Raw genomic sequence first — 57,671 nt, 5'->3', positions numbered from 1 at the left:
ACGTCTGATGGAAGGCTCAACCTATGTCGGTGAAATGCAAGGCAAGCCGAAAGAATCTGAGTCGATTATTGGTATTTTAAAAACCTTGCGTAAAATCGAGCGCATTTTCGGTAAAGTGCATGTGAACTTCGGTGAGCCGGTGTTTTTAGATGACATGCTGAAAAAACACGGTGCAGATCAAATCAAGATTGAAAAGAATGACGATCCTGTTCCGCAAGAAGTGTCCGATGCAGTCAACAGTTCAGCACATGCAATTTTAGAAAATATTAACCGTGCTGTAGTGATTAATCCTGTTTCACTGCTTTCCTTGATTCTACTCGCCACACCAAAACATACACTAGATGAAGAGATCTGCATTAAACAACTCGATGCATACCGTAATTTGGTCACCGCCTTACCTTATGATGAACGTACCCAAGTCACACCGCTTTCAGGCAAAGAAATTATTGCCTACGGTCTGAAACTGAAACTGATTAAACGCATCAAGCATGTGTTGGGCGATATTATTGCGATTGAAGACAATCAAGCAGTTTTACTGACTTACTTCCGCAATAACATTCTGCATGCCTTTGTATTGCCGTCTTTAATTTCTGCCCTGGTTGAGCATAACGGTTCAATCCGTCGTGGTGATTTGATCAATGTGATTCGCACGCTGTATCCATTCTTGAAAGCTGAATTGTTCTTGAAATGGCAAGATGATGATCTCAAAGACCAGATATGTGCCTATGTTGAAGCCTTAATTAAGGCAAAATTGATTTCTGAAGATGCAGATGGCAACTTGGTGTCTCCAGCGCCAAACTCAGAAGATCATAATCAACTTGTGGTTCTGGCTGCTCCTGTAATGCAAAGTCTTGAACGTTACTACATGACCTTAGCGCTGATCACTCAGCGCGGTTCAGGCAACATTTCAACCCGTCAGGTGGAAGAACTCAGTCATCTGGTCGGTCAGCGTTTGTCAGTACTTTATGAATTCAATTCACCAGAATTCTTCGATAAAGCCCTATTCCAAAGCTTTATTAAGGTACTGACTCAACAGGGCTATATTCGCAACAATGAAGACAATGCCATTGTGTTTGACGAGAACTTCCAGAATGTGGCGCAGTATGCCAATCTTGTTCTAGATGATGTGACTTTGCAGATGCTTCAACACATTACCACTTTCAGCGATGAAGAGTTAAAAGAAGCTTTGGATGCAGTTGCTGCCCAACAGGCGAAACGTCGTTTGAAACGTAAAAAGAAATAATTTTATTTTAGCCCCTTCTCCCTCTGGGAGAAGGTTGGGATGAGGGTGAGATTAAAATTTAATATTTGATTATTTAAAAATACCTCTCCCTAACCCTCTCCTCAAGGAGAGGGAACTTTTATTATCCCATTTGGGCTAATAGCTTTTTATAATCCCCCAAACAATCTTCATGTTCCAACTTAAACCCCACTTCCTTCATCCGCGTTGCATAAATCCTTTTTCCTGACTGTTCGCCATTTTCTAAAACCAGTTCAGGTAAATTTAGCTGTCTTTGAAACCATTGAATAATTTCATGCAAAGGGATCGGCTGATTATTGCTGACAATATACGAATTTTCTGGATGTTCCACGTGAATCAATTGTGCAAGGAATCGGGCTAGATCATTGATGTGAATACGATTGCTATAGTGTACTTTAGAATAGCTTTGAGTCATTTCAGCAAGTTTGATCATTCGGGCAACTGACGTACCATAAATACCTGTTGGACGAATGATAATGCATTGATTGGGGAAAGCCTGCTGATACAACTGCTCCATCTTTAAGAGTAATTGGCCCTGTTCATCAATAGGTTGAATACATGACTCATCATCAATACGCTCACCCTTATTTTCACCATACACACGAGTAGATGACACCACCACAATCTTTTGAACTGGATGCTGTTTTAACGCTGCTACAATGGGAGCAACAGAATCGACATAAGTCTGTTGATACCCTTCTATAGTGCTTTGTGAAGGTGACAGTAAAACATAAACCCAATCGATGGCTGGAACATGAGCTAAATCCAGTTGATGAACATCCTGAATCAGATGCGTCGCAAATTCATCGGTTTTCAGACTCTGGCTAATTGTGGTAATTTGGTGGCCTTGCTCAAATAACTGTTTAGCAACACGCCAAGATGTTTTACCATAACCAATAAATAATATATGCATTAAACACCTGATTACATAATCTAAGTTGAGGGTAAATGGCTGCCGTCCATCAATTGCAAGGGTTAGGAAATGCCTCTGCTGCTTTACTGGAAAAACTGAATATTTTCACCACAGATGATCTGCTGTTCCATCTGCCGCGTGATTATGAAGATCGTAGCACGATCATCCCCATGAACCAATTGATCGTGGGGCGCAGCTATTTGCTAGAAGGCGTAGTCAAAGGGGTGGATTTCCCACCAGGTAAGCGCAAATCGATGGCGGTGCTCTTAGAGGATGATTTCGGCAAAGTCACCTTGCGTTTTTACCATGTCTATAAGGCCCTGACCGATCGTGCCAAATTGGGCAATCAATTGCGTATCTTTGGTGAAGTCCGTGTCGGTGCACGTGGTTTAGAGCTTTATCATCCTGAAATTCAGCTCATCACTCAACACACACCCTTACCTAAAACTGAACTGACCGCCATTTATCCCGCCACCGAAGGTTTAACCCAAGCCAAACTGCGAGATTATGTTAAACAGGCCCTGAAACAGCACAGTGATGACCTGCCTGAGTTATTGCCAGAAAAATTTACCAATGGTTATGCGCTAAAACAGGCACTGGAATATATTCATGAACCGCCACTGAATGCCAACATGTTGCAACTGGCACAAGGCTCGCATCCTGCCCAGCAACGCTTAATCTTTGAAGAACTGGTCGCGCACCAGATTAGTCTGCTTTCACGCCGTGCTTATATTCAGCAAATTGAAGCCCCTTCTTTTTCACCGAGTAAAAACTTTGCCAAACAGTTATTAACCAGCTTACCCTTTAGCCTGACCGGTGCGCAAAAACGTGTCTCCAAAGAAATTGTGCAGGATTTAAAACAAAACAAACCGATGCTGCGTTTAGTCCAGGGTGATGTCGGTGCAGGTAAAACTTTAGTTGCGGGTGTTGCAGCATGTCATGCCTTGGAAGAAGGATGGCAAGTAGCGCTGATGGCACCGACTGAAATTTTGGCTGAACAGCATTATTTAAATTTTAAAAAATGGTTTGAACCATTAGGACTTAATGTTTCTTGGCTTTCAGGGAAACAAAAAGGTAAAGCACGCGCAGCTGCAGAACAAGGCATCAAAGAAGGCACCGCAAATTTAGTGGTCGGTACCCATGCACTATTTCAGGAAAATGTCGGATTTGCCAAATTGGGTTTGGTGATTATTGATGAACAGCATCGCTTCGGGGTCGATCAACGGCTGGCGCTACGTAATAAAGGGGCCAACAACATGACACCCCATCAATTGGTCATGACTGCTACCCCGATTCCTCGCACACTGGCGATGTCTGCTTATGGCGATCTGGATACCTCAGTGATTGATGAACTTCCTCCGGGTCGTACCCCGATTCAAACTGTCACCATTCCTTTAGACCGCCGTGAAGAAGTGTTAGTCCGGATTGCTACAAACTGTGCTGAAGGCAAGCAAGCTTATTGGGTTTGTACCTTGGTGGAACAATCGGAAACTTTAGATGCTCAAGCTGCAGAAGCCACTTATCAGGAAATTAAAGAACGCTTTCCACATATCAATATTGGTCTGGTACATGGCAAAATGAAAGCCGATGAAAAGCAGTTGGTGATGCAGCAATTTAAAGACAATCAGCTGCAACTCCTCATTGCCACCACCGTAATTGAAGTTGGGGTTGATGTGCCGAATGCCTCAATTATGGTGATTGAAAATGCTGAACGCTTAGGGCTTTCACAATTACATCAGTTGCGTGGACGGGTTGGACGTGGTGCAACCGCCAGTTTCTGTGCCCTGCTTTATAAAAATCCTTTGTCTCAAAATGGCCAGGAACGCTTACGTATTTTGCGTGAAAGTAATGATGGGTTTGTGATTGCAGAAAAAGATCTGGAAATTCGCGGTCCGGGTGAGCTACTTGGCACCAAGCAAACCGGTGATATGGGTTTTCGGGTTGCCAAACTGGAACGAGATGATCATCTGCTGGATCAAGCGCATTATGTGGCACAGCAAATTCTCAAAAACTATCCAGAGAATGCCAAAGCTTTACTCAAACGCTGGCTGCCTGAAGCCCCACGCTATGCTTATGTGTAGAGCATCATTTCAAAAGAATACTTTTAATAACAAAGATAAAAATAAAAAATCTATTCAGATATTTACTATGAGGTAGACAGCATGGATGCTGTCCTGACAAGAGTCGCTATACGCTTTATTGATTTCAAAAATGAGTGATTAAATCCAATAAAAACTCTTGAGCCTTCATACACACTGTGTAAAATTAACGCCAAATAACAAGAAGAATCAAACCATGCTGCAATTTATTTATCCATTAGTTCGCCAAACGATCTATAACATTTTCCCCTGCATACTTTGTGGAGTTGACCGATACCACCACCATTCACTCTGTAAAGATTGCTGGCAACAATTGCCGTGGTCTAAAAGTACAGTCCAGCGTCAGGAAATGGATATTCAGGTGGCTTGTCATTATGACTACCCGATTGATCGCATTATCCAGAAATTCAAATATGAGCAGCAACTGCATTTTCAGAATGTGCTTGCAGGGACATTATTGCAACTTCGCCTACCCAAAATCCAGGCCATCATCCCGATGCCGATATCAACACAACGACTACTAGAACGCGGTTACAATCAGTCTCTGATCCTGGCTAAAATTATGGCCAAACAGCTGAATATTCCCATATGGCAACCTATTACCCGTTTACACCAGCATTCACAAAAAGGCTTAAGCCGGTTAGAGCGCATTGATCAGATTGAACAACAGTTTCAGATCAACACCACATCAAAACTTCGTTATCGCCGTGTACTGATTCTGGATGATGTCGTGACCACAGGCAGCTCCATTTACGCATTAAAACAAAAGCTTGAAGAATTAGATTGTCAGAAAATTTATGCTGCCTGCATTGCGAGTGCGGAGACTTAATAATTTCTCTACTTTAAAAAGATAAGAAATATTTCATAAGCGCTAAGTATAAATTTAACCCCTTATTTAAAACCGACCTAAAAAATGGTGCTTTCTGTTAAAAATTGATTGACCCATGGCATCACAATTTCTGTGGTCAATGGTGCAAGCTTAGTGTTTTGATCATCCAAATCGACCCACTTCATTTCTGCAATTTCTGCATCAATTTTCGGTGCATGATCCAAAGTCACCACATACACATAACTCACCAATAAGTGATCTGGCTCATTGGCCGTTGCCGTTTCAAAACGACCCACAAATTGCTTAATAGTCGCCGCACAACCTATTTCTTCCTGAATTTCACGCAACATGGTGTGTTCAGGGGATTCATTCGGTTCAAGCTTTCCACCCACCTGCATAAAACAGCAGGTATTCTGTTTACGAACCACTAAAAGCTGGTCTTCATCATTTAAAATAATGGCTGCTGCAACGGTAATCACTTTCATGTTTAGTTCACCAATGCTTGCTGATCGGCCATGCCCCATTTCGGTTGTGGGGCTTGAAAAGCATCAAATTGCTGTAAAATTTCTTCGACTGAATCTGAAGCAATAATGCTGTCGGAAAAGCGGGGATGAGTAAAACCTTTTACTGTGGTCAACTGGATAAATTTCAGCAAATCATCATAAAAACCTGCCACATTAAAAAATGCACACGGCTTCAAATGAATGCCCAATTGTGCCCAAGTCCACTGCTCAAAAATCTCTTCCAAAGTTCCAGCACCACCGGGTAAAGCAATAAAAGCATCAGATAGTTCCGACATCTTGGTTTTGCGCTCATGCATATTTGCAACTACATGCAATTCTGTTAAATGGGGATGTGCAAGCTCACGGTCGACCAATGCATTTGGAATCACGCCTATGACTTTACCGCCCGCCTGTAAGGCACTATCGGCAACAATCCCCATCAAACCGGAACGACCACCCCCATATACCAGTGTTTTGCCTTGCTCGGCAATTGTTCGACCTGTTTTCTGTGCAGTATCTAAGAAAATGGTATCCGTCCCCACTGCTGAACCACAAAAAATTGCAATTGATTTCGTCATTTTTTCACCATGTTTTGAAGATATCATCCTAATAAATTAAATATTCAGGAGATTTTTCATAAAAAAGCGATTCAATCAGTGTTTTTATTCAATTCCTTGTCTAAAATACACCCATTGATTAACCTATACTGCCGCAGGGAAAAGACAGCATGCTTGAAGCCTTTTACGCCACAGAGCGCGGTAGTTTGGAAGATGCCACCATTAACGGAGGCTTTGATCTCCATCAAGATTTGGTGTGGATTGATTTAATTGCCCCCTCACAAGAAGAACAACAGTGGGTATTAGATGCTTATAAACAGAACCTACCCACGCTAAAGTCATTAGAAGACATTTCCTCATCAGCACGATTTTACCGTGATGATGACGGTATTTTACATATCAGCACCTACTTTTTAACGAAAAATAAAAACTTTCAGGTCGATGGCGAAACAGATGATGATTCGAGTATTTTAGCCACTGTACAAACCGTTGCTTTTATTCTGCACAAACAACACTTATTTACTTTACGTGGTGAAAAGCTGGTTGCATTCCGTGCCTTTCGTGCCCGCGCCCGTCGTAATGATTATGAAATTGACTATAAAGACCCTACCTGGGTATTACTAGGGCTACTTGAAGCCAAACTGGACGAACTTGCGGATATCTTGGAAGATATCCACAAAGACCTGGAAAAATATTCCACTGAGGTATTAAACAACCGACATCGTGAACAGATGCTCGATCTGGACGACATGATTACCCGCTTGGCGCAACTAGAAGACATGCTTGGAAAAGCGCAATTGTGTTTAATCGACTTACGCCGTGTGTTGACTTTCTTGTCTCGTCCACGTGCGTTGGGCAGTCATATTTATGATGCAGATATTCGAGAGCTGAGTGAGGACGTGCGTTCGCTGGTGGAACATGATGCCTTCTTATTCCAAAAGGTTCGATTCTTGCTCGATACCACATCGGGATTTATTAACACCGAACAGAATGACACGATTCGTCGATTCTCGATCTTGCCAAGTATGCTCGCCCCACCGATGCTGGTTGCCAGTATTTATGGCATGAATACCGATGTATTGCCTTTTGCCAGAGGAACAACCAGCTTCATTATGGTCGGTATTATTTTACTCGCGTTCTTTATTGGACCATTGGTTTATTTCCGCTGGAAAAAATGGATTTGAGCAAGCTTTGAAGCACTGCTTCAAAGCGAAGCGCAAGAAACGCTCCCGATTTGATAAATACCTATTTGCAGACAATAAAAAAGCACCTTTCGGTGCTTTTTTTATATTTCAGTGTTCAGGCAATCAAGTGCAGATCATTTTGTAAATGACAGGCCTGAATAATTTTCATCATCTTTTCAGGCACAGCTTTAAACTGTAACCCTTGTGCTTTCGGAGTCTGGCGTAACCAGCGTACCAATACAGCCAAAGCCAAAGTACTACCCTGCTCCAACTGTGCCAAATTTACCACTAAGGGAAACTGATTTCGAGATTGAATCAGTTTCAAACCCTGCTGGTAATAGCTTTCAGCATTTAGATAATCTATTTTTCCAGAAACCTGCACTTCCTGATTAATGATTTCAATCACTGAACACCTACTCAATTATTTTTTATTAACAGCTGCCTCTGCATCTGGCTGGAAGTTTGCAATTGCTTTATCCAAGCTGCCACCATTACGTTTTACGGTTGCAGCAAACTGATTGCGGAACTGTAAACCTAAATCAATGCCTGAAACATTCATGTTGCGGATTTTCCATTGGTTACCTTTATCTACCAACTGGAAAGATACAGGAATTTTTTCACCTTTGTTACTAAAGTCCATGGTCACAACAGGGTTTTTACTGTTGGTCTCTTTGTATGGACGAAGGCTATATGACTGATTGGAAAACTTCGCAAATGCACTACCGTAATTTTCAATTAAAGTTTCACGGAAGTTACGTTCAAATTGAGCACGCTGAGCCGCAGTACTGTATTGATTGGTCGCATAGGTACCCATCACAATACGGGTAAAGGATTGCGAATCAATATACGGGTCAAGATTTTGACGTACAATGGTTTTTACTGCAGCTGGATTATCTTGCAATTTCGCATGATCTGCTTTTAAGCGTGAAATCAGGCCATCCGCAACTTTTTTAACAAAAGCAGGGGGTGCTTCTGCTGGTGCTGCAAATGCAGTAGATGCCATCATTGCTGATAAAACAGTCGCTGTAAGTGTATATTTAACTAAAGTATTCACTAAAATTTCCTCTCCAAATTATTCAACAAATGATGCTTCTGCATCTGCCGATTCACCTGATGTTTTTGCATCTGCCGCTTTTTCTGATGATTTACCCGCACCACCAGTAATAAACTTACTAATCAAATCTTCAAGGTCCATCGTACCTTGAGTATTGGCAATACTTTCACCACGTTTCACGTAGTTCAAACCACCACCCGGTACTACTTTTAAGTATTTTTCACCCAATAAACCATTGGTGGCGACCATAATATAAGCATCCTCATCAATGCTGGTGATGGAGCTCATGTTATCCACAAGTTGTTTTTCCATTTCTTTTTGTTGGGCCGGTGTCGCTTCAGTATATTCTGTGCTATAGCGCAATTCTTCTAAGGCATTGGTTTTAACTGTTTTAAGCTGTTCTTTATTAAATGAAGTCAGCTTGCCATCCAGTTCAAAATGAACAGTGGCTAAACGTGATACAGGGTCAAGGGTAATATCGGTGACCCGACCAATCGTTACGCCACTCATGGTGACTTTAGCACGCGGCTTTAAACCATTTACATTGTCAAATTGTGCAGTCATGTTATAAGCATCACGTAAATTGGTGCCCGACAATCCACTCACTTTCATGGCTAAGAAAAATAACGCCACACCGAAGATAATGACAAAAATACCTACGGTCAGCTCACTTGTACGTGATTTCATTGAACCCCTCCAAACATGACCGCAGTCAACACAAAATCAAAGCCTAATACACATAATGACGAATAAACCACTGTACGGGTTGTCGATGTTGCAATCCCTTCGGAGGTTGGCTCACAGGCATAACCTTGATATACCGCAATCCAGGTACAAATCAGGGCAAAAACAATACTTTTTATAATACCATTTACCACATCATGCCCAAACTGAACGGAACTTTGCATGCCGCTCCAGTAAGAACCTTCATCAACACCTAAAAAATCTACACCCACCATTTTACCGCCCAAAATACCAATAGCAGCAAAAATCACCGTCAGCATAGGCAAACTGACAATACCTGCCCACAACCGTGGTGAAACAATACGTTTTAGCGGATCTACACCAATCATTTCCATACTGGAAAGCTGTTCGGTGGCTTTCATTAAACCAATTTCAGCAGTCAGTGCTGAACCTGCACGTCCGGCAAATAACAAGGCTGCAACTACAGGTGCAAGTTCACGTAGTAAAGTCAGCGATACCATGGTTCCGAGCATGGCTTCAGAACCTACATTCACCAGAATGGAATAACCTTGCAGCCCCAGCACCAAGCCAATAAATAAACCAGACACACCAATGATCAATAAAGACATGACCCCAATACGGTGCATTTGATAAATAAATAACGTTACGCCCAGTCTGGTCGGCATGGAAAATAAAATTTGCAGCAACATCACTGTTGCCACGCCGATACCCCGTACACGTTCAATAACGCGTCTACCTAATAAGGCAATGGCATTCATGAACGCACCTCATCACTTAAATAAGCTTGATGGCTAAATTGATAATCGACCGGACCTTCTATTGACCCAGTGAGAAATTGACGAACAAAGGGTGAGGCATGTTCTCTGAGTTCAGCAGGCGTGCCTTCTCCCTGAATTTTGCCTTCTGCAACGACATAAATATAATCGGCTATCGACAACGTTTCTGCCACATCATGCGAGACAATAATAGTGGTTAAATCCAGCGCTTCACGTAGTGAGCGAATTAAACGGCTCAAAACACCCATCACAATCGGATCTTGGCCTGCGAATGGCTCATCATACATAATCAGTTCTGGATCAAGGGCAATGGCACGCGCCAATGCGACACGACGGTTCATCCCCCCCGATAGCTCGGACGGCATCAGTTGTTCTGCACCGCGCAAACCTACAGACTCTAATTTCAATGCCACAATTTCAGCGATGAGATGTTCAGGTAACTTTGTATGCGCCCGAAGTGGAAATGCCACATTTTCATAGGTGGTCATATCGGTAAAGAGTGCCCCACTTTGAAAAAGCATGCCCATACGTGCACGTGCAGCAAATAAGTCAGAGCGCGACATCGTGGCAATGTCTTTTCCATCCAGTAGAACTTGTCCTTGGTCTGGAACGAGCTGCCCACCGATCAGACGCAGTAAGGTTGTCTTACCTGTACCTGAAGGCCCCATAATGGCAGTGATTTGCCCCCGACGAATCGTCAGGCTGACATTGTCATAAATGATACGTTCCCCTCGTTTAAAGCTCAGATTTTTAATCTCAATTAAAAACTGAGATTGAGAGGGTATTTGATTATTCATAGCTGAGCGTTTTCCTACATTTTTTCAGCATGCATACTATAAAGGATTAAAGCTTAAAATGTCACTTTTAGATAAAAAGCGATGAATCCAGTGAATTTTCTAATGAATTTAATTGTAATTCTATTTTTTATAAAAAGCAGATATAAAACAGGACGCTACGTTACAGAAAAACATTATAAAGATAGTACGCAATATTACATAACAATAAGGCCAAACCAATATAAGGCATAATCACCTCTTGATTAAAATTCCAAATATAATGAGCAGATTCATTGTTCATATTTAACGATTTTAAAACAAAACATGATTGAGTATACATTTTAATCTTATAAGTTCAAAGATTAATCCATAAAAAAACCGGTGTTTCCACCGGTTTTTTCTATCTAAATCTAACGATTAAATTAGTCGTTAAATTTACGACGTGGACGTTCTTCGCCACCAAAAGCTGGACGCTCACCACGTGGTTTATCATCAAAGCTACGACGTGGACGATCTTCACCACCAAACGTACGCTTAGGACGATCATCGCTGAAAGAACGTTGTGGACGATCACCGAAACCGCCTTCACGACGTGGAGCTGGACGATCACCGTAATCACGACGTGGAGCTGAACGATCGCCTTCACGCGCTGGTTTGTAATCTACACGATTGCCACGGTTGTCATCAGCCGAACGTGGTTTGTCAGCAAACGAACGTTGTGGACGATCACCAAAACCGCCTTCGCGACGTGGAGCTGGACGATCACCGAAATCACGTTTTGGACGATCATCAAAAGAACGTTGTGGACGATCACCAAAACCGCCTTCACGACGTGGAGCTGGACGATCACCAAAATCACGCTTAGGACGATCATCAAAAGAACGTTGTGGACGATCACCGAAACCGCCTTCACGACGTGGAGCTGGACGATCACCAAAATCACGCTTAGGACGATCATCGCCATAAGAAGGACGTTCGCCACGTGGTTTATCATCGAAGCTACGTTGTGGACGATCACCACCACGACCGCCGCCGAAACTACGACCGCCATCACGACCACGACCACCGCCGAAACCGCCACGACCGCCATCACGACCACGACCAGCACCATCACGAGCACCGCGTGCAGGAGGTGGAGATGGCTCAAGACCTTCAATTTCAGACACATTTAAACGTGCATCCAAGAAGTCTTCAAGCGCACGAATTTTACCGCGTTCACGGTAAGTCGCTAAAGTAATCGCGTTACCTGTACGACCGGCACGACCTGTACGGCCAATACGGTGTACATAGTCTTCGTTCTTCATTGGAAGACCGAAGTTAATTACGTGAGAAATTGTTGGTACGTCAAGACCACGAGCAGCAACGTCAGTTGCAACTAAGATCTTTGCACGGCCTTCACGGATACTGCGTAAACGACGGTTACGAACAGTCTGTGGCATAGCACCATGAAGTGCTACAACTGATAGACCTGCTTCAGCCAGTTCTTCAGCCAGCATATCTGTATCTTCTTGAGTGCTTGCAAACACAACTGCCTGATCTACTGATTCATCAGATAACCAGTGAGTAAGCAATTTTTTCTTGTGTTCAAAGCCATCAGTCCAATGCAATGTTTGAGTGATGTCTGTGTTGGTAGAGTGACCAGTTTCGATCGCAATACGCATAGGATCATTCATCATGCGTTCAGCAAGCGTAACAATACGCGGTGCAAAAGTCGCAGAGAACATCAATGTTTGTTTACGGTTAGCTGCCAATTCACCAATTGCTTCTAGGTCTTCAGAGAAGCCCAAGTCAAGCATACGGTCAGCTTCATCGACGATTAATGCATCAACCATGTCAAGTTTAAGTTGACGACGGTTTACAAGATCAAGTAAACGACCTGGAGTCGCAACTACAACTTGTGCACCTTTTAATTGTTGAATTTGTTTACCGAAAGGCATACCACCCATGATCGCAGCAACACGAACACCTTTCATATGACGAACCAATGCAATCGCATCTTGACATACTTGTTGTGCTAATTCACGAGTAGGAGAAATCACTAGGATATTCGGTTGAGTTACCGCTTTCATGCGGTCTTTAAATGAGATAAGCGAATCTTGATTTGCTAAAGCATTTAAAGTAGGTAACAAGAATGCAGCAGTTTTACCAGAACCTGTTTGGCTTGATACTAGAAGGTCTTTACCTTCAAGTGCAGCTGGAATTGCTTGTTCTTGTACAGGAGTTGGCGTAGTAAAGCCTAAACCTTCGATTGCTTGGATTAAAGACGCATCGAGGGAAAAATCAGCAAAAGTTTTGCTCATAGAGAGTGTTCACCCTGAAGTGGGTGCTCCATTAAATAAATTACAATATGGACATCGGCAAAAAGCGGCACAGCAAATAGAGCTGAAAATTTAGGATTCAGCAGCGATCCGAATAACGACGATGTGGATATAACGCACGTATATGATTACGGCCGCAAACCTGAAGGGAATCGCTTAAGCGATTGGGGCGCGAAGGATATGTCCTCTCTATGGACAGAACGCGCATACAATGATTAGAAGATAATGTTCAGGTAAAGAACGGAAAATTAAGTGCGTAGCAGCATAATAACAGAATAATTTTAAAAAGTAATCATTTTTTTCGATTGAATTAAGACATGGTACTGTTTTTTTCAGTAACACTCTATTTTTTAATTTAATTTTGTTTATTTTTTAAGCGTATTTTTCATTCATCATTACACTGTTTAAAAAATTACGTTAAAAGCGATTTAAACCCATATTAAAGATAAGTATCAAATTTCTCTTTTTTCTGGCAATAAAAAAGCCCTCGCATGGAGAGCTTTTTCTTTGTCATATCACTCGATTAAATCGGTCTTACTTTGCGGCTTCACCCCAAGCTGGAACGACAGCTTGCATAAGAGGTTTGAGCATTTTCATAGAGCAAGCAATGACTTGACCATTATCCATAGAATCGGAACCACCACGTGCATCCACTACAGTACCACCTGCTTCTTTTACGAGTAACTCGCCTACAGCGATATCCCAAGGTTTCAAACCGAGTTCGAAGTAACCATCAAGACGACCTGCAGCAACATACGCCAAATCTAACGCAGCAGAACCTGAACGACGGAATTGTGCGCCTGCTTCAGTCACGTTTAATAATGAATCAAAATGATTTTTCGCATAAGAAACCACCTCACCGTTACGTTTATTACGGTAAGCATGACCTACACCCAAGAACGTATTGTCTAGGCTGTCTTTAATATTTACGCGAATACGACGTTGATTCATCATGGCACCGCGGCCACGACTTGCAGAGAAAAGCTCATCTTTCACAGGATCATAAATAACACCGTGTTGAGTTACGCCTTTATGCTGAACTGCAATTGAGATACAGAAATGTGGAAAGCCATTAATGAAGTTTAAAGTACCGTCCAAAGGATCGATCACCCAACACCAATCAGCGTCGTGACCATTACCTTCTTGCATACCAAACTCTTCACCAAGGAAGCTGTGGTTTTTGTAGCTTTTACGTAGAGTATCGATAGTCAACTGTTCCAAGTAACGATCTACACGCGTTACTGGACCATCAATTCCTTTTTCTTCGACTTGTAGATCGAGTTTATGACGATTTTGATGCGCTTTTAAAAGCTCTTGACCAACTAATTGAGCCGCACGCGCAGCCATAACCACCATAGGTTCCATTGAACACCCACTACAAATTTGAAGATACTGATAAAGAATAATGCCTAAAAGCCCTCATATTTTAGCAAACATGAGGGCTTTTAGGGGAAAAATGTTTTTAAAAATTTAACTCATCATGATGAAACGGTTTGCACAAGCTTTAGCCATGCTAATTCAATCGATTTTTCAATGCCTTTGGCATCAAGCCCGGCCTGTTGCAACATTTGTGCATGTGAAGCCTGGTGCATGAAAATATCGGGCAAACCTAAATTTAAAGTCGGTTTAACAATTTGTGCGTGAGCCAGATACTCATTTACCGCACTACCCGCGCCTGCCATAACCGCATGTTCTTCGACCGTCACAAATAAGCTGGTAGAGTTTGCAAGATCTGCAATCATCTGTTCATCTAAAGGTTTCACAAAACGCATGTTGACGACGCGAACACCCACATCATGTCCTTGTGCCAATACTTGTGCAGCATCAATTGCCACAGTGACACGGCTACCAAAAGCTAAAATACTAATGTGTTCATCTTGCTGCTCATTGAAACTGGCTACAATTTCTGCTTTACCAATCTCTAGCGCAGTCAGTTGGGCTTGAATTTCAACGCCAATTCCATTGCCACGCGGATAACGTACGGCTGCAGGACCGTTGAATTGATAAGCTGTATGCAACATCTGGCGACATTCATTTTCATCTTTAGGCGCCATAATCACCATATTCGGTACAGTGCGCATAAAGGCATAGTCATAGGCACCGGCATGGGTCGGGCCATCCTCACCCACCAAACCGGCACGGTCGATCCCGAAGGTCACATCCAGATTTTGCAAGGCCACATCGTGAATGAGCTGATCATAACCTCGTTGCAAGAAGGTCGAGTAAATGGCAACAACCGGTTTCAAACCTTCACATGCCATACCGGCAGCCAAAGTGACTGCATGCTGTTCAGCAATCGCGACATCAAAAAAGCGCTCAGGGAACTGTTTGGCGAACTGCACCATGCCTGAACCTTCACACATCGCCGGTGTAATTGCGAGTAAGCGGTCATCTTGTGCTGCTTCGTCACATAGCCATTGTCCAAATACATCCGAATATTTAGGCGCAGTATTTACCGGAGGTGTTGAATTTATTTTACTAATCGCGTGATATTTAATTTGATCTGCTTCAGCAGGAGCAAAGCCCTTACCTTTTTTGGTATAGACATGAATTAAACGTGGACCTTTACGTTTTTTCAGCCCATCAAAAACTTGTACCAGTTGCTTGACATCATGGCCGTCAAAAGGACCAAAGTAGTCAAAACCAATAGCTTTAAATAAGTTATCCGCGGCATCCGTTGCTGCACTGTGCAAACGCGAGTTATATAACCATTCAGGATGTGGCTGAACAAAAGCCTCGCCTGTCTCTGAAATATTAACCGATTGACCACTTTCCCAGATGGCAGCCAAGTGCTTGGCAAAACCGCCGGTACTGCGTGAAATCGACATATCGTTGTCATTCAGCACTACAATTAAATCTGCATTATGTGCCACCGCATCATTCATCGCTTCAAAAGCCATCCCTGCAGTCATGGCGCCATCCCCAATAATGGAAACCACTTCACACGGATCTTTTTGATAACGACGTGCCAGCGCCATACCCAGTCCAGCAGAAATTGCTGTTGAGGAATGGCCTACTCCAAAAGTATCAAATACCGATTCTTCACGGGATGGAAAAGCGGCCAAGCCATCTTTGGCACGGATAGTAGTGAGTTGTTCACGGCGACCGGTTAAAACCTTATGTGGATAAGCCTGATGACCGACATCCCAAATTAAACGGTCATGCGGTGTATTGAAACAATAATGCAAGGCCACGGTCAGTTCGATCACACCCAGATTGGCACCAAAATGCCCCCCACTTTGTCCTGCTGCATACAAAATGTACTGACGTAATTCATCCGCCACTTTTTCTAATTGGCTACGCTCGAGCAATCTTAATTGTTGTGGATGATCAATCGCATCCAGCAACGGTGTTACAGGGCGATGAGTCGGTATTTCTGTATACAACATAAATGGCAAAGCCTTCTAAAGCCTGGCAAATCCTAAGCTAGGTAAATGGGTTATTCGAGACAAGCAAGTACCGAATTGTATCACCTTTAAATCAGCCACATTTCTAGCGATGCAGTTTAGAGAGGCAGGTCTCTACACTGGGTGTTTGTTCATGAGCGAGATTATCCTGAATAATCTTACTATTTATCAACTATTATCGTTCGCTTTATACAAAAAAGAAAATCTTCTGCATAATTTCATCATAGCAATTCTACCAATGTCCAAGCATTACGCTATACTTTAATCAATTAATGAACTATTTGACGGGTTAAGCAGTGCCTATAGAATTTGTCGCAACATCAAGATTACCAACCGCTTTTGGTGAATTTAAAATCACTGTATTCCAAGATCCTCAAACCGGTGAAGAACATGTCGCACTTTCTAAAGGACTCGATACTCCACCTACTGCTCCAGTACTGGTTCGTATCCACTCTGAATGTTTAACTGGGGATGCCTTTGCCTCACTAAAATGTGATTGTGGACCGCAGCTTCAAGCAACTCTCAAGTTGATTAACAATGTCGGTCAAGGTGTGGTTCTATACTTGCGCCAAGAAGGCCGCGGGATTGGCCTGACTAATAAAATTCGCGCCTATGCCCTGCAAGATCAGGGACATGATACCGTGGACGCCAATCTGATGTTGAATTTACCTGCCGATGCACGACGTTATGACATGTGCACCATCATGCTTGAGCATTTAAAGATCAAGCAAGTTAAACTGGTCACTAATAACCCTTCAAAAATTGCTGCATTAGAAGAACTGGGTATTGATGTGGTTGATCGTGTTCCCCTCACTGTCGGCTTAAATCCTTTCAATGCAGAATATCTCAAAACCAAACATGAACGTATGGCACACATGTATAAAAAAGGTGACTTCTAATTCACTTTACAAAGCCTTATAAATCATAGTATTCAGGGATTTTTTACAAGATGTTAAAAAATCCCTTACTTTTTTTATGACTTTATGTTTTGATGTATTCAGTCCTTAAAATCATGCGATAGAGGTCATCTATGCAGAACCCAACTTCAGCTGATATTCAACGCGTTCGCGAATTTCTCCTCGACCTGCAAGCCCGTATTTGTGCAGCTTTAGAACAAAGAGAACTAGAGAGTGGCGGCACTGCTCATTTTGAGATTGATGATTGGGAACGCCCTGAAGGGGGTGGCGGCCGTTCACGTGTTTTGCAAAATGGCAGCGTGATTGAAAAAGGTGGTGTGATGTTTTCTCACATCAATATTTCCAAATTGCCTGCATCTGCAACTGAACGTCATCCACAGATTGCCGGTGCAAAAGCACAAGCTCTGGGTGTATCTTTGGTGATTCATCCGAAGAACCCTAATGTTCCGACTTCACATGCCAATGTGCGTTTGTTTGTGGCAGAGCCTGAAGGGCAAGATCCAGTATGGTGGTTTGGTGGCGGTTTTGACTTAACTCCCTTCTATCCCGATGATCAAGATGTATTGGACTGGCACCAAAAAGCCCATGATCTTTGCGCACCATTTGGTGATACAGTTTATACGGAACACAAAAAATGGTGTGATGACTACTTCTATTTAAAACATCGCGATGAACAACGTGGTGTCGGTGGATTATTCTTTGATGATTTAAATCAGTGGGATTTCGAAACCTGCTTTAAATATATCCAGGCGGTCGGCAATGGTTATTTAGAAGCGATCTTACCGATTTTCCAGCACCATCAAAATCAACCCTATACCAAAGCGCAACGTGACTTCCAACTGTACCGTCGCGGTCGTTATGTGGAATATAACTTGGTATATGACCGTGGCACCCTGTTTGGTCTGCAAACCGGGGGACGGATTGAATCCATCCTAGTCAGTATGCCGCCACTTGCCGCGTGGTCGTATCGTCCGGAATGGGATGAGGATTCTGCTGAAAAACGTTTAACTGACTATTATTTAAAACCGCAGGACTGGTTGACTGAACTTCAGTAATTAAGAATACATTTAAAATTTTCAATCCCTTTTCCATTCCTGGATAGAGGGATTTATTTATCTTCATTATTTTTTAAATTGAAAATTCACCCGCTTAGAATTATAAAAATTATTAAATCAATACCTTACATTAAAAAAGATTCATCATGTTATATTTAGCAGAATTCTACAGACATATTTCCTTACAGCACAACACTCTATAGATTTTATAAAATCGTTTAGACTGATAAATTCAATTTACTATTCACACATATTTAAACAGCACATCTCAATTAAAAAAATCGTGCTTTAGGAAAGCAACAATGTTAGATAAAATTTTAAACCATAAGGTGATTCTATTTTGGTCCATTTTCACCATGATCCTCTGTTCCATCATTATCACCCTATCATCCGACAACACCCTTTCGGATAGTTTATCGATTACCTTTACTGTATTTGCAGGATTTGCCTTGTTTTTTACTGCAGCCATGTGGCTAGAAGATAGGGTTCACGAAATTTGTAATCCATAATCCTATTTCAGTCCAATTTAATTTTTTAAATTTAACCCCTTACTTTTTATAATCCTTTAACTTTTATTTTCTCCCTTCTTCTGACTTTAGCCCAGTCTAAAAATGACGTATATTGAATGCCATTTCCGCACATGGATCTTGTGAAATGAGCAAACAATTTGCAGTGGTTGGTCATCCAATTGAACAGTCACGCTCGCCAGAACTTCATCATGCTTTTGCACAAAAGACAGGCATTGACCTGAATTACAGCAAGCGTCTTGCTCCTCTTGAGGGTTTTGAAGCCAATATCAAAGAATTCTTTACTGAGGGAGGCATAGGCCTGAACGTGACCGTGCCTTTTAAAGAACAAGCGTTTGCACAATGCGAAGTCCTGACTGAACGAGCCAAAATTGCCAAAGCGGTAAATACCCTGTGGATGCAAGACGGCAAGCTGCACGGTGATAATACGGATGGTCAAGGCTTGGTTGATGCAATTCAGGCCCTGAACTGGAACCTGGACAATACTGATCTTTTAATTATCGGTGCAGGTGGTGCAACACGTGGTGTAGTCTACCCTTTGGTTCAGGCTGGTGTGAGCAAAATCGTGATTGCCAATCGTACTCTTAGCCGTGCTGAACAGCTGATTAGCGATTTAAAAGATGCGGTTCCCCAGGCAACACTTACTGCAATTTCTTTAGACGATTTGGCAGGTGAGTTTGATCTTGTGATTAATGCAACCTCTGCCAGCCTAAGTGGCGATGTCTTAGTTTTACCTGAATCTTTACAATTTAAACATGCCTATGAAATGGCTTATGGAAAACCGTCCAGCTTTTTAGATCAAGCCAAAGCTCGCGGCATTCCAACTTCAGAAGGTTATAGCATGCTGGTGGGTCAAGCCATTGAATCTTTCTCGATCTGGAATGGGATAAAGCCGGTCTTGAAAGATTTTCTTTAACTACATGAAATAAAGCGATTGAAAAGGAGTAAATACCTGCTTCTTTTCAACATTCTTCCAAAAAATATCTTTGAATTGGATTTAATGACAGCATGATTTATGGATTAAACTGCCTGAAATTATTAAATTATTCATCTATCTAAAACTCAAGATATACAGTAAGACCTTAATTTAATTATTTTTTATATTATATATTTCCATCAAATACATTAATAAATATGAACCACACCTTATAATCAGTTACATTGATAACTAAATTGATCTACTTAAAATTCGCCTTTCTGACATTTTTCCCAGGCTCCACCATCAATGTATTTTGATGAACAATGTGAATAATCAAACTATCGATTCGGATAATCCAAAACTATTTCTAAATTAGGATTAACACTATGCCAGCTTATAAAGCCCCTTTACACGACATTCGCTTTTTAATGAATGAAGTTTTTGATTACCCAGAACATTATAAAACTTTGTCTAATGGCGAATTGGCCGATGCTGATACTGTAGACATGATTCTTGAAGGTGCAGCAGATTTTTGTGAGAACATCCTCTCTCCTTTAAACCAGTCGGGTGATGAAGAAGGCTGTCATTTTGAAAATGGCGAAGTTAAAACACCAAAAGGCTTTAAAGAAGCCTATGACCAATTCGTGCAAGGTGGCTGGCAAGGTCTGTCTTATCCTGAAGAGTTTGGCGGTCAAGGCTTGCCAATGTCGCTTAACCTGATCAAATCTGAAATGATGGGGACAGCCAACTGGTCATTCACCATGTATCCAGGTTTGAGCATGGGTTGTATGAATACCATCATGCAGTTCGGCACTGAAGAACAAAAAAATACCTACATGCCACATTTAACTACGGGAACCTGGTCGGGCACCATGTGTTTGACTGAACCACAATGTGGTACCGACTTGGGACAAGTCAAAACCAAAGCTGAACCACAAGCGGATGGTACCTATAAAATCACAGGAACCAAGATCTTCATTTCTGCAGGTGAACACGACCTGACTGAAAATATTGTCCATATTGTGCTTGCTCGCCTCCCGGATGCACCTGCAGGTACTCGCGGTATTTCACTATTTATCGTACCTAAATTCATCCCGACTGCTGATGGTGGCGTGGGTGAACGCAACCCTGTGAACTGTGGTTCAATTGAACACAAAATGGGGATTCGCGCTTCTGCAACTGCAGTTTTAAACTTTGATGCTGCGACTGGTTACCTGATCGGTGAACAGCACAAAGGTTTACATGCCATGTTTACCTTTATGAACACTGCACGTATTGGTACAGCGGTTCAAGGTATTGCCCATGCAGAATTGTCTTTCCAAGGTGCCTTGCCGTATGCTAAAGAGCGTATGTCTATGCGTGCCCTATCAGGCAAGAAAGACCCTGAACAAGTGGCAGATGCGATTATTCACCATGCAGACGTGCGCCGTATGTTGCTGACGCAAAAAGCCATTGCCGAAGGTGGTCGTGCCATGATTTATCATGCTGCACAACTTGCGGATAAAATGACCGATGCGCTTACTCAGGGCGACCAGACCAAATTTGAAGAATATGATGACAAACTGGGTTTCTATACCCCCATTCTAAAAGGTTTCTTGACTGAACTGGGTCTTGAAGCGGCCAACCACGGTATGCAAGTGTTTGGTGGTCATGGTTATATTAAAGAACATGGCATGGAACAAATTGCCCGTGATGCACGTATTGCAACACTCTATGAAGGAACTACCGGTGTTCAGGCACTTGACCTGATTGGACGTAAAGTATTGCTGTCTTCTAAAGGCAAAGTGGTTCGTGACTATACTGCGGAAATCTTACGTTTCTGCGGTCGTCATGCACGTAACAAATACATGCGCCGTTTTGCATGGGACTTAACCAAGATTTGTGCACAATGGAATGCTTTAACTGTACGCATCATGCTCGCAGCACGTAAAGACCGCGATATTGTTTCTTCAGCATCTACAGACTATTTGATGTTCTCTGGTTATGCGATGATGGCTTACTATTGGGCACAACAGGCTGCGGTCGCTTCTGAAAAACTGGAATCAGGCAACGGCGCAGAAACACCTGAATTTTATAAGGCAAAAATTAAAGTTGCGGATTTTTACTTTGAGCGATTATTGCCGCGCACCCAGGGTCATGCCGAAGCCATGGTGAATCCATCGAAAACCATGATTTCTTTAGCACCGGAACACTTTAGCTTTGACTACTAATCGGTAAAGTCTGAAGTAAAAAAGAGCACTTCGGTGCTCTTTTTTATGCGCTACAATAATCTCAATGCACACTTGGTTTTTAACCGCATAGAATAATAAAAAATCAATCTGGTGGCATTAAAGATGAAAAAATTACTTTCGTTTCTCAGTCATTTTTATACGGTGCATTCTAAAACTGCCCCGTTAAATACTTATCACCTTGAGCAAGATTTGGATTCTCCTGAACCTGCCAACTTCGGCGATGCTGCCCAGCCAATTACCCTGATCAGAACAGGACTGGGGAATGATCATATTGTTCAGGGATTAGCACTCAATCATACACACAATTTTTTGTACACTACGCATGTTACGGGCAATCCTGAGCAAGGCGTGATTAACAGATTTAAAATCCACAGCTCCAATTTATGGACTGCACAAGATGCCCAAAAACCTTCCTCACTTATTGGTCATCAAGGTATTTCAGTTGATCCCCAGCGTGACTTTATTTTTGCTTCTGCAGGAGCTGGCATTCCCAATAAGGGTTTGTATATGGTCAAATTTCAATACATACCCAATGCTGCGCCCAGTCAGATCCAAGTCATTCAGGTATTTGATAAAACCTACAATACAATTACCAACACCATGCCCTCAATCACACCGGATGGAAAATATCTGCTGGTACGGGGCAATAAAAATAAAATCAATGTCATCCGTATTTTTAAATTAGATTTGATTACCCAAAAAAACTTAACCAATATTTGTTTTTTATATGAAGAGGAATGGCCGATTGATTCAAGTTTCACTCATGACAAATCAGCATTTCAAGGCCTCTCCACCGATGGGACTTATGTATATTTATTAAGCGGAAATAAAAATAAAGGCCCTAAAAGAATGTATGTTTATGACTTAACCGGCAAATTGATTCAGAAAATGGATCAGGTGACACTCGGTCATTTTGACTCCTTATCCAATCAAGCCATCCAATATTGGGAGCCAGAAGGTCTAACTGTAGACAGTCTAAACCATCAACTTTACATTTTATATACCATAGGAAATACCGGACAATTCTTGGGCCGTATTTATCGAATGAAAATTAATTGATATAAAAAATAAATTTAATAAAAGTTGAATATTCTTCAATAAACTGACCATTCAAAAAGAGCAAAATCGCTTAATAATTTCACCTGAAGTTATCTATCCATACTTTATCTCTAATGAGGAAAATTCATTTCATTTCCACCCAAGATATATTTATTAGATATTTATGGTACTTTGTAAAAAGTATGAAGGGTTTATGAACAAATCGGATGAATAAACAATCATTTAATTTTTAAATTTAGCTTAAAAACAATTCTAAGGGAATGACTATTTCAAATAAAAACATTAAGTTAAAATATCACATTAAGATAATTTAGCACTTTTACAAAATCCCTATAGGTAAGTCCACGAAATCTCCACAAACTCCCCCTATGATGACCTCATTGAAAAATTAAGGGCATCCCCATGAAAAAAATGATTTCTACACTGATGATCGGTCTTATTGCTGCAACAGCGACCATGTCTGCAATGGCAGCCCCATCATTTGATCATAAGCATTCACCTGCTCCTCATCATTTTAATAAAAAACCAATGCCACCTAAACATGGCTTGCATCATGGGCCTCAGCATAAAGTGCCAGCGCATCACTTTAAAAAAGTAGACCATAAAGCACCGTTCCATCATGACATGAAACATAACGCAGGTCCGCATCACAAAATGCCACCTAAACATCGTTAATAAAAAAGAGCGCTTCGGCGCTCTTTTTTATTAAACTCAGGATTTCGGTTTCACAATGCATGAGTGATCGAGATTGTAATTTTTAACCCATATCCTTTATTTTATTAAATTGATACGCATCAATGTCATTGATAACCTATCCTAAATTTGAAACTCATATTTTTGCGAGCGAATTATTCAATTGAAGAAATAGAAAAGCTTTGGTGAATGGCAAAATTTTTTAGTTCTTTTAAAGTCTTATCTTCATTACTAAAGAAACTCTTCCAACACTGAATTTAAAAACACATGTCCCTGCTCTGTACAGGACAACCGGTTGTAGTCTTCAACCATCAACTTTCGAGAACGTAACGACGTTAATAGCTTATTCAAACCTTCTAAACTCAAACCTGTACGCTCAGCATAAAGTTTTGCTTCTACGCCCTCATTTAGACGTAAGGCATTCATCATAAATTCAAACGGCATGTCTTCATCTTCAATGTGCTTAAACTGTAAATGCTCTGCCGGTACTTTAGCTAAATAGTCTTTCGGTAAACGGGTTTTCTGGAAACGATAGATACCATCAGGCCGTGTCACTTTACCGTGTGCGCCTGCACCAATTGCCAGATAATCACCAAATTGCCAGTAATTTAAATTATGAGCAGATGGTTTTTCCTTACGCCAGGCCGAAACTTCATAATTCACAAAACCATTGACCTTTAAATAGGCTTCGCCCTGTTCCTGAATATCTTCAAGTACGTCTTCTACAGGTAAAACTGGTTGAGTACGGAAAAACACTGTATTCGGTTCAATGGTCAACTGATACCACGACACATGGGTTGCGCCATTTTCTATCGCCAGTTTTAAGTCAAGTAAAGCCTGCTCTAAAGTCTGTTCTGGCAAGCCATGCATCAAATCAACATTGATTCTTTCAAAGCCTGCATCACGGGCCAAATGAATGGCATTAATTGCATCATCATTACTGTGAATACGACCTAATTTTTTCAGGTGCTCTGTATTGAAACTTTGCACACCAATGGAAAGGCGGTTAATCCCTGCTTCTAAATATCCCGCAAAAGGATCGTGTTCTACCGTTCCCGGATTGGCTTCTAAAGTAATTTCACAGCCATCTTCAAAGGCAATAATGCTTTTTAGTTGCTTGAACAGCCACACATAACCTTTGGCAGAAATCAGTGATGGCGTGCCGCCACCAATAAAGACACTATGAATTTGGCGACCTTGGGCAAATTCAACTTGGGTTTTAAAGTCTGCAACCAAAGCCTGTAAATATTCCTGCTCTAAATCTAAAGACAGTTTTCCATCAGGTACGGCATGCGAATTAAAGTCGCAATACGGACATTTCCGCACACACCACGGCATATGAATATATAAAGACAAGGGAACAAGCGCAGGATTTAATTCAGCCAAGGATTAAGCTCAAAACAACAAAAAACAGGAAATATATTTTAACATGACTGCATCAAGACGCTAAGGAATACTGCTAATGATTGTTTTAGACTGAGAAAAACTCAACAAGAATACATACTTAATATGATGAAAATATCCAGTCAAATGCTCTTGCTGTTACCGCTGGCGATGGGAATCGGGATTGCCATGAGTCTGCAAAATGCCTTAAACAACCAATTACGTGAATATTTGCATTCTCCCTTACAAGCTGCCCTTTTATCTTTTTTGGTTGGTACAATAGTGCTTGCCATCCTGGTTTTTTTTCAGTCAGCAGAAAAACCGCATTTTACAACTTTAATCCAGATTCCCTGGTTTCTCTGGTTAGGTGGTTTTTTAGGTGTTTATGCCATCAGTTTAAGTATTTATGCCGTACCTAAACTGGGTTTTCTCATCCTGACTGGACTGGTTGTTTTTGGGCAAATCACCATGTCGATGTTACTGGATCATTTTGGCTGGTTTGGTGCTGAAAAAACCCCGATTAACTGGCAACGCCTTTTAGGAAGTATGGTTATTTTTGTTGGCGTACTGCTCACTTTGCAACGCTAAAGATCATGATCTTTATTAATAAATAATGAGTATTTTTTGTGTCTAATGTCACTGCTTTAACAACAACCACCCGCTTTGAATTAAAGCAACTCTTTCATTTGATGATTCCTATTTTAATCACCCAATTTGCCCAAGCAGGTTTGGGTTTGATTGATACCATTATGGCTGGACATCTCTCCCCAACCGACCTTGCTGCCATTGCAGTTGGGGTAGGTTTATGGATTCCAGTGATGTTGTTATTCAGTGGCATCATGATCGCAACTACACCTTTGGTTGCCGAAGCCAACGGCGCACGTACCCCTGAAAAAATTGCCACCATTGCACGGCAGTCACTTTGGGTGGCGTTTATTCTAGGTATTATTGCTGCACTGATTTTACAGGTTATGCCGTTCTTATTGCCTGTTTTGGGTGTACCTGAAGCCTTGCTGCCTAAAGCTAGCTTGTTCTTGCATGCTATTGGATTGGGTATGCCAGCAGTGACGATGTATGCAGCGCTACGTGGCTACTCGGAAGCACTTGGTTATCCACGCCCGGTTACTGTCATTAGTCTGATTGCACTCGTCGCACTGATTCCCCTGAACTTTATTTTTATGTATGGCTTAGGCCCGATTCCTGAACTGGGCAGCGCAGGCTGCGGGTTTGCCACGGCTATTTTGCAATGGCTGATGTTTATTGCTTTGGCAACTTATGTATTTAAAGGTACGGCTTACCGCAAGACTCAAGTCTTTGCTGCATGGGAAAAAATTGATCCGTATTGGGTAAAACGAATTTTACAGCTCGGTTTCCCGATTGGTTTAGCGATCTTTTTTGAAGTCAGTATTTTTAGTACCGCAGCGATTGTTTTAAGTCCACTCGGTGAAACCTTGGTGGCAGCACATCAGATTGCCATTTCTGTCACCTCTCAATTGTTTATGATTCCGATGTCACTTGCGATCGCACTCACCATTCGCATAGGCACTTATTATGGTGAAAAAAACTGGCTGGCAATGCGTAAAGTCCAGTTCCTGGGATTACTGACCGGTACGATTTTAGCGGTTGCCACCATGGCATTGATTTGGTTCTTCCGGCCTGAAATTGTTTCGATTTACACTTCAGATTATGACGTGGCACAAGTGGCCATGTACCTGTTGTTATTTGCAATTGCCTATCAGTTGATGGATGCATGGCAAGTCAGTGCCGCAGGTTGCCTGCGTGGCATGCAGGACACCAAAGGTCCAATGTGGATCACCATGATCGCCTATTGGGTAATTGCCTTCCCTGTTGGACTTTACTTGGCACGCTTTACAGAAATGAAAGCGGCTGGTGTTTGGGTCGGCTTGATTGTGGGTTTAACTGTTGCCTGTGTGCTGTTATTGATCCGTTTATTTATGATGAATAACCGGATCAAAACTGCTTAAATATCTCGATCTCATTCCTTTTTCTCATGAAAAAGGAATGAGATAAACAACAAAATGAATAAAAAATAATCACAATCACTTCATTCATTTAAGCTTCAAAAAATGTTTTTTAATGCTTAAAATCGAACAGTAAAAATGTAGCTTTTAACAATTTAAAGTAGGCAATATCAAGTTTAACGCCTATGATCATTGAAACCCATCTTTGATGATCTTGAGGAATATCGCATGGCAAAAACGGCTAGCACACCCGGTCGTCGCTTTATGAAACTTGCCAGTATGACGGCGAGCATTGCAACTAAAACTGTCTCAAACTCGATCAAAAATTTTAATGCCGATGAAGAACAAAAAAATGCCTCGCGCAGTAAACTTTTTCAAGATATAGGTCTACAAATTGCAGATACCCTTGGCGAAATGAAGGGGGCAGTCATGAAAGTGGGGCAAATTGCTTCACAATATAAAGATATTTTTCCGCCTGAAGTCGCTCGTGCTATTAGTAAATTACAACGCCAAGCTCCTGCGATGCCTTTTGCTGAAATTAAAGCTCAAGTCGAAAAAGAGCTGGGTAAACCGCTCAATCAAATCTTTAAACATTTTGAGGAACAGCCTTTTGCTGCTGCTTCTATTGGACAGGTGCATAAAGCTTTCTTGCCGAATGGGCAACAAGTAGTAGTTAAAGTCCAATATCCGGGTGTGGATGAAGCCTGCGAAAGTGATCTGAAACAGGTGCGTTTGGCTTTGCGTTTAATGGGTGTATTGAAAGTTGATCGCAAACTGCAAGATCAACTGTTCAAGGAAATTCAGGAAAGTCTGGACAATGAGTTGAATTATGAAATTGAAGCGCAAAACTTAGACATTGCGCGTACATTCCATGAGACATTAGACAGTAAAATTATTATTCCACACGTGTATAAAGACTATTCTTCTCGGCATATTTTAACCTTGAGCCTAGAACAGGGTGAAAGTATTGAAACTGCGAGTACCTGGTCTCAAGATATCCGCAATGAACTGGGTCGCCGTTTATTCCGTGCCATTGGGCAAGAGATTTTCTATTTGAAACGATTCCATTGTGACCCTCATCCGGGCAACTTTGCTTTTCGTGAAGATGGTTCGGTAATTATTTACGATTACGGTGGTGTAAAAACATTATCGAGTGAAACTGTGCAGCACTTTAAACATTTGGTTCAGTCTGCCCGCGAAGGCAATATTGCCGAGATGGAACAACAGCTGGATGCCTTACATGCCATTTCAGAACAAGGGAAATTCCCGGCTGAACTCTATAAGCAGTGGTTAGAAGTACTGATGCGTCCACTCACAACCATGTATGATTTTGAAAAAAACTCAGCCCATCATGATGGCATGGAACTGCTTAAATCTTCACTCAAATATTGGGATATATTTAAACCTTCACCAGAGACCTTGATGGTGAATCGGACCATTTCAGGTCATTACTGGAACATGATTCATTTAAAAATGCATGACAATCTCAATGACCTGTTTGATGAACTGGTGCCACCGCGTCAATAAATCCTTCATGACACCCAAATATAGCTTCTAATTTGGGTGCTATTTACCAAACTATTTTATTTTCCAAATTATTTTATTTGTCAAAACTATTGTTATGTTATAACATATCTATATTAACAATAATTTTGGAGTCCATCATGCGCGCGAATATCCATCCAGAATATCGTGAAGTTTTATTCCATGATACCAATGCAGATGTCTATTTCATTATTGGCAGTACCTTGCAAACCCAGCAAAGCAAAAATTATCAAGGTCAGGACTACCCTTATGTGACTTTAGATGTTTCAAGTGCATCTCATCCGTTTTATACCGGTGAACAACGTCAAGCGAGCAATGAAGGTCGTGTAGCAAGTTTCAATAAACGTTTTGCACGTTTCAAACGTTAACATGAACTTCATATTGTCTTAAGATTTAAGCGTTAGTCTTAAAACTTGAAAAGCCCAAGCATATTCCTCCAGCTTGGGCTTCTTTTTATATTTATATTTTAAAACTATCCAGATTTATTTAGTTTGTAACAACCATTGGAACAGATAAAAACCCAATGCTAAAACCATTACACCCATGAGCACACTGGAAATCACATAACCCAAAGCGAGTGTAGTTTGACCATGTTTTAAGAGTTGAAAGGTTTCCAGACCAAAACTCGAAAATGTGGTAAAGCCGCCTAAAATACCTACCATCAAAAATAGCCGCGCTTCATTTTGCAAGCTCGGAAATTTTTGGCTATAGGCAAAGAAAATCCCTGCCAGCAAACAGCCAAAAATATTCACCCACCATGTCGCCCAAGGAAACATGCTTGTCGGTTTAAGCAAAAATATGCCTGCGCCATAACGCAAACTTGCGCCAATTGCACCACCCATCGCCACCCATAACCAGCTCATTTATTTCGTCCAATACAGGTCGTGTACAACATGTCTTTTATCCACAACCTTGTCATGATTAAGCCCATACTTTTGCATGAATCTGTATTTTTTACAAAGAAATAATGCTGAATAAAATACATAAAAATTGTTATAGTCTTGCGGTTAAATTCACTATTTCTAGGGATTGAGAAAATTATGGCTCAAGATTTATTGGCACAGCTTCAAGCAGGCAAAGCGAAATTTGCAGATGTGATTGCATATATTGAAGCACGTTATAATCACGTGCCAACCGCATTTAAAAATGGGCAACAAACCAATGCTGCGACTGAAAATCAAGGCAGTGCCAAAGTCTTTTCATTTGCTCAACTGAATGGTCTAGATCAGGCGCAAACTTTAAGTTTATTCGCTGAACACTATGCTGCGGTATTAGCCACTCCAGAAGCCACTGACCACCAGAATATTCGCCAGTTTATGCAAAATGGCTGGGATGGCATTCATTTTGAAAACAAAGCTTTAACTGCAAAATAATTTCCTATCTAAGTCTTAGCAATAAAAAGCCCGCTTTATTAAAGTGGGCTTTTTGCTCCTTCCTTAGAAGAAATGAGGTTGGGAGGAATTAAAAAATCAAGAAACCCTTACCCGACACGACCATTCTTCAATTGCCTTTTGTTCCCACGGACGAGCATGTTTCACGTGAACCCATGCTTCCCCGGGTTGTAGTGCAGTAAAACGAAATACCTTTGCGCCTCCTACACCTACCATCACTTGCTGACTTTTAAGCACATCTTGCCGATAAATTTCTTCAACTTTTAAGAGGCTCTGCGGCTTGTCGACTTGCCAGAGATAACCTGTAGTCGGATTTTCTGGCAGGGTCAATTCCAGTGTTTGTCCTACATCCATTTCCAGTAAAGTCGGACATTCTTGCTCCAGTGAATAAACATGCGTTTTGCCATCCACGGTTGGACTCATGCTGCTACATCCAGCCACTAGCACTCCCATTAGTGCAATACACACTGCCACTAAACCTTTCATCTCTCAACTCTTCTAAATTTTGAAAAAATTAACTTTTTACTTTTTCAATCCACTGAATTGAACTGACACGGAATAACTCACATGCGCCATCGCCAGTATCTGTTGGAGTTAATGATGAGGTCCAGACCAAATCTTTATCTTTAATTTCAACCAACTCACCTTTTAAACGCACCAGATCACCACGTTTTACGTTTTTAATTTGCTTGGCGATTTGTGGGTTTGCAGGAATGATGTGCATATTCGAGACCATTTGCATGGCTTGCTCTTTCGGCACAGGCAGGCGATCAATTTTCCAGTTTAAATAGCGGTCATATTGATTCACGGAAATATGTCGTGCAATTTCAGGTTCAGCAAATAAGCCCCAGCTCACGGCATAATCAATCGGTGAAAATTTGGCCTGCTGATCATGAGTATAAATTTTCGAGCCTAAAATCCGAAAATCACCTTTAAAAGTTTGCAGCTTTTTAATGGATTGATCTTTAGAAAGCGGCGCCAAACCTTTAGCAATATTATAATCGACAGATGCGCTGGCACTTACTTGTAACATGCTGGTTGCAAGTAAAGCACTGAATAATAATTGTCTAGTCATCTGTGTACCTCAAAACGAATTTCTTTATTTTCAACTTTTATCTTAAGTCATGAAACTTAAATCACCATATGGACTTGGTAACAATATAGATATATTCAGTCACTTTTTTGTCTTATTAATTGACTGAAATATCTATTAAACTAACGACCTATAAAGAAAAATTAAGCAAACAATGATTTATAAATTTTATCAGCAACATATTTTCCCGCATTTACTCAATCAGGTGATGCAAACAGCTAGCCTGATGGATCAGCGTCGCGAATTACTGCTCCCGATTTCAGGTGAAGTTTTAGAAATTGGTTTTGGTACAGGTGTGAATCTGCCTTTTTATCAAAATGTTGATACGCTATACGCACTCGAACCGAATCCGGATGTTTATCAACTGGCAGTCAAACGCGTGCATGAAAGTGCGATCCATGTCCAACATGTTCAGGCCAGTGCAGAAAAGCTGCCTTTTGCCGATAATAGTATCGAGCACATTGTCAGTACCTGGACTCTATGCAGTATTGAAAATTTACCGCAGGCTTTGACTGAATTGCACCGTGTGCTGAAACCGACCGGTACTTTGCATTTGGTTGAACATGTTCAGTATCAGGACAACAAAACCCTTAAACATTTGCAGAATTTACTGACCCCAATTCAAAAACGTTTGTCGGATGGCTGTCACCTAAACCGTAATATTGAACAAGTCCTGTCAGATGCAAATTTCAGCTTTAAAGAACAACATTATTTTGATGCGGCTGGTATTCCTAAAATCGGCAGTCACATGTTCTTTGCCCGTGCTGAAAAAGCATAAGGGTTGAATTTACTTAAACTCAACCCTCTTCTCAATCCATCTGTTATCCAGATTAAGTCAGAAAATTGATCAATTAAAACCCATTAATCATCGAAGTTGATGCGAACGGTTTCAAAACGTACTCGTCCCTCTCGAATCGCTTGAGCAATCGCCTGTTGTCCTTTGGTGAGTCGTGCCCCGCCACTTTTAATATCAATCAGCACCACTTCAATATCCTCAGCTCGCCCTTCCCCATCGCGTAAGTCGGTATAGCCATCAAACACAATATAATCGACTGGATCACCCAAGAATTTGGCATCACTGGGCAAATATTGAAATTCGGGCATAATGGGAGCCAGCTGCTCTGCCATTTTGCCTTTTAACACCGCCCGACTGGTATTCACACTGCGCTTTTGCGCACTGGTTAAAGCCTGCTGATGTTCTAGCTCCAGTTCGGCAATGTATTGTTCATACTCTGCTTTGACCCGCCCATTACGGGTATTGCTTAAAATTAGGGTGGTCAATACCACACCAATACATGCACCAATCAACATTGCCATCCAGATGGACATTATTTTTTCCTAATCCAAAAAAGTACCGCCACATGGGTCTTTAAGACTTTTGTCATGTGTCATATTCGTCGCATCAAACAATGATATGCTAGGACTGAGCAGAATAAAATCGTCAGGGTCATGAAAACAATCTTAATTGCAAATCAGAAAGGTGGATGTGGCAAGACCATTACCGCAATTAGCCTTGCTGCCGCGTTAGCACAAAAAGGTTACCGTATTGCATTGGCGGATGCCGATAACCAGAAATCAACTTTGCAATGGCTTAAACACCGCCCTGAAGATGCTGCTCCAATTCAAAGTCTGGACTGGCGTCCAGGAAAATCCATGGATAATGTACCTAAAAATTTAGAGTATCTGATTATTGATGCGCCCGGAGCACTTTCTGGTGAGCATTCAGAACAACTGATTGGGGAAGCGCACGCTATTATTACCCCATTACAACCCTCATTTTTCGATATCGATAGTACGCGCCGCTTCTTAAAACATTTACAAGACATCAAACGTATTCGTAAAGGTAAAGTACAAATATTGCTTTTAGCTAATCGCGTTAAAGCCAATAGTGCCGGTGCTAAAGAGATTCAGGAGTTTTTCAACAAAATTGAACAGCAACCTGTCGCCTGGATTTCTGAACGGACGGCTTATAGTCAGTTGGCGATGCAAGGTCTAACTGTGTTTGATAAAACTCAAAAAAATTATTTAAGCATGCAAAATCAGTGGCAGCCGGTTTTAAATGCCATTATTGATGATCCGACTAAATGGTTTTAGCCTCATCTAGGCTATGCCTTCAAGCCTAGAAACTGAATTTGTTTATTCATTATTCACTAGAACTTACTCGGCTTTCATTTTCGCGAGCTTTTTTTTCAGTTAAGATGGCATGGACCTTAGAAACAAATCAGTGAATGCAGTGCAACAGTACGCGCCAACATTACAAAAAGTATTATTATTTGGATTATTTTTCATCCTCATTTTTTTGAGCTGGAACGTTCTCAAATATTTTATTGTGCCTGTACTTTGGGCAGCCATTATTGCTTATATGACCTGGCCTTGGTATCAATGGATTTATCGCAAGTCTGGCTCACGTGCCACGCTGAGTGCGACCATCATGATCAGCCTAATCATTTTGCTGATTGGTATTCCGCTGACCTTTGGCATTTTCATGCTGCAACATGAAGGTCGAAATTTATATTATGAATTGCAAAAACAGGTGTTCTCGGGTCATTTAAATGTTCCGCAATTTATTCGCGACTTACCGTTTATAGGCAAGGAAATTAACCGTACTTTACATGACATCAATACTGACCCGAACAGTATTGTGCAAACCGTTTCCAGTTGGATTCAGGGTCATCTCAATTACGGGCGTTTCGTTTTAAATGAAATTGGTAAAAATATCGTCAAGCTATGTTTTGCCGTATTGTCACTGTTCTTTTTCTACCGTGACGGTCAAATCATTCTGAACCAGGTCAGCAAAGCCTTGGAAATGATTATTGGTCCACGTGTCCATCATTATCTAGATACCATTTCTGAAACAACTCGTGCTGTGGTTTATGGTGTGGGCTTAACCGCAGTGGCACAGGCTGTTTTAGCCGGTTTAAGCTATTTCGTTGCGGGTGTACCCAACCCAATGGTACTCACCATTGTGACCTTCTTATTGGCACTGATTCCTTTTGGAACCCCCATTGCTTATGGCTCAGTTGCATTATGGCTATTCTCGCAAGGACAGACTGTTGAAGCGATTGGGGTGGTCGCCTGGGGGGTGTGTATTGTTAGTACCTCGGATAATGTGATTCGTCCACTGGTCATTTCCGGTGCTACACAAATTCCGTTCTTGCTGATTATGTTCGGGGTATTGGGAGGTATTGCAAGTTTTGGTCTGGTCGGCCTGTTTATTGGTCCGGTGATTCTTGCGGTGTTGTTGGCGATTTGGCGTGAATGGCTACATGAAACCAATGAATTTGGCCCTCTCATGCTGCCAAAAACCACTATGGCTTATGATCTGGAAGATGATAAAGACCAACCCAATCCAGATAAAAGCTGAGCTTCTGGTTTAAGAAACTCATACATTCAAATACTTAATCATTATTGAATTGCATCTGATGCCTTGTTTGAATGGACAAGGTCAAAATAAAAGTAAAGGATGCAATATAATGTGGTCTTCCCTATTTAAATTAACGACGCTAGGTGCGGTTAGCAGCTTTGCCATGATGGGCTGCGCAAACTCGCCCACCTCATCTCATCATACTCAACATCAGGCGACTGTTCATACCGTATCGGCTCAAGGCGTAGGCAAAGCCATTGGTACCATCCAATTCAAAGACAGTCCAGCCGGCTTAGTACTTATTACTGACTTGGCTGAACTGCCACCGGGTCCACACGGTTTTCATATTCATGAAAAAGGTTCCTGTGACCCAGCTAAAAAAGATGGGGAAATCGGTGCGGCAATGGCAGCGGGTGGTCACTTTAACCCGAACCAAGCGCCTCATCACGGAACCCCACTTACCGGTCATTTAGGTGATTTACCCGTGTTAAATGTGGATGCTCAAGGTCAGGCGAAGGTGACTTTGGTTGCCCCACGTTTAAAACTGGCCGATGTGCAAGGTTTAGCGATTATGGTTCATGCCGGTGGCGATAACTATGCCGATCAGCCAAAACCTCTAGGCGGTGGCGGAGAGCGAATTGCGTGTGGTGTAATCAATTAATGATCACTTAAAAATAAAAAGCAGATATGAAGTCTGCTTTTTTGATAACTATCCGCTGATCTAAGTTTTAAATAAAAAACCTAAAAATAGCTTTGAATATAAAGCTCTTTAAGCAACTTGATACTGCAAAAATTGACAGCACATCTAAAAAAGTTCAGGCTGTAGGAACAATAATTTTACTTTAGAAAAATCGTGAATAGCCTGAAAGACTTAATTCAACGCTTTAAATCCAATTCCATTTTAATCTATTGTCTGCAAATTTTTATTGTCCTGACTGGAACCACCTTAGGCCTGCTGTTTTTAGGCTATGAATCCTTAATTGTTCCGGTGACTTTAGGTGCCATTGCTACTGCCCTGACCGACTTTGATGATCGCCTGAGTATTCGACTGCGCAATCTGGTCTATGTCTGTATTCTGTTTTTTGGCGTCAGCAGTATTCTTGAATTCCTCTATCCTTATAAACTGCTTTTTATTCTGTATTTATCGTTGTCGAGTGCCGCTTTTATTTTAATGGGTGCACTGGGACAACGTTATGCCACCATTTCTTTTGGCACGATTTTACTGTCCATTTACACCATGTTTGGACTGGGTGAATACAGCCAGTGGTATCAGCAACCGAGCTATTTTGTACTGGGCGCGCTGTGGTATGGACTGACGTCGATTATCTTTTATTTGCTCAAACCGACCCAAGCCGTCCAAGACAATTTGGCAGCCAATTTCAATGCGATTGCCGACTTACTGTTGGCCAAAGCCCGTTTGTTTGATCCGGATAATACCGACAATATTGAACCCTTACTATATGAACTTTCATTAAAAAATAGTGAAGTAGTACAGAGCCTGAATATAACCAAGGCATCTTTGCTCACCCGTTTAAAAGCCTCTCGCGCCAATAAACATACCATTTACTGGCTTAATCTTTATTTTTTAGCGCAAGATATTCATGAACAGGCGACATCCAATTATCTGCATTACGAAAATATTCACAAAAACTTTAGCCGTACCGACTTGATTTTCCGCATTCAAAAGAATGTAAAACTACATGCTTTATCCTGCCAGAAACTGGCGCAAAATATTCTCACCCATCAAAGCTATCAATCCAATCCAGACACGGATATTGCCATTGCCAATCTGGAAAGTTCAATTCATTTATGGATTGAAGAAAATCCGCAGAATCTGGAAGTGAAAAACCTGTTGCTGATTTTGCGCAATCTGAAAAAAATTCAGGAACAGTTTTTAAATTTGAGTCATGAACAAAATAATTATCGTCAAAATTATCTCCAGCATCAGGAAAATATCAATCTGCTCGATGATGATATTCAGGATTTCCCTGACTTATGGCTAAAACTGAAACAACATCTTACACCCAATTCAGCGCTGTTTCGTCATGCGGTACGGATTGCCTTTGTATTTGCCGTAGGTTATGCCATTTCATTAATGCCATTTGCTAAAAATGGTTACTGGATTTTATTGACCAGTTTATTCGTCTGTCAAATCAGTTATTTCGCCACCAAAAGCCGTTTAAAACTGCGTACTTTAGGCACTATTTTAGGTGTTCTTTTGGGCATACCGGTTTTATATTTTGTTCCGAGTATTGAAGGACAACTGGTTCTGACCATTATTTCTGGCGTATGTTTTTTCTATCTTCGTTCAAAAAAATATGCCTTGGCCACATTGATGGTAACCTTAATGGTGTTGCTAATTTTTAATTTAAAAGGAGCAGGTTATGCCATTATTTTGCCGCGAATTGTTGATACCCTTTTAGGCTGTCTGATTGCATGGTTTGCGGTCAGCTTTATCTGGCCCGACTGGAACTTCCGCAATATTTCTAGCACCATCAAGAAAAGCAACCAAGCCACATTGGATTATTTCGATGCGGTAGTGAAGCAATATCAGTTTGGTAAAAACAATAGTCTGGATTACCGTCGGGCACGTCGCACCGCACACAATGCACAAATTGAACTGTCGAGCATGATTTCCAGTTTAAGTACCGAACCGAATCCAAATCAGGCGCTGATTCATTCTGCTTTTCGTTATCTGGTCTATAGTCACAGTCAACTCAGTTATGTTTCGGCTTTGGGCAGTCACCGTGAACAGGTACAAGATGCGCAAGTGCTGGATTTGATGCTGTGGTGTAAAGATACTTTATTCGCCGTGCTGTTACAGCAACAAGCGCTGGATATGGACAAAATTCAGGACAAGCTGCACGACATTCAACAGATGAGCACACAGGAAAATCTGTCTGAAAATTTATTATTGGCACTGAAACAGATCAGCTTATTACTGGAAACGCTGCCTGAATTGCTAAATTTAAGAACCGAATTATGGGCGCAGGAAATTAAATAATCCGAGTTAAATGGTTGGTTATAAGTATTTGATATATTTTATAAATATATTTGTTTTTAATTCCCTGCTGCTGCAATATTCAGTAAACTCATGCTTGATTTTCATTAATTTAAGCATAAGCATGAATATTCAAACTTTACGTATCATTGGTCTTTTGGAAGGACTTTCCTTTCTGCTGCTTTTGTTTATCGCAATGCCGATGAAATATATACTGGATAATCCCGTCTTGGTAAAATATGTCGGCATGGGGCACGGCGTACTGTTCATGCTGTTTTTAATCGTGTTGTTTACGGTATGTGAAAAACAGAAATGGTCGATTTATATGTTTATTCTGGGTTTAATCGCATCCATTTTACCGTTCGGCACTTTTGTTTTCGATCGAAAATTAAAGACTTTTCAGCAGCCAATTGCTGAATAAAATATCCTGGGTCATCTTCAACCCCCACCTGCCCTTTAGCAGATGTGGGTTAAATACATGGTGCTTTTCTGCAAATTGTCTTGTGATTAGCGGGGAGAAAGCTGTCCAGACATATTAAAACCTTCCCTGCTCTACACGTTCTTTTAAAATCTGTTTAAGCATGCTTCGGGGAAAACTAAACCACAGCGCAATTAAAACAAAACACGCTATGCTATATGCCCAAAGATGGTATTGCTCATACATGATCCTGACCAGTTCAATAATAATAAAGAAGCTGAACATCAACAGCATCGACACGGCTGCTGCGACTGTTCCTTTAGATATTTCTGATGACATCAGTGCAAAACGGTAAAGCACCGAAAAACTGATGCCTTCACCAAAGCTGATCAAGGTCATGCCTGCAATTAAGCACCAGATTAGATAATCCGTCCAGATCACACCGGCAATTAAGACCACTGTTCCCAGCAACATAATCGGCAAACCGATCAGTACCGATTTACCCAAAGCCAACTTGTCGATAATTTTGATCAGCACGATATTGCCAAGGATTAATCCGCCCAATACCGGAAATTGTGCCAAGCCATATTGCATGCTGCTAAAACCCAGCTCTTCCACCAATATCACAGGTGAAAGCGCAATCCACAGCATCAGCGGCATACTGACCATAGGGAGGGCTAAAGTCATGCCTAAAAAACGTTTGTTTTTATAGACCTGTTTAAAGTCATCTAAAATATAACTCAGCGGCTGTTTCGGAATGCTTAATTTCGTGTCCGGCATTTTGGCGTTTAAACCAAACCAGCTTAAAAATGCTAAAAATGCGATACCAATAAAACCCCAATGCCATGACACATGATCGATCAGGAATGCACCGACGACAGGACCGAGTAAGGGTGCAAGCAAGGAAATATTTGCCATCAGCGCCATGACTTTAATCGCGTCACGTTCTTCAAAAGTTTCCTGAATAGCGGCATAACCGACAGCGGAGATGACCGTGAGACCAATCCCCTGTAAAAAGCGCAGCGCTAAAAAGCTTTCAATATTTTGGGTGAATAAAATCAGCAAGCAGCACAGTACAAAGAACAGCACACCCGAGAGTAATACTTTTCTGCGTCCCAAGCGGTCGGACAATGGTCCCAGTAACCACGCCACACATGCCCCACCCAACAGGTAAAACGACATGGAGGATGGTGCCCATGAACTGCTCACGCCAAAGTCTTTGGTAATGGCGAGCATGGCGGGTTGGACCAAGTCGTTGCCGATATAGACGGAAAATTCAAACAGGACCAATGCCAGGGGGAACATCAACGTGGCACGGTTTAAAGTAGCTGTTTTAACTTTTTGCATTGTTTTCTACTATTTTTGAATAGGCTTTTTAGGACTACGCACTATTTTTAGGGAGAGAAGCGTCAGCCCAATGACAAGCATTGAGTGTTTAAATTAAAGTTTGGGAAATGCACTTGGTTATAAGTGACTTAAAATACCGTATTCACAAGATGTCTGAAAAGATAAAAGTGTTTCGTGATAAATATTTGTCTCAAACACCTACACCCACTTGGTTGAGTAGGTGTAGTTTAGCAGAGACAATAAAAAGAGAGAAATTAGGCTTCTTCAAATTTTGGTAATTCTATTGGTTGAATATTATTAAGTTTGGCAATATCAGGGTTTTTCTCAAATTTAAGCCAACCTTTTTTCATCCATTTTTCGACTTTTTCTTTATCTAAAATATCAAGTAAATTATTCAGTAAACTAAAATCATCACTTCCATAATAAAAGACAGTCAAAATAAATTTTACATTTCGTGTTTCATTAAATGAGAAAATTTCTTGAATATAATTTTCATCAGAATCTGCCAGAGAATGCCCCCAAATAAAAATATTAATTTCTGTTGCCCCTATTCCTTTTGACTCAACAATATCTATTAAATGTTTATCTTCTCTCAAAAAAACATAATTTGTATTTTTTAATAGTTTTTGGTGATATTTAGTAAAACCATAATTTTTATATTTTTTTAATAAATCATTTTTAAGGTCTGAAATTCCCAGAACGATATTTTGGCTTTTCCCGCATTGGCCATGTAAAAATTCAATTTTCATTTCTTTACGATAAAGCCTTTTAAAAGTAGACGTATAGTTAAAAGAATAAATTCTTATATTTTCATCAGAAACTCCTAAAGTATTTTTTATTAATTCACTCTTTAAATGTAAGGATTGAATAATACTTACTAAATACCAATTAAAAATTTCTATAAACTTTCTAAGTGATTTCTCTAATTTTGAAAATATTAAGCTTATATTAATATCTAAGTTTTTATCATTATTTCTATAGTATGCTTCGGGAAACATCAGTTCAGGATTTCCGAATGCATCTTCCTGTTCAACAATAATTTCTAATTTTTTTAATGCATTACTTGAATTACTACCACATCTATAATTTCTTCCAGCTATACTTTCTACATATAGTCCATATATTGTTTGATCTATTCTTTCATGTGTATTATAAATTTTCTCTAATTCTTGCCCAACATTTGCTACTAATCGGAGTAGCTTTTTTTATCTGATTTTCAAAATCAATCCATGTATCAACCATTCTTAAGTGATCCAAAAAATATTGATACCAAACATTTTCTATTAATTGATTTTTTAATTCTTTAATCTGTTCAATTGAAATTTTTATTTCCTCAGTCTTATACATTGCTTTGGTATAACCGAAAAAATAATCTTCTTTTTGATACAGCGATCCAAAAAGATCATCAAATCCCATCTCCGCTTTTGACTCATCCCAATTCTCAATAGCTTGCATCGCCACCATAAAATGATCATATTTAGTCGGCAAGTAATGCGACAAATCGAAACCGTTGCCGACAATCAAAATATTCATTGTTCTTATTCCCCCAAACGTAAAAAAAGCGCATCAATTGATACGCTTTTTATGAGGCTTTACAGCCTAATTTTCAATTACAAATCAAATATTCATTAAGAACATTTTGCTTTTTGGAAAGACTTCTTGTTTTTATTGCGCATACATTGATACTCCGTTTGCGTACCTGTTTTCTTCCAGTCACCATCTACATTTTTAAAACTGTACGTGGTACGAATCGAACGTACCGAATCATCTTTTAAACCAGTTTCGGTTACTTTTACCTGTGCAGCAGTAGGCGACTCGGCACTGTTAAAGTATTGACGAATCTCGACCGTTGCCGAATTTTTACGCAAATCAGGACGGGCCTTTAAGACTTGTTGCAATGGCGTATCGGATGAACCAATATTCACTTTAGAGGCTAATTTTTGTGTCGTAGCACAGCCCGACATTAATCCTAAACAAATGACTGAGGCAGAGAGTAGACGTAACATTAAGAAATTTCCCCCATAAAAAAAGGCACTACATCTATGATGCCATGCCTTTTTTTCTTACTCGATAACAGTTATGTAGTCATCGGTATAACACCGTATAAAGCTTAGATTATAATTTATTTACGATGGACGGCCACTAATTAAGTATTGATCGCCTTGCTCGGTAAAGTTAAAAATATAATGTACCGTTTCACTATTATTCAGCATCATTTCTGCTTGGCAGGTCAATACATTACCTGATTCAGTTTCTAAAGTTGTGCTTTGAACTGTGACCGCTTTTAAATTCAGGGTCATGGCATATTGGCTTTGGTCAAAAGCCGATTTCATTTGATTTTTCGCCCCTTTTGAATCACATGAACGCATTTCATTTTCAGTGACCACATCAGTATTGGGGTCAAACATCCTCAAAACTTCAACTCGTAAATCGGGTACCATCGCTAGAACCGTACCCACACCAACAATAATGGCAAGAATCCATCCCAATACCGAATTATCATCATCTTTTTCTGCGGCTACAGGCTGTGCAACTGCTTGAAAATGCTCGTTTGGTGCACCGCAATGAATACAGGATGGCGCTCTTAAACTATATTCTTTTAAACAATCTGGACATTGTTGTAAACTCATAAACCCCTCATAAAAATATATGATTATTTTTTTAGTAATCATACAATATCTTATAATATTTTGAATTTATTATTAATTTTTTAAAATCATAAAAAAGGCACATTTTTCAATGTGCCTTTCTGGCATTAAATTCGATCAAGGACTATAAATCGAATAATTTACCCGGGTTCATAATACCGTTTGGATCGAATACCTGTTTCAAGGCTTTCATGTAGCCAATTTCTTCTTCAGAACGGGTGTAGTCAAGATATGGCTTTTTGGTCATACCCACACCGTGTTCCGCAGAAATCGAACCATCATATTTTTTCACGGTTTCGAACACGTATTTATTCACCACCTGACATTTGGCAAAGAATTCATCTTTACTTAGGTCAGCAGGTTTCAAGATGTTCAAGTGCAAGTTACCGTCACCGATATGACCGAACCAGCAAATTTCAAAGTCAGGGTAATTCGCTTCCACAATCGCATCAATTTCTTTAATAAATGCAGGAACGTGAGTAATGAGCACTGAAATGTCATTTTTGTATGGTGTAAACGGCGCGATTGATTCAGAGATATCTTCACGCAAACGCCATAAGCTATGCACTTGGTCCAGGTTTTGGCTCATCACGCCATCAAGCACCCAACCCTGCTCCATGCAATGCTCGAAGATTTCCATCGCAGCATCCATGATTGGTTCAAATGGTGCTTCAAATTCAAGCAATACATAGAAAGGACAAGCCGTTTCAAATGGACGTTGCACATGACCATTATCCAGTACTTTCTGCATGGCCAATTCACCAAAGAATTCGAATGCAGTTAAATCAATTTTCTTCTGGAATGCATGCAGTACCGGCATGATTGCATCAAAGTCAGGTACACCCAGTACCATCACTTGTAAATCATGTGGTTGACGCTCAAGCTTTATTTCCGCTTCAGTCACCAAACCTAAAGTTCCTTCACCGCCAATAAATAAATGATGTAACGCATAACCGGTCGCATTTTTAATCATGCCTTTGTTCAGGCGCAGGATGTCACCTTTACCGGTCACAACCGTTAAACCCAGTACCCAGTTACGTGTCATACCGTATTTAATAACTTTAATACCGCCTGCATTGGTACCAATGTTGCCGCCAATTTGTGAAGAACCTGAAGATGCAAAATCGACCGGGTAATACATACCTTGTTCTTCAGCATAATTCTGCAATTGTTCAGTCACTACACCTGCTTGTACACGTACCATACGGTCTGCAGGGAAGAACTCAAGAATCTGGTTCATCTTTTCCATGCTAACGACAATTTCACCGTTCGATGCAACAGCACCGGCAGATAAACCGGTACGACCGCCAGATGGGGTAATCGCAACATTAAATTGATTCGCCAGTTTAACAATCTGTTGCACTTGTTCCGTGCTAGATGGAAAAACAATGATCGATGGATTTGGATCGAAATGTTTCGTGTGATCTCGACCCCAATTTTGAAGGCTATCCGCATCAGTTTTAATGCGGTTTTCACCGACAATGGCTGTCAATTGGTTTAATAACTCAGGTGTTAAAGCGACTGGAGCATTCATCGTTTGCAGACCTAGCAAGAAATATACAAGTGGTGGATGGCCTATAGATCATTCATTTGTAAAAAGATAACAATGCAATGGTGTCTTAGACTGACCGTGAACACAAAACCAGCAGCATGGCTGTGGTGGTTTTCACTGCGCAGCATTATAAGGCATTTCCCACTGAAACCCTGCGGAAATAAGTATTTTGACAATCTCGCCTTAAATATTACAGCCTTAGTTAGACCAAAATCTGTAATGTACGGCAGTATGTATGAGAAAAATACCTATCCTCTGCGTCATAAAGGAAATGTATATAGACCGTTCTCGTATGTTATCATATCGCGACTAAATTTGGCCTTTGTAGCGGAGCCGTAATGAGCCAACATCTTTCTCTACCTAAAGATAAAATTCGTTTCTTGTTGTTGGAAGGCGTTCACCAAAACGCAATCGACACATTAAATGCTGCTGGATATACCAACATCGATTACCGTAAAACTGCGCTTGAGGGTGAAGCGTTGAAAGAAGCGGTTAAAGATGCTCACTTCATCGGTATTCGTTCACGTACTCAACTGACTGAAGAAGTATTTGAAGCAGCCAACAAGCTGATCGCTGTTGGCTGTTTTTGTATCGGTACCAATCAGGTTAATCTTGATGCTGCGATGATTCGTGGTATTCCAGTATTTAACGCACCGTATTCAAATACCCGTTCAGTTGCTGAACTTGTCCTTGCTGAAGCCATTCTTTTGCTTCGTGGTGTTCCTGCGAAATCTGCTTCTACTCACCGTGGTGGCTGGAACAAATCTGCAGTAGGTTCGTTTGAGACTCGTGGTAAAACTTTAGGTATCGTGGGTTACGGCTCAATCGGTTCTCAACTTTCAGTGCTTGCTGAAAGCATGGGCATGCACGTTATTTATTACGATGCAGTAACTAAGCTTCCTATGGGTAATGCACGTCAAGTCGGTTCTCTTGCCGAGTTACTTGCAAACGCTGACGTTGTATCTCTACATGTTCCAGACGTTCCATCAACACGTAACTTCTTTGGCAAAGACCAATTTGCGCAAATGAAAGAAGGTTCGATCTTCATCAATGCTGCACGTGGTACATGTGTGCTTATTGAAGATTTGGCTGATGCAATTAAATCGGGTCACATTGCAGGTGCTGCAATTGACGTATTCCCTAAAGAACCTAAAGCCAACGGTGAAGAATTTGTTTCTCCACTTCGTGGCTTGGACAACGTGATTTTGACTCCTCACGTGGGTGGTTCGACTATGGAAGCACAAGCGAACATCGGTTTAGAAGTTGCAGAGAAATTTGTGGCTTACTCAGATAAAGGTATGACTTTATCTGCTGTGAACTTCCCGGAAATCGCATTGCCGTTGACTGAAGGTAAACACCGTTTACTTCACATTCACAAAAACATTCCTGGCGTTCTTTCTAAAATCAACAACCTGTTTGCTGAACACGGCATCAACATCTCTGGTCAATCATTGATGACTAAAGGTGACGTTGGTTACTTGGTCATGGACGTTGACGCAACTGCTTCTAAAGAAGCGCTGGATACACTTCAGGAAGTTGAAGGTACCATCCGAGTTCGCGTATTGTTCTAATTTAAGATTTTAAAAAAACCACAGCATTCGTGCTGTGGTTTTTTATTTTTTTAAATTCCGCAATTTGAATGTAAAAGATATCGGTTCCGCGATTTCGCCCTTCTCAGCTGTTCGAGGCAGACCGAGATTAAATAATGAATGTTTCTGCGAACAATTTATTTAAATATCTCAATCTGTCGAGTTCTGCGATGAGAACATTTTAAACATGTTTCAAATGTTCGTAAGGTGGCTTTGGTCTTACGAAGCAATGCTTCTCCGGACAAAACCAAAGTAACAATAAGCTAAAGATGAAATAAGCATCTCAATGCTAAAATACCGTCGTTCCTCTATTATTTCACTCATATTCGGAAATATTTATTAAGCCTTTGCTTCTCTCCCGCTATTCGAGAAATTGAAACAAATTTAGTGCATGTTGAATTTTAAAAATACGCCCCATGTTCAGGCACTGCTGTTATTGCTGATTGCAATGATCAGCGTGCAGAGTAGTGGTTCGCTTGCCAAAATCCTGTTCGGTCAATTTCCCATTCTGACCGTTGCTGCTATGCGTCTGTTACTTGGCGCTGTAATCTTGGCATTTATTTTTAAAATTTGGCAAATCAATTTTAAACAGGTGAAATGGAAAGCCATTATCAGTTATGGCATTGCGCTTGCTGGTATGAATGCCATGTTTTACCTGTCCATTAATCGCCTTCCCCTCGGCATTGCCGTTTCTTTTGAATTCATTGGTCCACTCAGCGTCGCGCTGTATTACGCACGACAAAAATTTGATTTTGTCTGGGTGGGACTAGCTATTCTGGGTTTAATTCTATTGTTTCCCTTTGATCAGGTTTCACAAAGCCTGGATTTAATCGGGATTGCTTTTGCCTTGGGTGCAGGGGCTTGCTGGGCGCTATATATCATTGCCGGACAAAAACCTTCCGGTATTTCAGGTAATCATACTGTGTGCTTGGGCATGTTTATCGGCATGCTGTGCTTGATGCCAATCGCCCTATTATCAGGAATGTCACCTAACGTTTTTGAACCTTCCCATTTAATTTATTTTGTTGTCTTGGCTGTACTTGCCAGTGCCCTGCCTTTTACTCTGGAAATGATTGCACTACGTAATTTAACCGCACTCAGTTTCGGTACTTTAATGAGTATGGAACCTGCGATTGCAGCATTATCAGGGTTTATATTTTTAGGCGAGCAGTTGTTATGGAATCAATGGTTAGCACTTGCGACCATTATTGCCGCATCCATTGGCTGTACCTATACCACACAACAAGCCAAGAACAAGGCTAAAGATAATTAGAAAATACCTCATTTAAATTCAAATTAATTAGACTAAATTTACGCGCTGATTTTTTAAATTTAAAGTTTTAAATTTAAAGCGCTTAAGACCGTTCAATCCCTCAAAAATTAAACAGAATTGCTATACTGGCGCCATCTTTTCCAGTGGATTCACCTGACTCGGTGATCCTGCGTGTCGCATGCCTAATTCACAACTTACTGCTGTCCTGTTCATGGTTTTATCCATGGTGGCATATCAGATCAGTGCCTCATTTGCCAAGCAACTGTTTGAAGTACTTGACCCACTCACCGTGGTGACTTTACGCCTCTCCTTTGCCTCCATTTTAATTGTGCTGATGTTCCGCTCTTGGAAAATCATTAAACGCTTACCGTATTTAAAGTGGAAAGACTTGCTGTTTTATAGTGGCTCGGTCTGTTTAATGAATGTGTTGTTTTATGCATCTTTAGGCAAGTTGCCGCAAGGGATTGCAGTCGGTTTGGAATTTCTGGGACCACTGACGCTGGCACTGCTTTCGATTAAACAAAGAACGGATTATCTTTGGGTCTGTCTGGCTATTTTAGGCGTTGCGCTGATGGTGCCATGGCAAGATACCTCAGCCGGCAACTTTTCTTATTTAGGAGCAGCCTTCGCTTTAGGTGCCGGTATCTGCTGGGCGATTTATATTTATTTCGGGCAACGTGTAGTGCGGCAAAATATTGGCATGCATGCGCTGAGTATTGCCATTATGCTGTCCGCCATGGTGATGTTACCAATCAGTGCAGTGCATAATCCTACCGCACTCATTCAGACCCAATATTGGGGACAGGCCCTGGTCATTGCCCTGCTTGCAACCGCGATTCCATATGCTTTAGACCTGATGGCACTGAAGCAGTTAAGCAAACTCAGTTATGGCACACTATCCAGTCTATCTCCGGCCCTCGGTGCTTTAGCCGGCTGGTTCTTGCTCAAAGAACAGATCACAGTTCTACAGAGTATTGCCTTACTTTGCATCATGATTGCTTCGGTGGGTGTGACATTTAGAGCCAGTAAAAATAAAGAGCTTCACCCTGAATAATCAGTAGTTCAGCATAAAAAAGATGGCAATAATGCCATCTTTTTTATCATGCAATCTCGAATTTAAATTTTAACTTTGTACCAGCATATCTTTTTTCATATCTTTATAACGCTGATATTCATTCTTGTACTGCACGGCTAAAGCTGTTTTCTGCTCCTCTCCCAGAATTTTTCCGGCCTGCTGAAAAAAACTGTGCTCTTCCTCTTTCAGATGATGATGCACCTTATCAGAAAGCTTTTTGGCTATTGCGATCCAGCCAGGATTGCTGAAATCAGTTTCACTCAGTTCTTCAATCATCTCATCCATTTCATGATGTTCTGCCAAGGCATGACGGGTAATATTCAGCCCAGAATCTGTCATCATGAGCGGAATATAAAAATAACGGTCTTCAGCCGCTTCATGGGCAAATAATTCATTCTTTAGTTGTTTAAACAACGCATGGCGTTCTGGACTATCCCCAGAAGTTTGCAGTAATTTTTCTGACAGATCACGTTGGATTTCATGACTTTCACGTAATGCTTCAAATATATTCATTATTTTAATGACCTCTGGCTATTGGCTATATGATCGCGACAAAATTTACATAAAAAGGCGAATTACCCCTTTGTAGATATCTTATTCTTATGCCAGAAGATTCGAAAAAACTGTTAATTTTTGTGAATGTTTTTATTAACTTACAAAAAAAATCTGATAACTTAAGCGTAAAATCAAAACAGAAACCAAGATTAAAAAGAGGATCCTGATAAAGCTACTCCCGTATTTTAGGGCCATTTTCACCCCGACCAGTGAACCTGCAACATTAGCAACCGCCATCATCAAACCCAAACTAAACAGCACATGACCGGTGGGAATAAAGAAACTTAAGGCTGCAAAATTGGTCATAAAATTGCCAATCTTAGATAAGGCAGACGCATGTAAAAAATCAACTTTTAAATAGCGGATAAAATAAAAAATAAAGAAACTACCGGTACCGGGTCCAAAAATACCATCATAAAATCCAATGACCAACCCACCAATAGCGGCCAGAATTAAGGTTTTTCTGGTCATACTTTGCTGAAAATGTACTTGACCGAACTGCTTCTTCATAAAGGTATAAGCAGCAATCACGATCAGCATAAAGAGCACAAAAGGTCTGAGTACTGCTTGAGGAATCAGGGTTACACAAGCAGCCCCGGCAAAAGAGCTGATAAAGGCAGCCACGCCAATCACCACCAGTAACTTCCAGACAATTTTAACCCGATGTAAATACGACCATGCTGCTGAGGCCGTACCACAAATCGATGCCATTTTATTGGTGCCAAATAGAGTGGCTGTACCCATATGTGGAAAAGTATTCATCAAGGCCGGAATCTGAATCAGACCTCCACCACCAACTGCCGCATCAATTGCACCGGCAAAGAAGGCAAAAAACAGCAGGCTAATGATGATATCGATGTCCATATGGCTTTTGATCTACCTTGAAATAAGGGTTAGAGATTTAATACACGTTTCGGTACCAAACGCTTTTTATCGGTAATTTCAGCCAAGCCTAAACATTTATCACCGTCAAACACCAACACTTCTGCGACTGCTTCATGTTCAATATTGCTTTCCATACCATGCCCGAAATATTCTGCACGCCCTTCAGGAATCTGAACCCTCGGGAAATGCTCGACTGGTGCAAATACTGGGAGTAATAATGCTTCACGCTGCAATTCAGTTAAGCTCTCCAAATACTCAATGGTATAGCTTGGAATCAGGTCAAACTGACCGGTTTTAATCCGGTGCAGATAAGTCAGATGTCCAAAAGTACCGAGTGCTTTGGCAATATCTTCACCCAGTACCCGAATATAAGTCCCTTTAGAACAGGTAATATCTAAAGTCAGGCTATTTTCAGTAAAGGACAATAATTCAATCGCTTCAATGGTAATGGGGCGTGCTTCACGTTCAATCTCAATGCCTTGACGCGCCAATTCATATAATGGGCGTCCTTCCTTTTTCAAAGCGGAATACATCGGTGGAACTTGCTGAATCTCGCCTAAAAAGCGTACCAAAACCTGCCCAATATTTTCTTTAGTCAGCACAGGAACAGCTTGTTGCAACAATACTTCACCTTCGACATCACCTGTCGTTGTGCTATGACCTAAATGGATGGTCGTTTGATAACGCTTGGTCGAATCTAATAAATAGTGGGAAAATTTAGTCGCCTCACCTAAACAGATTGGCAATAATCCGGATGCTAAAGGGTCTAAAGCACCGGTATGTCCCCCTTTTTGTGCCCGATATAAGCCACGCACTCTTTGTAAGGCTGCATTAGAACTAATTCCCAAAGGCTTATTCAGTAAAAATACACCGCTAATGTGCCGGCGTTGAATCTTAGGTGAAGTCTTTTTCATAGCGAAAGATCAAGCAAGTTGAAACGGGTGACATGTTAACAACCGCTCACCATTCTTTACAACTTATCCACGTTGCATTTACGTCTTTAATGGCAAATTTAAGTCCTATTTTTAAACTTATAAAAACAAAACAACAAGGTTGCATAGGAAATGCAGAAATATAAGTTATGGATTATTTTGGCGCTTATTCTTGTGGGGATTGGTGCGCTATTATTTTGGCTGGCCCCCTCGCAATCGAGTGCAGAAAAAACACCTACCGCACAAACTGCTCATCCTCAAGGAAACATCTTAGCCGAAAATACGCCAGCAAGCTTAGTTCAAGGCGGGGCTTTTATGAGTAAAAGCCAACAGGACACTGAAGTGAACTGTCAGTTGCGCCTTAATGGTGCCAACCGTTTAATTGTGAATGAGCAAACACGCAACTGTTTTGAATATTTCATTACCCAGTATGGGGAAAAAGATATCCAGCAGATCAAACATGATTTTAAGGCTTATATCCAGCAAGCCTATAAAGAGCCTGCCCGCGCACAAATTCTAGATTTGTGGAACCGCTATATCGATTACCGTGAAAAACTGGGTGATTTGCAGGCACCCAATATTGATAAAGAAGATCCGAAATATTATCAAAGCATCTTTGCCAATATGAAAAATTTGCGCAAACAACTTTTCTCGGATTACGAAATTGAAGGCTTATTCGGTACTGAAGATATTTACCATGAATATACCTTAAGCCGCATGACGGTGATGGATGACAAAAGCTTAACTGAAGCGCAAAAAGCACAAAAATTAAAAGACCTGTTTAATCAATTACCCCAGGACTGGAAAGAAAATCTAGAGCAGCTCAATAAACTTGAAGACTTGCGCAAACTGACCGCAGACATTAAAGCACGCGGTGGTTCAGCAGAAGAAATTCATCAAATGCGGATGAATCTGGTCGGTCCTGAGGCCACACAGCGTTTAGAAAGCTTAGATGGACAACGCCGTGACTGGAAAAACCAGGTCGATGACTATCTGAAAGAACGTGACAATATTATAAAAAGCGGCATGAGTGATGAGGCCAAGCAAAAAGCTGTTCAACAATTAAGGACACAGCATTTTAGTAAACCAGAAGAACAACTCCGGGTAGGAACTTTTGAATCCGTTCATGATCAGGGAGGAAAATTACCATATGGCGAGTAATCGCAATGTAGCCATCAGATGATTGGATTGATTATCTGATTTATGCAACTGCTATGAATAAAAAGTTGGAGAATACTCAATAGCGGTTTAAAAATAAAAAAGCGAGATAAATACAATGAAATGGAACTCAAATGCACTCATGTGCACAATATTAGCGAGCACGGCAATTACATTACCTCAAATGGTATCCGCAGGTCAGGCTTCACAGATCACGGGCAAAGTGGCATCCAGTTATGCAAAAACCAAATATCCTCTGGTATTTGCACATGGTATGGGCGGATGGATTCGTGCAGGAACCGATGAACTCGGTATCGATTATTGGTATCAAATATTGCCCGATTTGGCACGTAACGGCGCAAATGTTTGGGCAACGCGTGTCACCCCCTTTAATAGCTCCGAAGTTCGTGGTGAGCAGCTATTACAACAAGTGGATGAGATTTTAGCGCTGACTGGCGCAAAAAAAGTCAATTTATTGGGACATAGCCATGGTGGGCATAGTATTGCCTATGTTTCCAATATTGTACCCACAAAGGTAGCTTCATCAACTGCCGTTTCGAGCCCGCTCAAAGGCTCTAAGGTTGCGGATTATATTATTGCAGCTGAAGGTACGACCCTAGAAGGTCCTTTAGTCAGTGTGGTCAACTTTGCTTCTAAAATGTTGGTATGGGCACAAGGGCTTGATCCAAATTCCTTCCCGCATGACTCATTGGGTGCGGGTAAGAGTTTAAGTGTGGCCGGCTCAACTGACTTCCAAAAACGCTATCCACTGGGTATGCCAAAGACAACCTGTGGCGAAGGTCCTGCAACTGAAAAAGGGATTTCTTTTTATTCATTCTCCGGTACAGGTACGGTCACCAATCCACTTGACCCTGACATGCTGTTGGGTATTACTGCAAAGCTGACCGATCCTAAAGGCGATAATGATGGACTTGTCGGTCGTTGTAGCGCGAAATACGGTAAAACTATTCGTGACAACTATAACTGGAATCATCTGGATGCAATTAACCAGTTCTTTGGCTTAACTGCTTTCTTGGCACCTGATCCAGTTTCAATTTACCGTCAACATGCCAACCGTTTAAAATTACAAGGTTTATAACAATTATATTCATAAGAGATGCATTCTCTTATGAATTTTAACATTCCAAACATTTGTTACATCAATAATCTACTTTGATCGAGTACTTCTCATTATTTCATTCTTCGCTGTTGAATAATCATGATGACAATGGAAATTGTCTACAATTAAAAGCATCAACAAAATAAAAAATGAGGAATTTCTATGAAATATGGATTATTAATTGCCAGCTTAATGACAGCTGCACTCTTTAATACTGCTCAGGCATCCAACACATCACAAGTGACAGCTAAAGCAACATCAAGCTATGCAAAAACCAAATACCCGATTGTGTTCAGTCATGGGATGGCAGGTTTTATCACTGTAGGTACTGACAAGTTTGGCCTCGATTACTGGTATCAAATTCTACCAGACTTGGCACGTAATGGCGCCAATGTTTGGGCGACACGTGTTTCCCCATTTAATTCAACCGAAATTCGTGGTGAGCAACTGTTACAGCAAGTTGAAGAAATCCGTGCTTTGACCGGTGCTACAAAAGTGAATCTAATAGGCCATTCTCATGGTGGTCCAACCATCCGTTATGTTGCAAACATTGATCCTGAGCATGTGGCCTCATTGACCGCAGTCGGTGCGCCAAACAAAGGCTCTCCTGTTGCAGATTTAATTTTATCTGCTGAAGGTACAGCTCTTGAAAATCCTCTCGTGGGCGCAATCAATTTGATTTCCAAAGCCATTACTTGGGCGCAAGGGCTGGATCCAAAAAGCTTCCCGCATGATTCATTTGCAGGTGGAAAAAGTTTAACCGCGGCAGGCTCGGCATTATTTAATGCCCAATATCCGATTGGTATACCACTCACGGCCTGTGGTGAAGGCAAATTCGAAGATAAAGGAATTTTTAACTATTCTTTTACCGGTGTAGGTACAGTGACCAATTTACTGGATCCTGACGGTGCTTTAAAAATTACCAGTTTACTGATCAATAATGGTAAAGAAAATGATGGCCTCGTATCTCGTTGCAGTGCCAAGTTTGGTAAAACCATCCGTGATGACTATAACTGGAATCATTTAGATGAAGTGAATCAGGTACTCGGTCTGAAATCACTGTTTGCACCTGATCCGGTGGATGTCTATCGTCAACATGCCAACCGTCTAAAACTGCAAGGTTTATAAACAAAAAAGATTCAAACATAAAAAATGCGCCTAAAGGCGCATTTTTTAACTCGAGATAAAACTTAAAATTAAGCTTTAACTTTACGAGCTGGTAATTTTTCACGAATACGTGCAGCTTTACCAGACAATTCACGTAGGTAGTAAAGTTTAGCACGACGAACGTCACCACGACGTTTAACTTCAACTTTAGCTACAATTGGAGAGTGAGTTTGGAATACACGCTCAACACCAACACCGCTAGAAATTTTACGTACTGTAAACGCAGAGTTTAAGCCACGGTTTTTAATCGCAATTACAACACCTTCAAAAGCCTGAAGACGCTCACGGTCGCCCTCTTTAACTTTTACAGATACAACTACTGTATCACCTGGTGCAAATGCAGGAAGATCAGTACGCAATTGAGCGTTTTCAATAATTTGAACTAAAGGATGTTTACCACTCATGTGGGAATCTCCAATGTGCGGACAGAAGAGGCCTGTTACCGCTGGGGACAGAGGCTAAAGCGCATATCGACCCGTTTATCTTTCCCTTTACCACCTTAGTCTTCACTTCGGTCGATAAAGAGCCTGTTTAAAAATACTTAAAGTCGACTTTAAGTATTCGAATCTTTTAGCCATTTTTTTTGCTGCTTGGTCAACTCAACTTTCTCAACAAGCTCAGGCCTGCGATCGAGGGTTCGTTGATAGCGCTGCAAAAACCGCCATTTTTCAATGTTTGCATGATGCCCAGACTTTAACACCTCAGGCACATCCAAACCTTCAAACTGGTCTGGCTTGGTATATTGCGGGCAGTCTAAAAGACCATCCACAAATGAGTCTTGTATGGCTGATTGTTCATCTGACATTGCACCCGGAAGTCTCCGGATAATACTATCCAATAAAACCATCGCAGGAAGTTCCCCACCCGACAGAACATAATCACCAATGGACCATTCCTGATCAACATATTGCTGGATCAAACGTTCATCGACACCTTCATAACGACCACACAGCACAATCAATCCATCATATTTAACAAACTGCTGTACTGCTGGTTCATTTAAGGTTTTTCCTTGTGGCGACATATACACCACAGGAACCTGAACACAACCCGCTTGCACTGCAAGCTCTTTGGCATGCTGAATTGCCTGAGACAAAGGCTCAGCCATCATCACCATACCCGGACCTCCACCAAATGGACGTTCATCCACCCTTTTGTAGTTGCCCGTTGCAAAATCGCGTGGATTAATACAAGTAACTTGTACTATTTCACGTTTTGCCGCACGCCCGCTAATACCGTAGGCTGTAATCGCTTCAAACATTTCAGGAAAAAGCGTAATGACTGCAAAAAACATCGCAGACTCCTCTATTTTCCTGCTGCGTTCATCCTTAAAGGATTAATAATCTACGCCCCAATTAACGTAGATACGACCAGCTTCAAGATCAACGCGCTGCACCACATCTTTATGCCATGGAATCATGCGCTCTTCAGCATCAACGCTGTCTGGTGTTGCGTGAACCACCATCACATCATTGGCACCGGTCTCAAACAATTCATGGATTTTACCGAGATTTACTTCTTGTTCAGTATCATCCAAACCTAACACTGTTAAGCCTTTCAAATCTGTCCAGTAAAACTCATCCATTCCTGCTTTCGGAAGTTGCGATTTTGAAATCCAGACATTTGTGCCAACCAGGCTATCCGCTGCAGTGCGATCGCTCACACCTTTTAGCGAAACAACCAGGCCTTTACCATGCGGTTTCCAGCGTTTTACATCTATTGTTTGCCAACCTTCTTTGGTCTCAATGTACCAGGGAAGATAGTCAAAGATGTTGCTCATGGGTTCTGTATTGGAATAGACCCAAAGCCACCCATTTAATCCATATGCTGAACGTAGCTGTCCAATCTGAATACGATCTTCGGGAACATTCTGTGTTGGTGTCATGGGTTACCTACTACTTAATTCGCAATAAATTATGCAGTAGCTGCAGCAGCTTTCTTAGCTTGAGCAGCTAAAGAAGCAACACGTTCAGACGGTTGAGCGCCTTGAGCAACCCAATGAGCAAAACGGTCAGCATCTAAACGAAGTTTTTCTGCTTGACCTTGAGCTGTAGGGTTAAAGAAACCAATACGTTCGATGAAACGACCGTCACGCGCATTGCGGCTATCAGTTACAATAACTTGATAGAACGGACGTTTTTTAGCACCACCGCGTGCTAGACGAATTACGACCATGATACAACCTTATAGTTTTTACGGATTATCCCTGTGCCGACCATCGGCAGCATTTCAAACCCCTTTCATAGAGGGCAATATTTTACGTTATATTTGTTGTGAAAGAAAGATCAAATTTTAGGTTATCCACAAGTTTGAATTTATCTTAGCGACCGTCCCAGTTTGAGGTGGTTGACAGTACACAGGCAGTTGCCGCTTTAGCCCAAAATTTTTGACCTTGATCGTTTAGACAAATAATGCCATCTCCTGCTTGTGATGTACCTGTCTTGGGCGTGGCAACAAGTCGCCATGTGCGTACTTTTGCGCTCGCATTTGTTAATTCAAGACCATCTACATCTGTTAATACGATATCGTACAAAGGTTGAGTTCTTGGTATTGTTGTCGCCCCATAAGTATTTGTAGCAGTTCGACCTGTAAAAGTCTGATTCGCCATTTTAAAATTCGTTAAACGATGCGCTACTTGCATCATTTCTGCTTGAGCATCTGTCCGATTAACTCGAACTTTATATTGTCCATAGGCTGGATAGGCGATTGCCGCTAAAATACCAATGATCGCAACAACAATCATTAATTCTATCAGTGTAAAACCTGAGCGAGGATTAGCAAAATAGAGCTTTGCTTGAATGCTTGAGGTATATTTTTTCATTACCATTCCTCACTTCCAGTAGATGGAGTTCCACAATTTATATAAGTTACTAAATTTGAAGACTTATTCTTACAACGCAATCCTGCACTTGTCATTAATAAATTATAGTTCCCCCTATCTGTAGTGACGGCTTGCATTGCCCAACCACGTGCTCTAATAGTGGTATCAGTTAACAATTTCGTGGGTTCTTCTGCATCTCGAATAGTAATCGTATACTTAATTGCTGAGCCTATCGCTCCTCTCGGTAATGTCACTGAAGTCATTGCCCCAGTTTGACCATATAGGTAGTTTGGATCAAAGTCTCGATAAGTAAAATTCTTTGCTTTATGGCGCTCCAATTGCTCGGCAATTTTTTGCATTTCCTGTTGTGCCATAGATGCATTCGAGCGTCGTGCATATTCTTGATAACTTGGTATAGCGATTGCCGCAAGGATCGCGATAATTACGACCACGATCATTAATTCAATTAAGGTGAATCCTCGCACAGCCCCTCTCCTATGACTTCTACAAGTTATAGGAGAAATTACACAAATTTGTTGTTTAATTATTATTTCCATCGTTCATACCACCGCGTTGGATTAATGGTTGGAATACATTGCCATTTTCCAGTCCCTTTTTCATTACCCGCGATCGTAAAATCAGGACATGAACCATCTGTCGGTTCCGTTATTGGGGCAGGTGTAATCCCCACAATACCAGCACCAAGGGTATTATCATTACATTCAGTTACACCAGCTGGGCAGCCTATGGTTTTGGTCTTAAAGCCAGTATCATCTTCATCACTATTATTTTTTGAGCCATCTGAATTCAAACAGACACCAAATGGCAAGCAATAACGTTGACGGTTGGTTTCGCCGACCACACGTGGCAAACATGGATTCTGGGGTGCAATCCCTGTCCCTTGCGGGTCATAAACAGGAACAATCAGATTACCCGTTAATGCAATTGGCTCTTCAAATGCTTTCATACCGCCGGTTATACGGAAACTATTATCTGCTCTCTCGGTTCCTGCACTGTTACTGGAGAGTGAACGATACCAACCATTTTTGATTGTTGTGGAGGTTCCGATAAACAGACTTGGAATATTACCTGACAAGGTTTGAGGGTCTTTTTGCAAAGTGCTTAAATCAATGTTTTCAGTCGACAAAGCGAAAGCTGTTCCATCTGAATTATTTGCCTCAGTAAACAGATTTCTTTTGATAAAGTCACGATCGATAATACCGTATACATTATTGACCAGACGATCATTTAGTGCGGTTGATGGTGACATACCATCACGACCAATAATAGGATAGACATCTAATGGTGTACTACGGTTACCTGCTGCAATACCAATCAACATAAAGGTCGTTGCACCTTGGTCATGAATCGTCACGGTTGGCGCTTCATAGAAACGTGGATTTTTACCGTTGGTTAATGCTGCCCCAGTTGAAGTTGTTGCCAAGTTTGCCAAACGTACCACGCGCTTTCCAAAATTCGTTGTGGTTGTGCCTACTGTATTATTTAAATCTGCACGGAAAACTTGACCGCCCAAATCACCAAAATATAGATGATCAATCAAACCATCGGCATTACGGTCAATTGCACTG

Annotated in this window: 59 protein-coding genes and 1 pseudogene (1 of these 60 running past the window's edge); 28 read left to right on the top strand and 32 right to left on the bottom strand. The window is 41.1% G+C overall.

Going from position 1 to position 57,671, the window contains the following annotated elements; all coding sequences use genetic code 11:
• Window positions 1-1,243: the end of a glycerol-3-phosphate 1-O-acyltransferase PlsB gene (gene plsB / locus ACKI4H_RS07355; protein ID WP_407304817.1), read on the top strand. Its footprint begins 1,334 nt before the window's first position; 1,243 of the gene's 2,577 nt are visible here — the last part of the coding sequence; its start codon lies off the left edge, out of view; its stop codon occupies window positions 1,241-1,243.
• 121 nt (window positions 1,244-1,364) lie between these two features.
• On the opposite strand, the gene ACKI4H_RS07350 is transcribed toward plsB, so the two are convergent.
• Window positions 1,365-2,174 carry a sugar nucleotide-binding protein gene (locus ACKI4H_RS07350; protein WP_407304815.1) on the bottom strand — a complete coding sequence of 270 codons (810 nt, stop codon included), beginning with the start codon at window positions 2,172-2,174 and terminating at the stop codon, window positions 1,365-1,367.
• 35 nt (window positions 2,175-2,209) lie between these two features.
• Between ACKI4H_RS07350 and recG the strand changes: the two genes are divergently transcribed.
• Together recG and ACKI4H_RS07340 are read left to right on the top strand one after the other, a co-directional pair.
• Window positions 2,210-4,255, top strand: a complete 2,046-nt coding sequence (gene recG, locus ACKI4H_RS07345; RefSeq protein WP_407304813.1) for an ATP-dependent DNA helicase RecG — start codon at window positions 2,210-2,212, stop codon at window positions 4,253-4,255.
• Window positions 4,256-4,469: 214 nt separating this feature from the next.
• Entirely contained in the window at window positions 4,470-5,102 is a 633-nt protein-coding gene (locus tag ACKI4H_RS07340; RefSeq protein WP_407304811.1) for a ComF family protein, read from the top strand.
• A gap of 77 nt (window positions 5,103-5,179) precedes the next feature.
• Here the strand turns inward: ACKI4H_RS07340 and ACKI4H_RS07335 are convergent, their stop codons facing one another.
• Together ACKI4H_RS07335 and ACKI4H_RS07330 are read right to left on the bottom strand one after the other, a co-directional pair.
• Window positions 5,180-5,587: an NUDIX hydrolase gene (locus ACKI4H_RS07335; RefSeq protein ID WP_407304809.1), complete on the bottom strand. Its 408-nt coding sequence runs from the start codon at window positions 5,585-5,587 to the stop codon at window positions 5,180-5,182.
• A gap of 2 nt (window positions 5,588-5,589) precedes the next feature.
• Window positions 5,590-6,183 (bottom strand): TIGR00730 family Rossman fold protein, encoded by a 594-nt coding sequence (locus ACKI4H_RS07330; RefSeq protein ID WP_407304807.1) that lies wholly within the window; start codon window positions 6,181-6,183, stop codon window positions 5,590-5,592.
• Between the two features lie 149 nt (window positions 6,184-6,332).
• Between ACKI4H_RS07330 and ACKI4H_RS07325 the strand changes: the two genes are divergently transcribed.
• The gene (locus ACKI4H_RS07325; RefSeq protein ID WP_407304805.1) at window positions 6,333-7,346 is read left to right on the top strand and encodes a CorA family divalent cation transporter; all 1,014 of its coding nucleotides are present in this window, start codon (window positions 6,333-6,335) and stop codon (window positions 7,344-7,346) included.
• Window positions 7,347-7,461: 115 nt separating this feature from the next.
• Here ACKI4H_RS07325 and ACKI4H_RS07320 read toward each other — a convergent pair whose 3' ends face one another.
• The 8 genes from ACKI4H_RS07320 to dxs all read right to left on the bottom strand — a co-directional run bounded on the left by ACKI4H_RS07320 (window position 7,462) and on the right by dxs (window position 16,364).
• Window positions 7,462-7,752, bottom strand: a complete 291-nt coding sequence (locus ACKI4H_RS07320; protein WP_407304803.1) for a lipid asymmetry maintenance protein MlaB — start codon at window positions 7,750-7,752, stop codon at window positions 7,462-7,464.
• A 15-nt stretch (window positions 7,753-7,767) separates the two neighbouring features.
• Complete coding sequence (locus ACKI4H_RS07315; protein ID WP_407304801.1) at window positions 7,768-8,400, bottom strand: phospholipid-binding protein MlaC; 633 nt, start codon at window positions 8,398-8,400, stop codon at window positions 7,768-7,770.
• 18 nt (window positions 8,401-8,418) lie between these two features.
• Window positions 8,419-9,087 (bottom strand): outer membrane lipid asymmetry maintenance protein MlaD, encoded by a 669-nt coding sequence (locus ACKI4H_RS07310; RefSeq protein ID WP_407304799.1) that lies wholly within the window; start codon window positions 9,085-9,087, stop codon window positions 8,419-8,421.
• A complete protein-coding gene (mlaE, locus tag ACKI4H_RS07305; RefSeq protein WP_407304798.1) occupies window positions 9,084-9,863 on the bottom strand; it encodes a lipid asymmetry maintenance ABC transporter permease subunit MlaE in 780 nt (259 codons plus the stop codon). Before mlaE ends, ACKI4H_RS07310 begins: the two co-directional genes overlap by 4 nt.
• A complete protein-coding gene (locus ACKI4H_RS07300; RefSeq protein ID WP_407304797.1) occupies window positions 9,860-10,678 on the bottom strand; it encodes an ABC transporter ATP-binding protein in 819 nt (272 codons plus the stop codon). Before ACKI4H_RS07300 ends, mlaE begins: the two co-directional genes overlap by 4 nt.
• Window positions 10,679-11,079: 401 nt before the next feature.
• The gene (locus ACKI4H_RS07295) at window positions 11,080-12,957 is read right to left on the bottom strand and encodes a DEAD/DEAH box helicase (RefSeq protein ID WP_407304796.1); all 1,878 of its coding nucleotides are present in this window, start codon (window positions 12,955-12,957) and stop codon (window positions 11,080-11,082) included.
• Between the two features lie 552 nt (window positions 12,958-13,509).
• A complete protein-coding gene (locus ACKI4H_RS07290) occupies window positions 13,510-14,340 on the bottom strand; it encodes an inositol monophosphatase family protein (protein ID WP_407304794.1) in 831 nt (276 codons plus the stop codon).
• Between the two features lie 113 nt (window positions 14,341-14,453).
• A complete protein-coding gene (gene dxs / locus ACKI4H_RS07285) occupies window positions 14,454-16,364 on the bottom strand; it encodes a 1-deoxy-D-xylulose-5-phosphate synthase (RefSeq protein WP_407304793.1) in 1,911 nt (636 codons plus the stop codon).
• 314 nt (window positions 16,365-16,678) lie between these two features.
• On the opposite strand from dxs, the gene ribA reads away from it, so the two are divergent.
• The 7 genes from ribA to ACKI4H_RS07250 all read left to right on the top strand — a co-directional run bounded on the left by ribA (window position 16,679) and on the right by ACKI4H_RS07250 (window position 23,765).
• Window positions 16,679-17,281, top strand: coding sequence for a GTP cyclohydrolase II (gene ribA, locus ACKI4H_RS07280; RefSeq protein ID WP_407304792.1), 603 nt, complete (start codon window positions 16,679-16,681; stop codon window positions 17,279-17,281).
• Window positions 17,282-17,412: 131 nt separating this feature from the next.
• Window positions 17,413-18,354 carry an oxygen-dependent coproporphyrinogen oxidase gene (gene hemF / locus ACKI4H_RS07275; protein ID WP_407304791.1) on the top strand — a complete coding sequence of 314 codons (942 nt, stop codon included), beginning with the start codon at window positions 17,413-17,415 and terminating at the stop codon, window positions 18,352-18,354.
• A 302-nt stretch (window positions 18,355-18,656) separates the two neighbouring features.
• Window positions 18,657-18,863, top strand: a complete 207-nt coding sequence (locus ACKI4H_RS07270) for a hypothetical protein (RefSeq protein WP_284067339.1) — start codon at window positions 18,657-18,659, stop codon at window positions 18,861-18,863.
• Window positions 18,864-19,008: 145 nt separating this feature from the next.
• Entirely contained in the window at window positions 19,009-19,797 is a 789-nt protein-coding gene (aroE, locus tag ACKI4H_RS07265) for a shikimate dehydrogenase (RefSeq protein ID WP_407304790.1), read from the top strand.
• A gap of 389 nt (window positions 19,798-20,186) precedes the next feature.
• Entirely contained in the window at window positions 20,187-22,010 is a 1,824-nt protein-coding gene (locus ACKI4H_RS07260; protein ID WP_407304788.1) for an acyl-CoA dehydrogenase C-terminal domain-containing protein, read from the top strand.
• Between the two features lie 123 nt (window positions 22,011-22,133).
• Window positions 22,134-23,090, top strand: coding sequence for a hypothetical protein (locus tag ACKI4H_RS07255; RefSeq protein ID WP_407304787.1), 957 nt, complete (start codon window positions 22,134-22,136; stop codon window positions 23,088-23,090).
• Between the two features lie 402 nt (window positions 23,091-23,492).
• The gene (locus ACKI4H_RS07250; RefSeq protein ID WP_407304784.1) at window positions 23,493-23,765 is read left to right on the top strand and encodes a hypothetical protein; all 273 of its coding nucleotides are present in this window, start codon (window positions 23,493-23,495) and stop codon (window positions 23,763-23,765) included.
• A gap of 249 nt (window positions 23,766-24,014) precedes the next feature.
• Here the strand turns inward: ACKI4H_RS07250 and hemW are convergent, their stop codons facing one another.
• Window positions 24,015-25,169 carry a radical SAM family heme chaperone HemW gene (hemW, locus tag ACKI4H_RS07245; protein WP_407304783.1) on the bottom strand — a complete coding sequence of 385 codons (1,155 nt, stop codon included), beginning with the start codon at window positions 25,167-25,169 and terminating at the stop codon, window positions 24,015-24,017.
• Between the two features lie 123 nt (window positions 25,170-25,292).
• Between hemW and ACKI4H_RS07240 the strand changes: the two genes are divergently transcribed.
• The 4 genes from ACKI4H_RS07240 to ACKI4H_RS07225 all read left to right on the top strand — a co-directional run bounded on the left by ACKI4H_RS07240 (window position 25,293) and on the right by ACKI4H_RS07225 (window position 29,061).
• On the top strand, window positions 25,293-25,754 hold the full coding sequence (locus ACKI4H_RS07240) for a DMT family transporter (protein ID WP_407304782.1): 462 nt from the start codon (window positions 25,293-25,295) through the stop codon (window positions 25,752-25,754).
• Between the two features lie 38 nt (window positions 25,755-25,792).
• Entirely contained in the window at window positions 25,793-27,151 is a 1,359-nt protein-coding gene (locus ACKI4H_RS07235; protein ID WP_407304781.1) for an MATE family efflux transporter, read from the top strand.
• A 225-nt stretch (window positions 27,152-27,376) separates the two neighbouring features.
• Entirely contained in the window at window positions 27,377-28,675 is a 1,299-nt protein-coding gene (locus tag ACKI4H_RS07230; RefSeq protein WP_407304780.1) for an ABC1 kinase family protein, read from the top strand.
• 137 nt (window positions 28,676-28,812) lie between these two features.
• Window positions 28,813-29,061, top strand: a complete 249-nt coding sequence (locus ACKI4H_RS07225; RefSeq protein WP_407304778.1) for a type B 50S ribosomal protein L31 — start codon at window positions 28,813-28,815, stop codon at window positions 29,059-29,061.
• A 114-nt stretch (window positions 29,062-29,175) separates the two neighbouring features.
• Here the strand turns inward: ACKI4H_RS07225 and crcB are convergent, their stop codons facing one another.
• The gene (gene crcB, locus ACKI4H_RS07220) at window positions 29,176-29,556 is read right to left on the bottom strand and encodes a fluoride efflux transporter CrcB (protein WP_407304777.1); all 381 of its coding nucleotides are present in this window, start codon (window positions 29,554-29,556) and stop codon (window positions 29,176-29,178) included.
• 177 nt (window positions 29,557-29,733) lie between these two features.
• On the opposite strand from crcB, the gene ACKI4H_RS07215 reads away from it, so the two are divergent.
• A complete protein-coding gene (locus ACKI4H_RS07215) occupies window positions 29,734-30,066 on the top strand; it encodes a HopJ type III effector protein (protein WP_407304776.1) in 333 nt (110 codons plus the stop codon).
• 96 nt (window positions 30,067-30,162) lie between these two features.
• Here the strand turns inward: ACKI4H_RS07215 and ACKI4H_RS07210 are convergent, their stop codons facing one another.
• Both ACKI4H_RS07210 and ACKI4H_RS07205 read right to left on the bottom strand, forming a co-directional pair.
• A complete protein-coding gene (locus ACKI4H_RS07210; protein ID WP_407304774.1) occupies window positions 30,163-30,570 on the bottom strand; it encodes a protease inhibitor I42 family protein in 408 nt (135 codons plus the stop codon).
• A gap of 28 nt (window positions 30,571-30,598) precedes the next feature.
• Window positions 30,599-31,159 carry a hypothetical protein gene (locus tag ACKI4H_RS07205; RefSeq protein ID WP_171539466.1) on the bottom strand — a complete coding sequence of 187 codons (561 nt, stop codon included), beginning with the start codon at window positions 31,157-31,159 and terminating at the stop codon, window positions 30,599-30,601.
• 172 nt (window positions 31,160-31,331) lie between these two features.
• On the opposite strand from ACKI4H_RS07205, the gene ACKI4H_RS07200 reads away from it, so the two are divergent.
• Entirely contained in the window at window positions 31,332-31,955 is a 624-nt protein-coding gene (locus ACKI4H_RS07200; protein ID WP_407304773.1) for a class I SAM-dependent methyltransferase, read from the top strand.
• Between the two features lie 83 nt (window positions 31,956-32,038).
• Here the strand turns inward: ACKI4H_RS07200 and ACKI4H_RS07195 are convergent, their stop codons facing one another.
• Window positions 32,039-32,506, bottom strand: a complete 468-nt coding sequence (locus ACKI4H_RS07195; protein WP_131320119.1) for a Holliday junction resolvase-like protein — start codon at window positions 32,504-32,506, stop codon at window positions 32,039-32,041.
• Between the two features lie 120 nt (window positions 32,507-32,626).
• On the opposite strand from ACKI4H_RS07195, the gene ACKI4H_RS07190 reads away from it, so the two are divergent.
• The 5 genes from ACKI4H_RS07190 (at window position 32,627) to ACKI4H_RS07170 (ending at window position 37,963) form a co-directional block, all read left to right on the top strand.
• A complete protein-coding gene (locus tag ACKI4H_RS07190; RefSeq protein WP_407304771.1) occupies window positions 32,627-33,271 on the top strand; it encodes a ParA family protein in 645 nt (214 codons plus the stop codon).
• Between the two features lie 139 nt (window positions 33,272-33,410).
• Window positions 33,411-34,541, top strand: a complete 1,131-nt coding sequence (locus tag ACKI4H_RS07185) for an AI-2E family transporter (RefSeq protein ID WP_407304865.1) — start codon at window positions 33,411-33,413, stop codon at window positions 34,539-34,541.
• A 163-nt stretch (window positions 34,542-34,704) separates the two neighbouring features.
• Window positions 34,705-35,202 (top strand): superoxide dismutase [Cu-Zn] SodC, encoded by a 498-nt coding sequence (gene sodC / locus ACKI4H_RS07180; protein WP_407304863.1) that lies wholly within the window; start codon window positions 34,705-34,707, stop codon window positions 35,200-35,202.
• 192 nt (window positions 35,203-35,394) lie between these two features.
• Window positions 35,395-37,545, top strand: coding sequence for a YccS family putative transporter (gene yccS / locus ACKI4H_RS07175; RefSeq protein ID WP_407304770.1), 2,151 nt, complete (start codon window positions 35,395-35,397; stop codon window positions 37,543-37,545).
• A 121-nt stretch (window positions 37,546-37,666) separates the two neighbouring features.
• On the top strand, window positions 37,667-37,963 hold the full coding sequence (locus tag ACKI4H_RS07170; RefSeq protein ID WP_407304768.1) for a DUF3817 domain-containing protein: 297 nt from the start codon (window positions 37,667-37,669) through the stop codon (window positions 37,961-37,963).
• Window positions 37,964-38,077: 114 nt separating this feature from the next.
• Here ACKI4H_RS07170 and ACKI4H_RS07165 read toward each other — a convergent pair whose 3' ends face one another.
• From ACKI4H_RS07165 to ACKI4H_RS07140, 6 genes are all read right to left on the bottom strand, one after another.
• Window positions 38,078-39,307, bottom strand: a complete 1,230-nt coding sequence (locus ACKI4H_RS07165; RefSeq protein WP_407304767.1) for an MFS transporter — start codon at window positions 39,305-39,307, stop codon at window positions 38,078-38,080.
• Between the two features lie 254 nt (window positions 39,308-39,561).
• Window positions 39,562-40,305, bottom strand: a complete 744-nt coding sequence (locus tag ACKI4H_RS07160; RefSeq protein ID WP_407304766.1) for an AbiH family protein — start codon at window positions 40,303-40,305, stop codon at window positions 39,562-39,564.
• A gap of 151 nt (window positions 40,306-40,456) precedes the next feature.
• Window positions 40,457-40,840 carry an AbiH family protein gene (locus ACKI4H_RS07155; RefSeq protein ID WP_407304764.1) on the bottom strand — a complete coding sequence of 128 codons (384 nt, stop codon included), beginning with the start codon at window positions 40,838-40,840 and terminating at the stop codon, window positions 40,457-40,459.
• Between the two features lie 95 nt (window positions 40,841-40,935).
• The gene (locus ACKI4H_RS07150; RefSeq protein WP_407304763.1) at window positions 40,936-41,313 is read right to left on the bottom strand and encodes a hypothetical protein; all 378 of its coding nucleotides are present in this window, start codon (window positions 41,311-41,313) and stop codon (window positions 40,936-40,938) included.
• Window positions 41,314-41,433: 120 nt separating this feature from the next.
• Window positions 41,434-41,937, bottom strand: coding sequence for a hypothetical protein (locus ACKI4H_RS07145; protein ID WP_407304761.1), 504 nt, complete (start codon window positions 41,935-41,937; stop codon window positions 41,434-41,436).
• A 142-nt stretch (window positions 41,938-42,079) separates the two neighbouring features.
• Window positions 42,080-43,489: an FAD-binding oxidoreductase gene (locus tag ACKI4H_RS07140; RefSeq protein ID WP_407304760.1), complete on the bottom strand. Its 1,410-nt coding sequence runs from the start codon at window positions 43,487-43,489 to the stop codon at window positions 42,080-42,082.
• Between the two features lie 356 nt (window positions 43,490-43,845).
• On the opposite strand from ACKI4H_RS07140, the gene serA reads away from it, so the two are divergent.
• The 3 genes from serA (at window position 43,846) to ACKI4H_RS07125 (ending at window position 47,423) form a co-directional block, all read left to right on the top strand.
• Window positions 43,846-45,078 (top strand): phosphoglycerate dehydrogenase, encoded by a 1,233-nt coding sequence (serA, locus tag ACKI4H_RS07135; RefSeq protein ID WP_407304759.1) that lies wholly within the window; start codon window positions 43,846-43,848, stop codon window positions 45,076-45,078.
• Window positions 45,079-45,487: 409 nt separating this feature from the next.
• Entirely contained in the window at window positions 45,488-46,369 is an 882-nt protein-coding gene (locus ACKI4H_RS07130; protein ID WP_407304757.1) for an EamA family transporter, read from the top strand.
• Window positions 46,370-46,547: 178 nt separating this feature from the next.
• Entirely contained in the window at window positions 46,548-47,423 is an 876-nt protein-coding gene (locus tag ACKI4H_RS07125; protein WP_407304756.1) for an EamA family transporter, read from the top strand.
• Window positions 47,424-47,492: 69 nt separating this feature from the next.
• Here the strand turns inward: ACKI4H_RS07125 and ACKI4H_RS07120 are convergent, their stop codons facing one another.
• From ACKI4H_RS07120 to truB, 3 genes are all read right to left on the bottom strand, one after another.
• On the bottom strand, window positions 47,493-47,957 hold the full coding sequence (locus tag ACKI4H_RS07120) for a hemerythrin domain-containing protein (protein WP_407304755.1): 465 nt from the start codon (window positions 47,955-47,957) through the stop codon (window positions 47,493-47,495).
• A gap of 135 nt (window positions 47,958-48,092) precedes the next feature.
• A complete protein-coding gene (locus ACKI4H_RS07115) occupies window positions 48,093-48,863 on the bottom strand; it encodes a sulfite exporter TauE/SafE family protein (protein WP_407304754.1) in 771 nt (256 codons plus the stop codon).
• A 29-nt stretch (window positions 48,864-48,892) separates the two neighbouring features.
• Complete coding sequence (gene truB, locus ACKI4H_RS07110) at window positions 48,893-49,798, bottom strand: tRNA pseudouridine(55) synthase TruB (RefSeq protein ID WP_407304753.1); 906 nt, start codon at window positions 49,796-49,798, stop codon at window positions 48,893-48,895.
• Between the two features lie 150 nt (window positions 49,799-49,948).
• Here truB and ACKI4H_RS07105 point away from each other — a divergent pair, with 150 nt between their 5' ends.
• From ACKI4H_RS07105 to ACKI4H_RS07095, 3 genes are all read left to right on the top strand, one after another.
• A complete protein-coding gene (locus ACKI4H_RS07105) occupies window positions 49,949-50,977 on the top strand; it encodes a lipase secretion chaperone (RefSeq protein WP_407304752.1) in 1,029 nt (342 codons plus the stop codon).
• A gap of 115 nt (window positions 50,978-51,092) precedes the next feature.
• The gene (locus ACKI4H_RS07100; RefSeq protein ID WP_407304751.1) at window positions 51,093-52,073 is read left to right on the top strand and encodes a lipase family alpha/beta hydrolase; all 981 of its coding nucleotides are present in this window, start codon (window positions 51,093-51,095) and stop codon (window positions 52,071-52,073) included.
• Between the two features lie 183 nt (window positions 52,074-52,256).
• A complete protein-coding gene (locus ACKI4H_RS07095) occupies window positions 52,257-53,222 on the top strand; it encodes an esterase/lipase family protein (protein WP_407304750.1) in 966 nt (321 codons plus the stop codon).
• A gap of 68 nt (window positions 53,223-53,290) precedes the next feature.
• Here ACKI4H_RS07095 and rplS read toward each other — a convergent pair whose 3' ends face one another.
• The 7 genes and pseudogenes from rplS to ACKI4H_RS07060 all read right to left on the bottom strand — a co-directional run.
• A complete protein-coding gene (gene rplS, locus ACKI4H_RS07090) occupies window positions 53,291-53,665 on the bottom strand; it encodes a 50S ribosomal protein L19 (RefSeq protein WP_086194172.1) in 375 nt (124 codons plus the stop codon).
• Window positions 53,666-53,814: 149 nt separating this feature from the next.
• A complete protein-coding gene (gene trmD / locus ACKI4H_RS07085; RefSeq protein ID WP_407304749.1) occupies window positions 53,815-54,555 on the bottom strand; it encodes a tRNA (guanosine(37)-N1)-methyltransferase TrmD in 741 nt (246 codons plus the stop codon).
• Window positions 54,556-54,597: 42 nt separating this feature from the next.
• Complete coding sequence (rimM, locus tag ACKI4H_RS07080) at window positions 54,598-55,146, bottom strand: ribosome maturation factor RimM (protein ID WP_407304748.1); 549 nt, start codon at window positions 55,144-55,146, stop codon at window positions 54,598-54,600.
• Between the two features lie 29 nt (window positions 55,147-55,175).
• Window positions 55,176-55,436: a 30S ribosomal protein S16 gene (rpsP, locus tag ACKI4H_RS07075; protein WP_067868778.1), complete on the bottom strand. Its 261-nt coding sequence runs from the start codon at window positions 55,434-55,436 to the stop codon at window positions 55,176-55,178.
• A gap of 145 nt (window positions 55,437-55,581) precedes the next feature.
• Window positions 55,582-56,082: a type IV pilin protein gene (locus tag ACKI4H_RS07070; protein WP_407304747.1), complete on the bottom strand. Its 501-nt coding sequence runs from the start codon at window positions 56,080-56,082 to the stop codon at window positions 55,582-55,584.
• Window positions 56,082-56,540, bottom strand: coding sequence for a type IV pilin protein (locus ACKI4H_RS07065; RefSeq protein ID WP_407304862.1), 459 nt, complete (start codon window positions 56,538-56,540; stop codon window positions 56,082-56,084). The genes ACKI4H_RS07070 and ACKI4H_RS07065 overlap by 1 nt, the downstream gene beginning before the upstream one ends.
• An 89-nt stretch (window positions 56,541-56,629) precedes the next feature.
• Window positions 56,630-57,671 (bottom strand): annotated as a pseudogene (locus tag ACKI4H_RS07060) (pilus assembly protein PilY); the annotation flags it as partial.

Origin of the sequence: Acinetobacter sp. (genome assembly GCF_045628685.1) — a bacterium.
Lineage (GTDB): Bacteria > Pseudomonadota > Gammaproteobacteria > Pseudomonadales > Moraxellaceae > Acinetobacter.
The sequence above is the reverse complement of the archived record's forward strand: the minus strand, read 5'-3'. Positions and strand labels throughout refer to the sequence as shown.

Bases quoted from the DNA above. Each gene is read 5' to 3' on its own strand.
- ACKI4H_RS07300 (WP_407304797.1), bottom strand. From the start codon at position 10,678: ATGAATAATCAAATACCCTCTCAATCTCAGTTTTTAATTGAGATTAAA.
- trmD (WP_407304749.1), bottom strand. From the start codon at position 54,555: ATGTTTTTTGCAGTCATTACGCTTTTTCCTGAAATGTTTGAAGCGATT.
- ACKI4H_RS07225 (WP_407304778.1), top strand. From the start codon at position 28,813: ATGCGCGCGAATATCCATCCAGAATATCGTGAAGTTTTATTCCATGAT.
- ACKI4H_RS07140 (WP_407304760.1), bottom strand. From the start codon at position 43,489: ATGAATGCTCCAGTCGCTTTAACACCTGAGTTATTAAACCAATTGACA.
- ACKI4H_RS07260 (WP_407304788.1), top strand. From the start codon at position 20,187: ATGCCAGCTTATAAAGCCCCTTTACACGACATTCGCTTTTTAATGAAT.
- crcB (WP_407304777.1), bottom strand. From the start codon at position 29,556: ATGAGCTGGTTATGGGTGGCGATGGGTGGTGCAATTGGCGCAAGTTTG.
- ACKI4H_RS07325 (WP_407304805.1), top strand. From the start codon at position 6,333: ATGCTTGAAGCCTTTTACGCCACAGAGCGCGGTAGTTTGGAAGATGCC.
- truB (WP_407304753.1), bottom strand. From the start codon at position 49,798: ATGAAAAAGACTTCACCTAAGATTCAACGCCGGCACATTAGCGGTGTA.
- dxs (WP_407304793.1), bottom strand. From the start codon at position 16,364: ATGTTGTATACAGAAATACCGACTCATCGCCCTGTAACACCGTTGCTG.
- sodC (WP_407304863.1), top strand. From the start codon at position 34,705: ATGATGGGCTGCGCAAACTCGCCCACCTCATCTCATCATACTCAACAT.
- ACKI4H_RS07195 (WP_131320119.1), bottom strand. From the start codon at position 32,506: ATGTCCATCTGGATGGCAATGTTGATTGGTGCATGTATTGGTGTGGTA.
- ACKI4H_RS07145 (WP_407304761.1), bottom strand. From the start codon at position 41,937: ATGAGTTTACAACAATGTCCAGATTGTTTAAAAGAATATAGTTTAAGA.
- ACKI4H_RS07330 (WP_407304807.1), bottom strand. From the start codon at position 6,183: ATGACGAAATCAATTGCAATTTTTTGTGGTTCAGCAGTGGGGACGGAT.
- ACKI4H_RS07270 (WP_284067339.1), top strand. From the start codon at position 18,657: ATGTTAGATAAAATTTTAAACCATAAGGTGATTCTATTTTGGTCCATT.
- ACKI4H_RS07065 (WP_407304862.1), bottom strand. From the start codon at position 56,540: ATGATCGTGGTCGTAATTATCGCGATCCTTGCGGCAATCGCTATACCA.
- ACKI4H_RS07250 (WP_407304784.1), top strand. From the start codon at position 23,493: ATGAAAAAAATGATTTCTACACTGATGATCGGTCTTATTGCTGCAACA.
- mlaE (WP_407304798.1), bottom strand. From the start codon at position 9,863: ATGAATGCCATTGCCTTATTAGGTAGACGCGTTATTGAACGTGTACGG.
- ACKI4H_RS07295 (WP_407304796.1), bottom strand. From the start codon at position 12,957: ATGAGCAAAACTTTTGCTGATTTTTCCCTCGATGCGTCTTTAATCCAA.
- serA (WP_407304759.1), top strand. From the start codon at position 43,846: ATGAGCCAACATCTTTCTCTACCTAAAGATAAAATTCGTTTCTTGTTG.
- aroE (WP_407304790.1), top strand. From the start codon at position 19,009: ATGAGCAAACAATTTGCAGTGGTTGGTCATCCAATTGAACAGTCACGC.
- ACKI4H_RS07350 (WP_407304815.1), bottom strand. From the start codon at position 2,174: ATGCATATATTATTTATTGGTTATGGTAAAACATCTTGGCGTGTTGCT.
- ACKI4H_RS07105 (WP_407304752.1), top strand. From the start codon at position 49,949: ATGCAGAAATATAAGTTATGGATTATTTTGGCGCTTATTCTTGTGGGG.
- ACKI4H_RS07340 (WP_407304811.1), top strand. From the start codon at position 4,470: ATGCTGCAATTTATTTATCCATTAGTTCGCCAAACGATCTATAACATT.
- ACKI4H_RS07120 (WP_407304755.1), bottom strand. From the start codon at position 47,957: ATGAATATATTTGAAGCATTACGTGAAAGTCATGAAATCCAACGTGAT.
- ACKI4H_RS07160 (WP_407304766.1), bottom strand. From the start codon at position 40,305: ATGTTTCCCGAAGCATACTATAGAAATAATGATAAAAACTTAGATATT.
- rplS (WP_086194172.1), bottom strand. From the start codon at position 53,665: ATGAGTGGTAAACATCCTTTAGTTCAAATTATTGAAAACGCTCAATTG.
- ACKI4H_RS07115 (WP_407304754.1), bottom strand. From the start codon at position 48,863: ATGGACATCGATATCATCATTAGCCTGCTGTTTTTTGCCTTCTTTGCC.
- ACKI4H_RS07240 (WP_407304782.1), top strand. From the start codon at position 25,293: ATGATGAAAATATCCAGTCAAATGCTCTTGCTGTTACCGCTGGCGATG.
- ACKI4H_RS07155 (WP_407304764.1), bottom strand. From the start codon at position 40,840: ATGAATATTTTGATTGTCGGCAACGGTTTCGATTTGTCGCATTACTTG.
- ACKI4H_RS07165 (WP_407304767.1), bottom strand. From the start codon at position 39,307: ATGCAAAAAGTTAAAACAGCTACTTTAAACCGTGCCACGTTGATGTTC.
- ACKI4H_RS07150 (WP_407304763.1), bottom strand. From the start codon at position 41,313: ATGTTACGTCTACTCTCTGCCTCAGTCATTTGTTTAGGATTAATGTCG.
- ACKI4H_RS07210 (WP_407304774.1), bottom strand. From the start codon at position 30,570: ATGAAAGGTTTAGTGGCAGTGTGTATTGCACTAATGGGAGTGCTAGTG.
- ACKI4H_RS07310 (WP_407304799.1), bottom strand. From the start codon at position 9,087: ATGAAATCACGTACAAGTGAGCTGACCGTAGGTATTTTTGTCATTATC.
- ACKI4H_RS07205 (WP_171539466.1), bottom strand. From the start codon at position 31,159: ATGACTAGACAATTATTATTCAGTGCTTTACTTGCAACCAGCATGTTA.
- ACKI4H_RS07215 (WP_407304776.1), top strand. From the start codon at position 29,734: ATGGCTCAAGATTTATTGGCACAGCTTCAAGCAGGCAAAGCGAAATTT.
- ACKI4H_RS07335 (WP_407304809.1), bottom strand. From the start codon at position 5,587: ATGAAAGTGATTACCGTTGCAGCAGCCATTATTTTAAATGATGAAGAC.
- rpsP (WP_067868778.1), bottom strand. From the start codon at position 55,436: ATGGTCGTAATTCGTCTAGCACGCGGTGGTGCTAAAAAACGTCCGTTC.
- ACKI4H_RS07290 (WP_407304794.1), bottom strand. From the start codon at position 14,340: ATGGAACCTATGGTGGTTATGGCTGCGCGTGCGGCTCAATTAGTTGGT.
- ACKI4H_RS07130 (WP_407304757.1), top strand. From the start codon at position 45,488: ATGTTGAATTTTAAAAATACGCCCCATGTTCAGGCACTGCTGTTATTG.
- ACKI4H_RS07200 (WP_407304773.1), top strand. From the start codon at position 31,332: ATGATTTATAAATTTTATCAGCAACATATTTTCCCGCATTTACTCAAT.
- hemF (WP_407304791.1), top strand. From the start codon at position 17,413: ATGCAGAACCCAACTTCAGCTGATATTCAACGCGTTCGCGAATTTCTC.
- ACKI4H_RS07095 (WP_407304750.1), top strand. From the start codon at position 52,257: ATGAAATATGGATTATTAATTGCCAGCTTAATGACAGCTGCACTCTTT.
- recG (WP_407304813.1), top strand. From the start codon at position 2,210: ATGGCTGCCGTCCATCAATTGCAAGGGTTAGGAAATGCCTCTGCTGCT.
- ACKI4H_RS07100 (WP_407304751.1), top strand. From the start codon at position 51,093: ATGAAATGGAACTCAAATGCACTCATGTGCACAATATTAGCGAGCACG.
- ACKI4H_RS07125 (WP_407304756.1), top strand. From the start codon at position 46,548: ATGCCTAATTCACAACTTACTGCTGTCCTGTTCATGGTTTTATCCATG.
- ACKI4H_RS07170 (WP_407304768.1), top strand. From the start codon at position 37,667: ATGAATATTCAAACTTTACGTATCATTGGTCTTTTGGAAGGACTTTCC.
- rimM (WP_407304748.1), bottom strand. From the start codon at position 55,146: ATGACACCAACACAGAATGTTCCCGAAGATCGTATTCAGATTGGACAG.
- ACKI4H_RS07230 (WP_407304780.1), top strand. From the start codon at position 27,377: ATGGCAAAAACGGCTAGCACACCCGGTCGTCGCTTTATGAAACTTGCC.
- ACKI4H_RS07190 (WP_407304771.1), top strand. From the start codon at position 32,627: ATGAAAACAATCTTAATTGCAAATCAGAAAGGTGGATGTGGCAAGACC.
- ACKI4H_RS07255 (WP_407304787.1), top strand. From the start codon at position 22,134: ATGAAAAAATTACTTTCGTTTCTCAGTCATTTTTATACGGTGCATTCT.
- ACKI4H_RS07070 (WP_407304747.1), bottom strand. From the start codon at position 56,082: ATGAAAAAATATACCTCAAGCATTCAAGCAAAGCTCTATTTTGCTAAT.